Origin of the sequence: Stenotrophomonas sp. GD03777 (assembly GCF_029842485.1) — a bacterium.
GTDB lineage: Bacteria > Pseudomonadota > Gammaproteobacteria > Xanthomonadales > Xanthomonadaceae > Stenotrophomonas > Stenotrophomonas sepilia.
The window spans coordinates 1-51,384 of the sequence record NZ_JAOCGL010000016.1 but is presented as its reverse complement, the minus strand read 5'-3'; the positions used below and the strand labels follow the sequence as shown (position 1 = coordinate 51,384).

The following is a 51,384-nucleotide window of genomic DNA, read 5'->3' as shown; positions in this document are numbered from 1 at the left end:
GGGCGTTGGGACGCCAGGTGATCAGCTTGTTCTCGACCACGTCCAGCAGCGCGTCGATGACCAGCACGAAGGCGGCCAGGATGATGATGCCGGCGAACACACCGACGGCGTTGAAGTTGCCTTCTGCCTGCGCGATCAGGTAGCCCAGGCCCGCCGAGGCGCCGAGGTACTCACCGATGATCGCGCCGACCACGGCGAAGCCCACCGAGGTGCGCAGCGAGGACAGGATCCAGCTGGCCGCTGCCGGGAAGTAGACATGGCGTAGCAGGTCGCTGCGGCTTGCGCCCAGGATGCGGGCATTGGCCAGCACCACCGGATTCACCTCGCGTACGCCCTGCATGGCATTGAAGAACGTGGTGAAGAACACCAGGGTGACCGCCAGCGCCACCTTCGACCACAGGCCCAGCCCCAGCCACAACACGAAAATCGGGGCCAGCACCACGCGCGGAATTGCGTTGAAGCCTTTGATGAAGGGATCGAGGATGCGCGCCGAGCGGCGGCTCAGGCCCAGCCAGACACCGCCGGCCACGCCGAGGCCGGTGCCGATGATGTAGCCCAGCGCGGTTTCGGTCAGCGTGATGTAGACGTGCTGGTAGAACGAGGTATCGGACAGCCAGGTCCAGGCCTGCTGCACGATCGCCGTTGGCGATGGGAAGAAGAACGGATCGATCACGCCCAGCGCGATGCCGCCCTCCCAGCCGCCGAACACGGCCACAACCAGGGCCAGTTGGATGAACTTGTCAGTCTTGGCGTGCATAGCTCTTCTCCACTTCGCCGCGCAGGCAGGCCCAGATGTCGCGGTACAGGTCGGTGAAACGGTCATCCAGCTTGATTTCGGCCACGTTCCGCGGCCGTTCCAGATCCACGTCGAAACTGCGCACGACACGGCTGGCCGGGCCGGAGGACAGCACCACCACGCGGTCGCCCAGGGCGATCGCTTCTTCCAGATCGTGGGTGATCAGGATCACCGAGCGCCGGTCCTCCTGCCACAGGCGCAGCAGCTCGTTCTGCATCAGGTGCCGGGTGTGGATGTCCAGCGCCGAGAACGGCTCATCCATCAGGATCACCTTCGGCTCGACGATCAACGCCTGCGCCATCTGCACGCGCTTGCGCTGGCCACCGGACAGCTGGTGGGGGTAGCGATGCTCGAAACCGGCCAGGCCGACCTTGGCCAGCCACGCGTTGGCCTTGGCCTTGCGTTCGGCTTCGGGCACGCCACGGAAACGCAGGCCGAGCTCAACGTTCTGGTACGCGGTCTTCCACGGCAGCAGCGCGTCCTGCTGGAACAGGTAGCCCACCGACTCCTGAACGCCGCTGACCGCACGGCCGTCGATGCTGACCTGGCCGGACGACGGCTTCAGCAGGCCCGCCACGGAATTGAGGATGGTGCTCTTGCCGCAGCCGGTTGGCCCAACGATGGCAAGGAACTCGCCATCACCTACCTGGATGTCGACATCACGAACGGCGGTGAATTCGCCGAAGGACATGGTCACCTTGTTGAGCGCGACCATGGTCTGTGCAGGCTCCAGCTGCGGTGCACCATTGAGCTGGCGCACGGTGGCATTGAGGGCCATGGGGTTACCTCCGCTTACGGTTGGGCAGCCGGCGCCGCGGCGTTGGCACGCTCGACGAAGGCATTGGTGTAGGTGCGGGACAGATCGATGTCGGCCTTGGCCACGTCCGTATTGAACTCGCGCAGCACCTTCAACGGCGTTTCCAGATCAGCCGGCGTGAAATGACCGTCGCGGGTGAAGATTGCGCGGGCGTTCTCCACTGCGCGGGCATAGGTGGCGCGGTCGCCGGAGACGTAGCTGTCCGGCAGCGCCGCAACGATGTCTTCAGCACTGTTGTCGGCGATGAACTTCAATGCCATCTGCTCGGCGCGGGCGATCTTCTCGGCCGCTTCGGGGCGCTTGTCCAGGAAGCTCTGGTTGGCGTACATCACCGAGGTTGGATAGAGGCCGCCATAGACCTGGCGGGCGCCGTCGTCGCTGCGCGCGTCGAGGAGGATCCTGCCGACCTTGCGTTCGGTGATCAGGGTGGCGGCAGGATCGTAGTTGACCAGCAGGTCGATCTTGCCCTGCTCCAGCGCGGCTACCGCTGCGGCGCCCGAGCCGACGCCGATCAACGAGATGCTGTCAGCCGGAATATCGTGCTGGGCGAGGAAGTGACGGACGAAGAAATCCGACGATGAGCCCGGTGCGGTAATGCCGACCTTCTGGCCCTTGATGGTCTCCGGGCGGGCCGGATCGAAGGTGGCATCCTCGCGGCCGGCCATCACCAGGCCGGAGTTGCGCGAGAGCAGCACGAAGGCCACCACGTCCTTGCCCTTGGCCTGCATCTGGATGGTGTGGTCGTAGAAGCCGACGGCCACGTCGGTGGAATTGGCCACCAGCGCCTGCAATACCTTGGAGCCGCCCTGGGCGAAGTTCTCGGTCTTCACCTGCAGGCCGACGTCCTTGAAGTACCCCTTGGCGTCGGCGATGAAGAACGGCAGGTTGTTGAGGTTGTAGGAGCCGACGCTGATGCGTACCGGTGCATTGTCACCACCGCCGGCGGATGCGCCTTCGGTGCGCCCGCTGTTGCTGCATCCGGCCGCGGCCAGACCAGCCGCGCACAGCGCGGCCATCAAGAACTGCTTGTACATCATCCCTCCCAGGAGTGAAGCATCTACGTTGTAATGGCGGGCATGCGCACCTGCGCCGGCCCGTCCGGGTTCAGATCATGCCGCTGACGTCCATTGGCGGGCTTGGGTGGAACCGGCCACGGCAAGTGCTGGCGTGGTGGCAAACACGCGGCCCTCAAACAGGCGGCGTGCGGTGCGCACGACGCTGGCAACGACCGGCGCATCCTGCGAGCTGCGACTGAGGCCCACCTCCAGGGCCCCGCTCGGATGTTCGAGGGTAATGCTGCCGGGAACGGACAGGCATCCGACCAAAGTGTGGGCCAGCGTGCCCGGCGTAACGGCGGCGGTGGCCAGGCCAACAGCGCCGGTAATGGCCAGCGCGGTGTGGCATTGATGCGGCATGAAATAGCGCACCTGCAGATCGCCCCCATGTTGCGGCGCCGACAGCAGCACCGGCTTCGGAATGACCTTGTTGCCGGCGTCGGCGATGCCCATGCGGGCGCCTGCCTCGATGCGCAGCGCTTCCAGCCGGCGCATGAATACCGCGTCCGCGTTCAGTTCGGCGGGCGGGGCATCGCCGCGCACGCCCAGGTCTTCGGCACGTACCAGCATCATCGGCATCGCGCAGTCCACCAGGCTGACCGGCACGCCATCGATGGTCTCCTGCGCGTGCCCGCTGGGCAGCAGCTTGCCGGTGCGGGCACCTGCCGCATCAAGGAAGGAGAGCCTGACCGGCGAGGCCGAGCCCGGCGCGCCGGCAATGCGCGTATCACCGCGGTAGACCACATTGCCGCCCGGCGTTTCCACCGTGGCGATGATCAGCTTGCCGGTGTTGACGTTGTGGATGCGCACCTCGGTCTGCGGATCCTGCGCCTGCACCAGCCCACGCTCGATGGCATACGGGCCTACGGCCGCCAGCATGTTGCCGCAGTTCGGCGAGGTATCCACCACCTGCTGCTCTACCCGTACCTGGGCGAACAGGTAGTCGACATCGGCGTCCGGACGGCTGGAGCTGTCGATGATCGCCACCTTGCTGGTCAGCGCGTTGCCACCGCCGATGCCGTCGATCTGCAACGGATGGCCCGAGCCCATCACTTCCAGCAGCAGGCGATCGCGTTCAGCGATGTCCATCGGAAGGTCGCTGGCCAGGAAGAACGGGCCCTTGGAGGTACCGCCGCGCATGAGCACGCAGGGAATGCTGAGCAGATCGTTGGACATACGTGTGCTAGATTGATGCGTATAGGGAATGAATGACCCCTCTGTGATTCGATACTGGCATGACCTCAATTGATCTGTGAATTGCTGATTTTCGGATGATTGATACCCAATGAGCATCAATTGCGAAATCCTGGATCTGCGTGCGTTCCTGCTGGTCTCGGAGACCCGCAGCTTCCATCGCGCCGCGGAAATCCTGCACGTCTCCCAGCCAGCACTCAGCCGACGGATCCAGAAGCTGGAGCAGGCCGTGGGTTCGCCACTGCTGGAGCGCACCACGCGCAGCGTCAGTACCACCGCTGTCGGCGAGAACCTGCTGCCGCTGGTACGCCGCATGCTGGAGGAATTCGATGGCTCGCTGTTCTCACTGCGCGGCCGGGAGGACACCCGCGGCGCCACCGTGACCATCGCGTGCCTGCCGACGGCGGCGTTCTACTTCCTGCCCAGCGTGATGGCGCGTTTCCACGAAGCGCACCCGAACGTGCGCTTCCGCATCCTGGATATCCCGGCGACGGAGGGTCTGCAGGCAGTGGAACGTGGCGAAGTCGAGTTCGGCATCAACTTCATGGGCGCCAACGATCCCAATCTCGACTTCGACGTACTGGCTGAGGACCCCTTCGTCCTCGCCTGCCGACGTGATCATCCGCTGGCCCGCAAGCGCAAGGTGGAATGGGCTGATCTGGCCGAGCACCAGCTGATCACCGTGCATCGCACCAGCGGCAACCGCACGCTGCTGGACGGCGCGCTGGCGCGCGAGAACCTCAAGTTGAGCTGGCACTACGAGGTGACGCACCTGTCGACGTCACTGGGCATGGTCGAGGCCGGTATCGGCGTGTCGGTGCTACCGAAGATGGCCACGCCGGACGGGGATCACCCCACCCTGGTGACACGCGCGATCGGCAATCCTGTGGTATCGCGCACGATCGGGATCGTCCGTCGCCGGGGCGCCCTGCTCTCGCCCACGGCGGAGCGCTTTCTGCAGATGCTGATGAGCCAGTGGCGCGGGACCGTCTAAGGCGCTGGACATCTGGCTGGGCTGCTGCGCAGGCTGGGCTTCCGCCATGCACCCTGCCTGATCACCGATGCGTCGGACAGCGACCTGTCCGACGTGCCGTTGCCCGCGGCGGTCAAACAGGATCGGCTGTTCTATCTGGGTGCTTGGCGGCCACCGCTGTTCAAGGACTACCTGGATCCCCGCCTGACCTGCACCGTGCCGGTCACCCGCAAGCACTATGCGCTCAGGGCCAAGCTTGATCTGCAGAGGATCACGATACCCGCTCTCTAGCGACAGCCGCTTTCGCGTGAAGTGGCCATGTTGGTGGAACTGGTTGGCCGGGTAGGCGCCTGCGCGCGAGTACATCATGCGCACCAGGCTGGACAGCGTGGTCACGCTACCCCACCGATGATCGCGCATTGCTGGCACCGCGCGGTTGCTGCAGAGCCACCGCCGGTGGCGGCCCATCGGTGGCATCGACGTCGGGCACGCCCACCTGGTCGATCAGGCGGCGTGCATAGGGTGCGGCGGATTCGAAGTCAGGAGATCAATGCGTTTGGCGCACTTCAATCGCCCCTGGATTCAATGGCACTGCTGCGCGACATCGATGCCGTCTCGATGCTTCATGATGAGCGCCTCCAGCCCCGAGGGCTCTCCAGAAATCGGGCCGGGCTTGCCGGGCTGACCCTCCGGGATCAGTCTCGATATCGTCTGATCCTGAAACTTGGCAATGCCTGGCGCACGTCGGTCTGCGTATCCAAAGATATCGAGGGTGAGCAGGTCATGCCCGTTCTCGACCAGGAGTAATGGAACCTCTCTGCACCGAAGTTCGAACACGCTCGATTGCGGGGGGCCTGCTTCGATGGCAATGCCTTTCGATGCGTTCGCCCGAGCGAAGGCGATCGCATCGTCGCGAAGCATCTTGAATGTTTCTGGTGGAAGTGGGCGGAATGTTCTGAGCTCAGATTCGAGAGAGGTTGGATACGTTATCCAAACGATTCCTGCCGCAACCACCAGGCCCAGGAACGTGAGGGAAGAGATCAGAATCTTCATTTTGGAGCCTTCATTTAACCTGTCTGACCCTTGGACTTTGCGGATTCGCAACCTTCCGCCCCAGCCGGTGAACAGCAGCTTCCGTGCGTTGCCGCGCCTACAGAACGCCCTCGTCACGAAGCCACGAAGATCGACGCAATACCCGCGAGCGATCCCACGGCCACCCACGAGAGCGTGGCGAATGCAACCAGCAACACCTTCCGGTGGACGACCTGCGCTTCGTTCCGGGACTCCGGCCGCCGCGCATAGGGCCTGGAGAAACCCAGCAGTTCGCCAGTGACTGTCAGCGCCCCCATCAGGATCAGCGCGGTTACGCAGAAGCCGAACATGGCGCCGATGAAGGCCAAATACCGGGTATCACCGATAGCCGGCTGCGTCCCGGCCAGCGCCTCCACAAGTTGCCCCGTCCACCGTGCGGGCAGCCAGGCCAGGGCGGCGACAATGCTGAAGTGACTGACCACGTTGATCCAGAACCAGGATGTGGTCTTCATGACGTCAGCGTTTCCGGTGGTGGCCAGTGGCGGGCATCGTGACGCCTGCGCCAGCGCCGCACAACCCTGCCTGGGGCCGCGGGCCAGCGGCCGGCACGCCTCGGACAATCAGCCTGCGGTTTCCAGCCCCTTGCCCGCCGCATCCATCCGCAACGAGGCCAGGTACCGGCAGTATTTGCCCACGAAGATGCCAGTGAACCCGCCCGTCAGCAGCGGGTAGGCGGCACTGAAGCCGGCATGGGCGGACAGCGACGGCGACACCGCAAATGCGACTTCGAAGCCGTACTTCACCAGGAAGGTGGCCAGCAGCAGCGGCAGCAGGCTGAAGTCCGCGCTGCGCCAGAGCTTGCCGGTGCTGCGGTCCAGCGTCAGCTTCAATCGATTCAACAGCAGCCAGGCAAGCGTCGCGCCCGTGGCGATGCCGGCCAGCCATTCGCTCCAGGCGCTCAGCGAAGCGCCGAAGCGATGACTGACCGACCACGCACCCCAGACGGCGAACAAGGCGGGTACGATCGCAAGCTTCTGCAGCGAGGTCTCGGCCGGCTTCATGGCGGCGATGCCACGGGTGATCAGGAAGGCCAGGAGCAGCCACACCCAGATTGGCGTCTGCGAGGCGAGGTGCTGGAGCATGTTCATGAGCGGTCCCCTTGGTGAGTGGTGGCGAGGCGCCCTCGCCTTGGCGCTCACTATTCGCTTCCGCCCGGGTTGCAACCAGTGACAGCTGTCAGCCATCGGGGATGACCCGCTGGCGTGCTGCCCGGCCTCCGGCAGCTGTTGGGTAGATACGCCCGGTACGTCCTGCGCCGGCCCGCTTTCGGCCCGCGCTACCATTACCACGACGCCGCTGCGAGCCACGCGCATGTACCACGACCCTGTCCGACGCCGTCTGTGTGCGGCGCTGCTGGCCACCGGCTGCGGCCTGTCCGCATCATCGGCGCTGGCGAGCCGGGCGACGTTAGCGGGATGCCGTTCGCTGACCGCATTGCTGCAGGCCGAACGGCAGCCTGGCATGGCGGCGGTTCTGGTCGATCACGGGCGCATTGCCGCGCTGTCCACGACCGGGCGGCTCAGTGACAGCCGGACTGCACCGATTGATCGCCATACCGTGTTCGAACTGGGGTCGATCACCAAGCTGTTCACGGCCCTGCTGATATTCCGGCTCCAGCAGCGGCAGCTGCTCGACGTCACCGCGCCCATCGGCCTGTACGTGGAGGGGTTGCCTTCCGCTTGGGCATCCACTTCGCTGCTGCAGCTGCTGAGCCATACCTCAGGCATTCCCAACTATCTGAATGAAGACAACTTCCTGCGGTTGATGCCGACGAATCCAGGCCCCCGTGAACTGCTTGCAGAGGTGGCCGAGCGGCCGCTGGAGTTTGCGCCCGGTGCGCGGCACGCCTACTCCAATACGAACTACATCCTGCTCGGCCTGGCCATCGAGCATGCGACCGGCATGGATTACTGGCGCATCCTCCAGGAGGAGATCCTGTCGCCGCTGGGCATGCGTGATGCGGGGCCGCGTCGTGCAGGGGAGCGGCGCCGGATTGCCCAAGGGCATCTGTTCCAGGATGGCCACTGGCGCGCGCCGCCTCCCACTGCTCCGGGCTCGGCATGGGCCGCCGGCGGCCTGCTCGCGAGCATCGAGGACATGGCGCGCTTTGCTGTGGCGCTGGACCAGCATCGACTGCTGCCCGAGGCGTCCCTGAAACGGATGTGGTGCGACACACTGCTCTCCAATGGCAGCAACGCGGGCTGGGGGGCCGGCTGGGAAGTTTCCGATGGCGGAAAGGTCGTCGGCCATGGCGGCGGAACCGCAGGCTTCACCGGGTATCTCCGGCACCGTCCCGCCGATCGAAGAACACTCGTCGTGCTGATCAATCGCGCCGGAGACATCAACCCGCAGGGTATTGCAGAGCGCCTCGACCTGGGCATGCGTCACTGCAATGGGAGGCTTTCCAGGCCTGCGCCCGCGCTGGAACATGCCGGCGCCCGGACAACGCGATTCCTGCAGTGATGCGGATCATCCGCTCTGGCTGATTGAAATGCGCCGCCGGTACCGCGCCATCCACTCCAGCGACGGCGCAACACCGCCGAACGGGAAGAAATGCGGGCTGACCGGGCCATGGGCGCTGGTCAGCCCCTTCACCAGTCGATCGACGAACACCTCCGGCCCCGCCGTGCCGAGCAGCCGGCCGATCGAGATGCCATACCGGGCCAGCATCGATGCACTGGCGCCTACGCCGCACATCGCGGCGTATCGCAGCAGCCGGGTGATGCTGGCTGGACCCGGCACACCGACCAGCACCGGAACCGCGATGCCACGCGTGCGCAGTGCATCCAGCCAGGTCAGCACGGTATCGGCATCGAAGGCGAACTGGGTGACGACCAAGGGGGCCATGCCACGTGCTTCGATGGCCTGGCATTTACCCTCCAGCGCCTGCCAGCGTTCTTCACTGCGCATTGCCGGATGCCCTTCCGGGTGCCCGCCGATAGCAACGACCTTGATGCCGCATTGCTCCAGAACACCGGTCTGGATGATCGAAGCACTGTCGGCAAACGGTCCGGCAGGTGTGGCCAGGTCACCCGCGACCAGCAGGCAACGCGCGACCCCGGCTTCGCCGGCAGCACGCTCCAGGAAGCGCTCAAGCGCTGCGTTCGAGCCGATGCGGCGGGCAGAGAGATGCGGCATCGGTTCGAATCCGAGCGCGCGCACCGTGTGCGCGGCGGCCAGGCGGGTGTCGTCATCCTCGCTGGCCAGGTAGGGAATGGAGATGACCGTACCGCGCGGGATCCGATCCGCCTCGGCGCACAGCGCGGGCATGGCCTTCGCGCTGACTTCCAGTGAAAAGGCGTTGAGGAAGGCGTCCGCCCGCAGTGACATGCCTGCCGACATCAACGCGCTCCGCCCACATTGCCGGCAAGCGGCGAGCTGTTACGGGCCAGCTCGATGAAGGCCTGCAGGTAGTCGATACCGGTATCGGCCTCGCGCGCGCCCAGGTAGATCTGCTTGGGGATGCCCTTGGCGCCCAGCCGTACGGGCACCACGTCCATGCGCGTGGCGTACTCCTCCACCAGCCAGCGCGGCATGGCAGCCACGCCGCGGCCGCTGGCCACCATCTGCATCATGATGTCGGTGGTTTCAATGGCCTTGTGGCGCCGCGGGGTGATGCCGGCCGGCAGCAGGAACTGGTTGTAGATGTCCAGGCGCTCGAACGGCACCGGGTAGCTGATCAGCACTTCCTGGCTGAGCTGGCGCGGCTTTACGTGGTCCACCTTGGCCAGGGCGTGGTTGCTGGCCACCACCAGCACCTGCTCGTAGTCGAACACAGGGATGAACTTCAGGCCCGGCTTCAGCAGTGGATCGGGCGTGACCAGCAGGTCGATCTCGTAGCCGAACAGCGCGCCGATGCCGCCGAACTGGAACTTCTGCTTGACGTCCACATCCACGTCCGGCCACGCGGCCAGGTACGGCGAGACGATCTTCAGCAGCCACTGGTAACAGGGGTGGCATTCCATGCCGATGCGCAGCGCGCCGCGCTCGCCCTGGGCAAACTGGCGCAGGCGCTCCTCGGCCAGGTCCAGCTGCGGCAGCACCCGGTTGGCGACTGCCAGCAGATATTGCCCGGCCTGGGTCAGCCGCAGGCTGCGGCCTTCGCGCAGCCAGACATCGGTACCCAGCTGCTGCTCCAGCTTCTTCATGCTGTGGCTGAGCGCCGACTGGGTCAGGTTGAGCACGCCGGCAGCAGCGGTGAGCGAGCCCTGCTGCTCGACCTGCTGCACGATGCTGAGGTGGATCCGCTCCAACATTAAGATGAATCTCACTCATGGATAGGTGAAGTAATACCATTTTACGTCATGGAAAGGCATGGCTAGGATCGGGTCATGCCTTCATCCCAACGCCCCCTCCGTATCGTCGCCGTTTCCGGTGGACTGCAGCGCCCCTCCCGGGCCGCCACCCTCGCCGAGCACCTGCTGGGCCTGATCGGCGAGAACATGCGCAGCGAACAGCAGCTGATCGAACTCGGCGAACTGGCGCCGCAGCTGGCCGGTGCGCTGTGGCGTTCGCAGCTCCCGGAGGTTGTCGAGCGCCAGCTGGTGGCCGTCGAACGGGCCGATGTCCTCGTGGTGAGCACGCCGGTCTATCGCGGCTCCTACACAGGGCTGTTCAAGCACTTCTTCGACTTCATCGACCAGGACGCGCTGGTCGATACCCCCATCCTGCTGGCCGCGACCGGCGGCAGTGACCGCCATGCACTGGTGATCGATCACCAGCTGCGGCCGCTGTTCAGCTTCTTCCAGGCCCGCACCCTGCCCCTGGGCGTGTATGCCACCGACCGCGATTTCACCGAGGGGCACGTGCACAACGAAGCGCTGATCCAGCGCGCACGACTGGCGGTGCAGCGCGCAATGCCGCTGCTTGCGCTGTCCCATCGCCGCGCGCCAGTCGCCGCCGCCGAGGCCATCGAAGCCCTTTGAAGCCAGATGCCGCCGACCTGCATCTGGATGTCACCCCGCAAACGGAACGCCGCCCATGACGAACGACGCCTTCACCTTCAGCATCACGCGCATCCCCTTCAACGAGGATTACCAGCCGGCCGAAGGCACGCGCATCACCACCAACTTCGCCAACCTGGCGCGCGGCGCATCCCGGCAGGAGAACCTGCGCAACACGATCAGCATGATCAACAACCGCTTCAATGATCTGGCGCATTGGGACAACCCAAGCGCCGATCGTTATGCCGTCGAGCTGGACATCATCTCGGTGGAGATGCACATCGACGGCGCCGACGGCAACGATCCGTTTCCGTTGATCGAGGTGCTGCAACCGACCATCGTCGACACGCGGACCGGCGCGCGTACCGAAGGCATCGTCGGCAACAATTTCTCGTCCTACGTGCGTGATTACGATTTCAGCGTGGTGCTGCCGGCCAGCAACGAGGGCAAGGCCACCTTCGGTCTTCCGGAAGGCTTTGGCGACCTGCACGGCAAGCTGTTCAAGCACTTCCTGGGATCGGACGCCTACCGCGCCAGCTTCCGCAAGGGGCCGGTGATCTGCATCAGCGTCTCCAGCAGCAGGACCTACCACCGCACCGAGAATCATCACCCCATCCTGGGCGTGGAGTACCGGCAGGGCGAGTTCTCCGCCACCGACCACTACTTCGACAAGATGGGCCTGCAGGTACGTTACTTCATGCCGCCGGGCAGCGTCGCGCCGCTGGCGTTCTACTTCCAGGGCGACCTGCTGGGCGACTACTCGAACCTGGAGCTGATCGGCACCATCAGCACGATGGAAGCGTTCCAGAAGATCTACCGCCCGGAGATCTACAACGCCAATTCCGTAGCCGGCAAGGTCTACCAGCCCAGCCTGAAGCACCAGGATTACTCGTCCACCCGCATCGTCTACGACCGCGAAGAGCGCAGCCAGCTGGCGGTCAAGCAGGGCCGGTTCACCGAAGAACACTTCATCAAGCCGTACCGCGCCGTGCTTGAGCAGTGGGCTGCGCGCTGATCCATCGATTTCCCCTTCGCATACCAGGACAACCCGACACCGATGAAGAAACTGCTCCCCACCTCCACCGCCGGCAGCCTGCCCAAGCCGTCCTGGCTGGCAGAACCCGAAAAGCTCTGGTCGCCCTGGAAGCTGCAGGACGAAGGCCTGGCTGAAGGCAAGCAGGATGCGCTGCGCCTGTCGCTGCAGGAACAGCAACACGCGGGCATCGACATCGTCAGCGACGGTGAGCAGACCCGGCAGCACTTCGTCACTACCTTCATCGAGCATCTCAGCGGCGTTGACTTCGAAAAGCGCGAAACCGTGCGCATCCGTAACCGCTACGATGCCAGCGTGCCCACCGTGGTCGGCGCCGTGAGCCGTCCGAAGCCGGTGTTCGTGGAGGATGCGAAGTTCCTGCGCCGCCAGACTGCGCAGCCGATCAAGTGGGCGCTGCCCGGCCCGATGACGATGATCGACACGCTGTACGACGCCCACTACAGGAGCCGGGAGAAGCTGGCCTGGGAGTTCGCGAAGATCCTCAACGAGGAAGCGAAGGAGCTGGAAGCGGCCGGCGTGGACATCATCCAGTTCGATGAGCCGGCCTTCAATGTGTTCTTCGACGAAGTGAACGACTGGGGCGTGGCCGCCCTGGAGCGCGCGATCGAAGGGCTGACGTGCGAGACAGCCGTGCACATCTGCTACGGTTACGGGATCAAGGCCAACACCGACTGGAAGCAGACGCTGGGATCGGAATGGCGCCAGTACGAGGAATCGTTCCCGAAACTGCAGGCCTCCAGCCTCGACATCATCTCGCTGGAATGCCACAACTCCCACGTGCCGATCGACCTGATCGAGCTGGTGCGCGGCAAGAAAGTGATGGTGGGTGCCATCGACGTGGCCTCCAGCACGGTGGAGACCGCCGATGAAGTAGCCAGCACCCTGCGCAAGGCGCTGCAGTTCGTGGACGCCGACAAGCTCTACCCGAGCACCAACTGCGGCATGGCGCCGCTGGCGCGCGATGTGGCCAGGGGCAAGCTGCGCGCGCTCAGCGCGGGGGCGAGGATTGTGCGCGAGGAACTCTCGGCATAAGCCTGGCCGGGGAGGCATTGCCGTTGGAATTCCGGCTTGACCGAGCCTGCCCGGGTATCGACCAGGCTCCACCTCGCCCCTGCAGCTCCGGCCGGGTCTTCATCGCGGGCTGTCGCGGCGCCAGTGCCTGTTTGATCCGTACCACCTCACCCGCCCCGGCCTCGGCCAGGCGGCGGGCCTGCTGCCGTTGTTCCCGCGAAAGTGCGGGCGACGGCGCAGCGCTTGTTTCCGGCACCACGTCCACCAGTCGTGCCACCGCCTCGCGCAGCCGCAGCTGTGGGCAGAGCCGCGCGGCACACCAGCGCTCGGCGTAGCGCCTGGCCTGTCGCACATTCGTGGCGGCCACCACCTTGGTCTGGGACATCTTGCGTGCGTCCAGGTACACCCGGAACCCGAGCACGGCATGCGGCACGATGTTGGCCACGGAACGCCCGTTCCACCACAGGTCCCAACGCTCGCCGCTCTGCACCCAGCCGGAGGGCCGGGTGACCGTCATGAACTCTGGAAGATCGAAGGGAGAACTCATGCCGGGAAGGATACGAGCGCCCGTCGCACCGGCTGAGATCCGCGCCGTGTGCTTGTTCTTGACCATGAATCGTTAAGGCGCGCTTCCTTCCGCTACGCCTGCTCCGCGCCGTCGCGCCAGGGGAACAAGAACTGAAGTTTCGCGTCACGCATCGATGATGCTTTCGATCCAATCGATGTAGCGGGACACGCGCACGTTGTAGACCACCTGCCCGTAGAAACCCGCCTCCAGCGCATGCTCGGGAACGGCGGTGATCCAGGAACCGAGGCCCACCAGCTGCCAGGCCCCATCTTTCCTGATCACCAGCGGGCCACCGCTATCGCCGTTGCCGAGTACGCCTTCAAGGGGAAGGCCCTGCGGAGGCGGATCGAAACGGTACCAGAGATAACGCGCGTTGCCGCCGGTGATCGCGTTGCAGGCCCGACGCAGGGTCGTACGATGTGACCCGCCGGGTACCAGTCCAGTCGCACCGTTGCCGGTGGCGCCCTTCCCTATCAGGGCGGCGACCTGCGTGACCTCGTCGGCGCCACGGTAGAGTGCGACCGGCGGAACATCGCTCACCGGTGCGGCAAGTTTGATCAATGCAATGTCATCGGACGCCGCCAGAAACGCGTGGATTTTCGACGCACTCCCCGTTGCCATGGCTTCCTCGCCCAGCGCCTCGGGCATCCTGCGGTAGCCGGGATGCAGGAAGACACGCTCGACGCCGTAGCTCTTCCCATCGAGGGTGATGGTGGCGCCCATCCCCTCCATCGGTGCGGCATGCGCTGCGGTCAGCACCCAGCGCGGTGCGATCAGGACGCCGTGCCCCTCGCCTGGCATGTCCGCCAGTGCCGGGAACACCGATGCGTCGATCTGGTACCTGGCATCGTCAACATCATCGCGGATGACCACGGCACCGGCAGCGAACGGGAGCGTGGCCAATGCCAGGAGAATCCAGCGGTTCATGATGACCTTCATCCTCGTCTTCGATCAGACCAGCCTAGCCGAACAGATCCAGCATGGGGATGTCGTACGACCAGACCCTGGCACGGGTCGATGAAGCGGCAGAATCGGGCCATGAAACCCACGATGCTGCACGAGCCGCCCTGCGCATCAACACAGGAGCGGCCCGGGAGCGGTCAGGATCGGATCGGACCGACGTCGCTGATGCCGCTGCGATCGCAGAGCTCAAGGACCTTGCCTGGCTCCTTCACTTCGCCGCATGACACCCAGTTCGGACGCAGCCCCAGCACATGCTCGACGCGATCATGGAACAGCTTCAGATCGGCCGTGCCCTGGCGTCCGTCCAGCGGAAGATCGTGACGGAAGCTGCTGTGAATGGCCGGGACAGCAGGGTTGGCCCAGTACGAAGCCTGATCGTCGGCACGCGTCTGCAGCGCAAACCGGGCCCGCGTACCACCGGCCTCTTCAGAAAGCGCAACGGTGTACCAGCTGACCGCCGTCATGTTGACGTTGTAGAACGTCGTCATGGTGCCCTGGTAGCCCATGCGGCGTTCGACATACCCATAGGTGCGCTTCGCCGCGATACCGGGCGCGCCAGCATCGAATTCCATCTTTCCGGGCGCCAGCAGGTTCAAGACCTCGATTGAAGCAGCCCTGACCTGGTCGATCGATTTCCCGGGATAGAAGCGGGATGCCGCCACCGCCTGCTCGGGCGTTTCCTTCTTCGGAAGCATCCCGCACCCACTGATGGACAACGCCAGCGCCAGAACAACAATAACTCTCACAGAACTACATCCTTATATGTGGGCGAGAAGTGCCCAATCGAGCGGGCGCCATGCCCACCCCTGCGCATTAGCGACCATCGGCAGTACTTCTTGAGCCCTGCGACCGCCCTGCGAGGCGGTTCGTGGGGCGGTGGCGTGCATGGTTCTGCGCAACTGACCTGCGCCTGCATCCGGCCCCTTGGGATCGGTGAACGGCAGGTCCGACTGGCTGCCGCTCCATGCATGCCCCCTCCCCTGCACCACATAGTGCTGCACCAGCGTCCTGCCGCCGTAGGCATAGGTATCGACCGTGTAGGCGCGCCCATCCGGCACCTGTCCGTGGCAGGAAGAAGCTGCGTGGACTGCATGACCCGGAGGCAGGCGCCGGGAGTCGTTGACGCCCGGGCGGCCACGGGCTTGGCCCCAATGCGGGGAAATCAACGCCCCCTGCCCTCCTGCTCCGTCGGTTCCACCGCATACATCATCGCTACCGCCGATTCTCCCTCGCCTCCCGCTCCTACAGTGGATCCACCGCGCCCGCCCCGCGCTTGATGGAGGACTGAATCATGCCCCAGGTCTATGCTGCGCTCTGGAACGGAACCCATTACCTGATCACCCGCAAGCGGGTCATCAACAACTGGTGGGCGTCCAATTCGGTGATGGTGCTGACTGCAGAAGCACTGGACGCTGCCCTGACAGTCGCCGCATCTCCCGCATTGCCGCGGGACGAGGACTGGCAGCCTGCGCTTGCGTTGCTCCAGAGTGCCCAGGTCGCTGCCACATCCGCCGGCTATGCAGAGACGACCCAAGGCCAGAGCATCCTGATGAATCTCAGCAATGCCGTCCAGGCGATGCAGGCGTCACCGCCGAATCCGGACCAGGTTGGATCTGCTGTCACCCACCTCACCCGCAGATTGTTCCGTCAATCCACGCTGCCAGAGCGCATCAGGAACCTGGCAAACACGTTGCCGGTGTTCTCGCCGGATTCATGGGGGCCCGCGCTGCTGACGGCACAGAACCTGGCCCGGGACACCCGCGCATGGGCGGCGCAGGTTCCCATGGTTGTCGTCAACCAGGCTGGGCAATGGACGCTCCCTGGCGGCCGCAGGCATGACAACGAGACCGAGGAAGATGCTGCCCGCCGGGAGTTCATGGAGGAAACCGGCATCTCCCTCGACACCGTCAACTTCCCGCGGGATCTGCTCAAGCCTAATCGACGCTATGCATTGGTCCGCTTCAGGACGGTCGCCCGGGATCTGCAGAACATCGCCGATGCAGTCTGCGCCAACGTGCGGGCAAGGCCCAGTGTGATGCGCCCGACCGCCAGTGAGGTGACCGATTGGGAAATCGATCATGCACAGCTGGTGGCGGCCGCCGATCTTGGCAACTACCTGGGCGCACGCGCGGCGGTCACGCCACCCAGCACGCAGGATTTCGCCACCATGCTGCAGCAGATGTCCAGGCCCTACAGCCAGTCGATTGACTGGTACGCCGCGATGGCCGCATCGCTGTCTTCCAGCTGAGAGGGCCCTTCGCCCCCCCTGCCCGCCCCTGCACCCCAGCGAGGCCCACCATGAAAGAGAGCACGCCCGAACGCGAGGCCCGGCGCCACATCAGCAAGCAGCTCACCGCGCAGATCAACAACGCGCAGGTGTATCCCGACGTCCGCTCGGTCGTGGTGAAGGCCCTGGCCGACATCAAGGACCAGCTGCGCAGCCTGTCCAGCAAGGTACGGCGGGATTACAGCCTGAAACCCGGTGAGCCGTTGATGTTCTTCTACGTCAAGGGCGGCAATGCGCTGGACGCACTGCTTGAACGCCCGGCAGACCCGCCGCCGACGCTGTTCGATTTCGGCAGGTCCGACTGGGACACGCAGGTGGTGATCAACCCCTGGATCCCGATCCCGGCACAGGACGCCCTGCACGGCGGTGTTGAAGACATCGTGATCGACGTGATGCAGGGTGCCGGCCTCAACATCGCGCTGGAGATCAGCGTCTTCCCACCCAACCAGAATCCGCTGGCCGGCCAGGTGGTGGATCTTGCATCGGTGGACATCCATGTGCCGCCCGGCCAGCAGTGCCTGGTGACATGTGACAACCCGCAGACGTTCCGGAAGGTGTACGAACGTGACCGCGCGGGCCTGCATCTGTTCACCAGCGAGCCATTGAAGGGCATCGGCACGTCCGCGCCGGTAACAAGCCCGTCCGTGCTGCCCCCTCCGCAGCCACCGTTGCCGCAGCCCGTGCAGCCGCCGCCTGTCCCTCCGCCGCCACCCGGCATCATCCTCAACGACGGCATCAAACCGTTCGTGCTGTATCGCATGGGCTATACCTGGCACGCGCGATGGGTGAAGGATCCGAAGGCGCCTGCCGGCGATGACCCGGTGACGCCGCGGCCGATCCTGATGGAACTGATCGATGTCACCACGCCGCGCCGCGATACCGTGGAGGCCGTGACAGTGTGGTCGGACATCCTCCGCAACCACCTGGTGATTGCCGAGGATGCCGGTTCTGAAGAGCGCTGGCGGCTGCCCCTGCCCAGCATGGAGTACCACCTGTGGGAAGGCCTGACCATGCTGTGCGAGATCGCTGCCTATCCCGGCTGGCCAGGCGCGGACAAGCTGCAGAAACGTCGCCGCAACGTGCAGCGCATCCACGACTGGTACCGCGACCAGCAGGGCGACCTGGCGACGTTCGGCCGGGTGATCGATGGCATCGCGGCGGCGCCGGTGTTCGCCGATGACACGGACTGCATGCAGCAGGTCGATGCCTGCATGCGTATGGTCAAGGCGCGCATGCAGGCGTCAGCCTCGGGATTCGATCACGGCGCGCTGTCGGCCACCCACGCGCAGCGTCTGGCGCACGGGCGGCAATGGGGCGTGCAACGGGTCGCAGCGCTGCTGCAACGCCTGGGTGCACCTGCCGCTTCGTGCGGCTACAGCGACGATCTCGCCTTGATCGGGACACTGGCACAGAACCCGTACCTGGATGTCACCCAGGTGCCGATCTCCGGCGTCGACTGCGCGATGATCATCCGCACCGACCCTGCAACGCTGCGCAAGGCGACGGCGGCCAACTGCTTCCTTGCGCTTGCCCAGGATCTCGGCGCGCACATGACCATCGAGGATTCCCTGCACTCGACCGTACGCGCCACAGGTGTCAGCTACGAGCGGACGCTGGTGATCTTCGATGCGCCGCATTCGCCGTCGGCGCGCGTGGCCAAGGCAATCCTGACGTTGACCACTGCAGGCCCGATCGATTGCCCATTCCACGACAGCCCCCATGGTTCCGGACAGGCCATCGCACCGTTGCTGGACATGGACAACCAGCGCAAGGTGGCGGCCTCGATCATCCAGGGTTTCGTGCAACGGGCGAACCTGTCCAGGCAGCACGAGATGATCCGAGTGTTGCTGCCGTAGGGGGAGTGAGCCGCGCCCCCCCTGCCCTGCACCTGGATCGCATCAATCGCGCAAACTCCGCCGCAGCACAGGTGCGGAGCAACTGATCCACCGGGAAACGCCTTCGCCCGGCATGGCGTCGAGCGAAGGCCGTGTGGCTTTGAATCAATGCAGCGGCACCTTCAGCACCGAAGGCGCGTTGGCCGGCGAGCTGAAGGTCACCGCCCCCCCCAGCTGGCTGATGCCCGCATAGCGCAGGTCCACGGTATCGACCACCAGGGTCAGCCGGCTGCCGGTCGGGAGGTTCCAGCTGCTGGCTTCCAGGCGAAGATCGATGGTTCTCGGCTGGCCGGGCGTGGCACCGCGCAGGGTGTACGGCTTGTGGCTGATCAGCTGGCCGTTGCCCAGCATATCCTCGGCATACAGGTAGGCATACAGCGTGGTGTTGGCGCGAGTGGGCGTCACCGTCAACCGCACTTCCGGTGCGCCATCCAGGCGGCGTGCACTCCAGTAGATCGGGCCCTGCCAGACGCCTGCTGCGTTGCGGCCAACGAATGGTACATAGGCACCGGGCGGCAGGTTGAACATCTGCAGCGCGCCGGACGCCATCACCACGCCGGAGTTGGCGGCAGTCAGCAGGCCGCTGCCGATCCGGTAGTTCCAACCGGTGCCGCCACCGCTCTCGGCCAGCCCTCCGGTGGGCAGCAGAAGCCCGGTCGGCGCGGTCAGCCCGTAGCTTACGGCGCCGGTAGAGGTGGCCTGCCAGTCCGGATAACGGCTCCAGCTGCCCTTCTGCGACTTCAACTGCACCGCCGGCTGGCGATCGATGCCATTGGCGACGCCCTTGAGGTAGTGGTCGAACCAGTCGCCCACCGTGGCATAGACCTCATTGGGAATGCCGAGCGCACCGAAGGCTTCGTTGAGGGCGTGGTCGCCATGGCGCAGCTGCAACTGCTTGGGTCCCTTCAGGCGGGTGAAGAAGTCGACCAGCTGGCCCGGCGGAAACAGGCTGTCGTTGAAGGCGTTGGCGAGGAATACCGCGGGTTGGTTGGCATTGATCTCATCAAGGCTGCTGGCCGGGCTGCGCTGTGCCGCCACCGGCAGCAGCGAGTCCACCGCCCCCTGGTAGTTGCCGACCAGCACATTGCCGTTGATGGTGGCCAGCTCCGCCCCGGGGCGGCCAGTGGCCAGGCCGGCTGCCACCAGCAGGGCAATACCTTGCGCGCTGGGCGTGTCATGGCTGTAGAGCGACGCCTGCAGGTCGGCCCAGCCGCTCAACGCGGCAACGGCCTTGATGCGCGGGTCGCGTGCTGCCGCCAGCAGGCTGGTGCCGGCCCCATAGGAGATGCCCGATACACCGATTCGTGAGGGGTCGGCACGGGTGTTGTCCAGCGCCCAGTCAATCAGTGCACTGACGTCCTCGACCGTGGCGGGCCCGGCGATGTCGATGCTGCCGCCGGACTCCCAGAAGCCGCGCGAGCTGTAGCTGATGACCACATAGCCGCGCTGCGCCAGCGACTGTGCCACGCCCACGTACTCCACGCTGGGCACTGCCCAGCTGCTGGGCATCACCAGCAGCGGATAGCGGCCACTGCCGGTATCCTGGGGTTCGATGACGAAGGCCCCGAGGGGCGTGCCATCCCAGCTGGGGATGGTGCGATGGGTGGTCTTGACCGTGGCCGCCAGGGCCGTGGGCGCCAGCCCGGTCAGCAGGATCAACAGCAGCAAAAGCTTGCGCATCGTCGTCTCTCCCCGTCGGTGGTGGTGCAACGGGTCGGACCGTACCAGTGCGAATGGTGGCTGGCACCTTGCGACGCAACATGCCGCAAAGCGCGCCTTGCTATGCTTCGAGGCACTGCGGGCCCTCCGCAGTCTCCCATCAAAGCAAGGACGCCCCCGATGCACAGGATGCTCGTCGCAGGCACGCTCTCCAGCGTTGCCTGCCTGTTCGCCCCTTCAGTGTTGGCAGAAGATGCCCCCGAACCCGCCAACGACTGCGCGGACATTGCGCGGCTGATGGCCAACGACGACTTTGCGGCACTCGACGCGATGGCCGCGCGTTTCCGCAAGGGCGAGCTCAACGCCGCCGGCCAATCCCGGCTCGGCCGTTTCTACATCTGCATGTCGCGTGCAATCGGCACGTCGCGGCAGGAGGTTCAAGCCTGGAACGACTGGTCTGCGTGGGCGGCGCGCTGGGTTCAGCACGCGCCGAAGTCTGCGGCGGCCCACCTGATCACCGCACGGATTCCACTCAACCTGGCCTGGAGCTACCGCGGCAACGGATACGCCAACACCGTCAACGACGAAGACTGGGCACAGTTCCATGAGTACAACGCGGTTTCGCGGGCCTACCTGCAATCGCATGAGGATGTTGCCGGCGGCGACCCGTTCTGGCACGAGATGAACGTGCTGATCGCGCTGCGCGAAAGCGCGGATGACGACGAAATGCTGGCGCTCGTTGATCGAGCAGCGAAGGCCTTCCCCGACTACGAACCACTGCACCTCATTGCCATGGAGTACTTCACGCCGGCCTGGGGCGGCAGCGCGCAGAAGATGGAAGCCTTCGCGCGGCACTCGATGGCCAGCGCACCAAAGAAGAAGCGGGCCATGCGCTACGCACGGCTGTACTGGTCGGCCACCGAGTATTCGCCCGATCACTTCCGCGCGGCGAAGCCCGATTGGCCGCTGATGCGCCAGGGACTGGACGAAATCGCTCAGCAGTACCCGACCATCGACAACCTGGAATCGATCGTCCGCTATGCCTGCCTGGCACGCGACAGCGACGCACTGGTCCGCTGGAATCGTTTGTGGTTGAGCCGCAGCGGTTTCGACGAGGCGGCCATTGCGAGCTCGACCGAGCAAAGCAAGGCCGCATGCCTGGCGCCGGACGAAGAACAGGAAGCATTCCTGTAGCGCCCGCCGCCGCAGGCCCTGGCGCGCAGCTGGCAGGCCTGCCAGGCGCCTAGCACGCGCGCGTGTCATCCACGCGCCGCGTGATCTGACATATCACCAGTGCTTGCGCATGATCACAGCTTCGCCCTTTCGTCATTGACCACAAGGCGCCAGCTTGTGACGCTTATGACACCGCAGGGCTGATGGCCCAACAACGCGGCCAGGCTCCACCGCAATCCGCAGCATCCGTCTCCGCAACATCTCCGCATGTCCTCGCCCCGGCCAGGTCGTGACGGGCGGCTGCGCCCTGAATCTTCTGCTGGAGAATCGAAATGCGCCTTGCAGGCTTTGTCTTTGCCATCGTACTCAGTGCTTTTGCCGGTGCTGCACAGGCCCAGGTGGTCACCCTCAACAAGGGCGGCTTCGTGCTGACCTACGACTGCAGCATCCACAGCGCCACCCGCTACGAGTACACGCTTACCGCCGATACCGGTTCGGCCGCACGGCCGTCCAGCTTCTACAAGGACCCGGACCTGCCGGCCGGCTGCCTGGCCCAGACCAGCACCGCGTCCTACGCCAGCATCAGATCCGGCTATGACCGTGGCCATCTGGTCACGTCCAACCACATGGACTACGACGCGACCTACATCCGTCGCGCCAACTACATGACCAACATCGTGCCGCAGGTGTCCAGCTTCAACCAGGGCATCTGGGTGAAGGCCGAAAACGTGGCCGAGTGCTACCGCGACATCGCACCGGTGGACGTCTACGGTGGTGTGGTCTACGGCGACGCCGCCAACGATTACTTCCTCGCCAGCCATGGCATCCCGACCCCGGAGTTCTTCTGGAAGACGATCATCACCCGTGACCCGAACACCGGAACCGCCAAGGCGATCAGCTGGATCATTCCCAACGAGGCCAACCTCGGCAGCCTGGACAACTACCTGGTGACGATTGCCGATCTGGAGGAGCTGCTGGGCGCCAGCTATGTGGCGATCAACGCACCGGCCTCGCTGAAAAGCATGCTGCCGGCCACCACCTGGCCACAGCCTGCAGGGTGTGACCTGGGCTGATCGGCAGGCGGAGGAATCACGATGCCTGCACGCGCAGCCATCGTGACGCCAGCACTCTGGCAAACAGGAACTGCACTGCGGCGCCGACGACGGTGGCAACGACAAGCCCGCGCCCTGTCGTTGGCGCCCCGCCGGACAGCATTCGCATCAGGTAGGCCATGCTGGCCAGGATGATCAGCAGCGTCGTGGCAAGCAGGATCAGCGACGCCACCATCCTGCGCGCCGTCGATGCGGGTTCTGGCGACGGCGCGCTGGCCCACAGGCCGGCAAACGTGGCCAGTGCGCAAGACCCCAGCAGGACCAGGCTGGCAATCTGCAACTGCGCGGCGCCGTCGGCGACGGGCATGATGAACTCGCCTGGCGAGAATCCCGCAGGCAGCAGCAACACCAGGACGGGGAGCAGGCAGCTGCCGGCCAGCGTCACCGCGCCGGCGATGCCGGCACTGATGAGGCGATGGTGCCGGGCCTGGGATCGCACTCGGTTCAAGGGGTATTCCCGTGCAGGCGCTGGGTGGGGTGGCCCGGCAGTCTAGCGTTCCTGTGGCCAACGTGCCCTGCCCGTCCCGCTATGGGAAAATGGCGGGCGCTTCGCCCTTTTGGCTGTTCCCGGAGTAGTAGATGTCCCGTTTCCCCTTCGATGCCGTGCTGTTCGACTGCGACGGCGTACTGGTCGATTCCGAGCCGCTGGTGGCCCGCGTGCTCTCGGAAATGCTGACCGCACGCGGCTGGCCGCTGACCCCGGCGCAGGCCGGCGAGGTCTTCCTGGGCCAATCCGTGGCCCATCTGGCCGGGCTGATCGCAGAGCGCACCGGCAAGCCGTTCACCGAGGAATGGCTGGAGGAGTTCCGCCAGCAGCGCAACCGGGCGCTGGAACGGGATCTGGAGCCGATCCGGGGGGCGCCCGAGGCCGTGCGTGCGATCGCCGCAGCGACCGGTGGCCGCATTGCCTGCGCGTCCGGTGCCGACCTGATCAAGGTGAAACTGCAGCTGGGCAAGGTCGGCATCCTCGATGCCTTCGGTGACCACGTCTACAGCGGCCAGGACATGCCGAACACCAAGCCGCACCCGGACGTCTACCTGGCGGCCGCTGCCGCGCTGGGTGTGGATCCGAAGCGCTGCGCGGTCATTGAAGACACCGTGACCGGAGCGACCGCCGGCGTCGCGGCGGGTGCCACCGTGTTTGGCTTCAGCGAGGGCGGCCCGCACCACAGCACGCCGGAGGCCCTGCGCGCTGCGGGTGCGAAGGTGATCTTCCAGCGCATGGACCAGCTGCCGGCATTGCTGGCGGCCTACGCCGCCGACGCTGCCGCCTGAGGCGGCCTCAGCCTGCAGCGCCCAGTGCGGCGCTGCGGCGTTTCCCGGTGTAATGCAGCACGAACAGGTACAGGCCAGTGAACAGCTGCAGGAACAATGGCGGCAGCGGCGAATAGGTGATCCACGCTGCCGGCTCGCCCTGCCCCAGCCCGCGAGCGGCGAAATTGGCGATCACCGCCAGGGTGAAGAGGATCGAGGTCCAGCGATGCACGGGCCGTGCCCAGCCACCCCGGCTCATTGACGGCGCCTCGCTTCGGAGCGGGCTTCGATCATCTTCCAGCCATTGCCGGACGGGTCACGGAATCCGGCATCGACGGCGCCGTAGCGTTCGACCGGCTCCTGGGTGAACTCGACGCCCCGTGCCAGCCATTGCGTATAGCGCGCCCGACAGTCATCGACGGCCAGCACCAGCGGCGGCATTGCGCCTTTCGCCACCAGCTGCTGCAGTGCCTGCGCGGTGGCCGCATCGTGGGTGGGCGGGCCCGGAACGAACAGCCCCAGCTGGAATCCGTCCTGGCCGGGGCTGCGTACCGTCAGCCAACGGTAGCTGCCATTGCGCACATCGGTGTGCACTTCGAAACCGAGCATGCCGACGTAGAACGCGAGCGCCTCATCCTGGTCGCGCACATACAGGCCGACCGTGTTCACAGTGTTTGTCATGGGACCTCCCTCAGGTGGGGTCCACGTTAGCAACCGCCTGGCGACGGCGCTTCTCCAAAACTGCCATGTTCAGGTCCGGTCGCTGCGCGGCACGTGCGTGGCACTCCGGCACGCAGGCCGGCGTCGCCTGGCTGGCCCGCTCACGCTCGCGCACGTTGCCCGGGCTGTCGCCGGTGATGTCACGGAAGACGCGGCCGAAGGTGCCCAGGCTGCTCCAGCCGGTCTGCGCGGCGATCTCGGTGACCGGCAGGTCGGTGTCACGCAACATCGCCACGGCCCGTTCAATGCGGCGGCTGAGCAGGTAGCGGTGCGGCGGCAGCCCGAATGCCTGCTTGAACGAACGCGCGAAATGCGCCGCGGATACGGCACTCACTTCGGCCAGGCGGGCCACCGGCCAGTCCTCGTGGCTGGCATGGTCCATCCGGTCCTTGGCACGCAGCAGGCGTCGCAGCAGTTCAGGGCTCTGGTTCATGCCGCCACCGTGCGCGCCAGATGATGTCGCGCCGCATGCCTGGCCTGCGCGGCCTGCTCGCCCAACCAGTCACCGAATGCAATGACCTTCGCGCTCCGGCTGCGCGCCGTCGGTGCCACGAACCAGAAACCACGCCCGTCGCTGGCCACACCGGGATGTGCCTGCACCAGGCGCCCGCTGTCCAGTTCGGCCTGGAACAGGATTGGCGAAGCAATGGCGATGCCCTGCCCGGCAATGGCCGCGCCGACGTCCAGATGCTCTACCGCAAAGGGGCTGACCAGGCTCTCCTCGGCCGGCGGCGGAACCGCGCCATGTGCGGAAAACCACAGTGCCCACCAGTCGGGCCTGCCGAGCAGCGGAACCTCCAAGGCCCGGCGCCCGAGCCCGTCTGCCGCCGGCAGCAGCGCTGGCGCGCACAACGGGGTGAAAATGCTGGGGAACAGGGGCGTGGCCTGCAGCCCGGGCCACCCGCCATGCCCATTGCGGATGGCGGCATCGAAACGCCCGGCGGCCAGGTCCTGGGGCTCTGCCGACAGGTCCAGTTCCAGCACGATGTTCCTATGGCGGGCACGGAAGCTGCCCAGCCGCGGCGTCAACCAGCTGGTACCCAGCGTGGGCAATACGGACAGGCGCAATCGCGCCGCATCCATGTCAGCGGCACGCATGAAACTGGCACGAAGCGCGTCGAAGGCCCGGGTGGCCTCCTGCGCGACGCTGGCACCCGCTGCCGTCAGTTCCACATGCTGTGCATGGCGCAGGAACAGGCAGGTACCGGTCTGGGCCTCCAGCCGGCGCACGTGGTAACTCACCGATGCCGCACTGGTGTCGAGCTCCTCGGCGGCACGGGCGAAACTGCCCAGCCGCGCCGCCGCTTCGAAGGCGCGGATGGCGACAAGCGATGGAAGCTGGCGTTGGGTCACCATAAGTGTGGCTTAGCCTGAGGCCCGATATCTGCGTGGTCAATCCCCCTCGCACCCGCAACGATGGAGGCACGTCCGGCAAGGGGTCACGCACATGGATCGACGGCAGTTCCTGGCCACCTTGGCCGCGGCGGCAGCCTCAAGCGCCCTGCGCTCGGGGCGGCCCCTGGTCAGCCACAGCGAAGACTGGAAATGGTTACAGGGCAACTGGCGGGTCCGGCACCAACGGCTGAAGGAGCGCCTGCTGGGCGATACCCGCTGGGAAGCCTTCAGCGGCGCCAGCGCGGTCTGGCTCACCCTGGGCGGACTCGGCACCATCGATGACAACGTCATGGCGCTGCCTTCGGGTCCCTACAGGGGCCTGGGCGTGCGTGCGTTTGATCCGGTGTCTTCCACGTGGTCGATCTGGTGGATCGATGGGCGCAACCCTGCCCATATCGAAGCGCCCGTGCGCGGCGTCTTCGAAGGCGATGGCGGCAGCTTCCGTGGTCGTGATCACTTCAAGGGACGCCCCATCGACGTCTGGTTCCGCTGGCATGACATCCATGGCGATGAGCCGTGGTGGGAACAGGCGTTCTCCGACGATGCCGGCGCGCACTGGGAAGTGAACTGGCGCAACTGGTTCCGCCGCACTGCGGCGGTCCCCTCTCCGCTTCCGAAGCTGCCGGATGCACCGCGCGACTTTGATTTCCTGGTGGGCCATTGGAACGTGCGCCATCGTCGCCTGCGCGCTCGGCTGGCAGGCAGTGATGCGTGGGACGCGTTCAACGGCACCCTGCACAACTGGCCGGTACTGGGAGGATTCGGCAACGTAGGCGACAACCTGATGGACGTGCCGGGAACACCGCTGCGCGGCATGGGTATCCGCGCCTGGAGTGCGGCTGAGCAGCACTGGCTGAGCTGGTGGCTGGATGGTCGGGAGCCGACCCGGATCGGTGCGCCGCTGCGCGGTGGTTTCGAGGCCGGTGTCGGCCGCTTCTTCGGCGAAGACCAGCACGACGGTCGATCAATCCAGACGCGGGTGATCTGGTCACGCATCACCCCGCGCTCGGCGCGCTGGGAACAGGCGGCTTCGACCGATGGGGGACGCAGTTGGGAAACCAACTGGGCCAGCGACTTCGAGCGGCAGGCATGAAAGCGCGGCTGGCCGTGATGCTGCTGGTTGCTGCGTCGCCCCCCGCGACTCCCTCAAGCGTGCTGCAGATCGTCGGCTCCGCTGAACGCTTTGCGCCGGGCGTTGCATCCACGCAGTACGACGAGATTCGACTGACCCTGAGCCCGGACGGAAACACCGCGCTGTGGTTCAGCCGCAACCGTCCCGGCGGTCCGGGCGGGTATGACATCTGGGTCTCCCGCCACGATGGGCAGCGCTGGCGGCCGGCGACGCCGGTCTCGTTCAACACGCCGGGACGAGACTTCGATCCCGCGTTCTCCGCAGATGGGCGCGTCGTGTATTTCTGCTCGGACCGCGCAGGCGGCCAGGGCGGCGACGATCTGTACCGGGTCAGCATTGGACGCGACGGTCGATTCGGCGAACCGGAGAATCTGGGCCCCGCGGTGAACAGTGCGGCCGACGAGTTCGCACCGATGCTCTCCCCGGACGGTCGTACGCTGTTGTTCTCCAGCGATCGCGCGGGCGGTGCCGGCGGCCATGACCTCTACAGCGCCACGATGATCGGCGGCGTGGCGCAGCTGGCGCGGCCGCTGGTCGGTGGCATCAATACCGCCGCGCAGGAGTTCGATGCCACTTTCCTCGGCGACGGCCGAACGGTGGTGTTTGCCCGCGCCCTGGACTTCGGCAGTGCACCGGTCCGCCAGTTCATTGCCTACGAGCGTGGAGGCCGTTATGACGCGGGCCATGCATTGCCCTCCCCGGTGAACGAAGCCTTCGGCGACAGCTACGGTGCGATGCTGGATGGCTCGCAACCTGACACTTTGACCTATTCGGCGCGGCGCGCAGACGGTGCGGGGTTGGACCTGTACCGCATCCGCTACCGTTCGGGCGAACCATGATCCGCGCTCAGCGCTGCGCCGGCAGTTCCAGCCGATGCTTGCGGCACAGCCGGTACACGGTCACCCGCGAGATCTGCATCTGCCGTGCGCACTCGGAGACGTTGTAGCCGGTCTGGCGCAGGGTCTGCAGCAGCACATCGCGCTCGGCCTGGCCGCGAGCATCCTGCAGCATCGCGCCCGGCGGCGCATGCTCGGCCCCACCCAGTTCAAGGTCGCGCTCGCTGATCAGCTCGCCTTCGGCCATGATCGCCGCCCGCTGCACCCGGTTGAGCAGTTCACGCACGTTGCCGGGCCAACCGAAGCGCCGCATCGCCTGCAGCGCAGCGGGCGCAAAGCCACGTGCACGCACGCTGTGGCGCAGGCGGAAGCAGCGCAGGAAGTGCTCGGCCAGCAGCTGCACATCGGCGCCACGCTCGCGCAAGGGCGGCATCAGCAGGCGCAGCACATTGAGCCGATAGTAGAGATCGCTGCGGAACCGCCCCTGCGCCACCGCGTGCTCCAGTTCGACGTGGGTGGCCGCGAGTACACGCACGTCGGCCCGCAGCGGCTGGCTGCTGCCGACGCGCTCGAAGGTGCCTTCCTGCAGCACGCGCAGCAGGCTGGTCTGCGCCTCCGCCGGCAGGTCGCCCACCTCGTCGAGGAACACGGTGCCGCCGTGTGCGGCTTCGAATACGCCTATCTGGCGCTTGTCGGCGCCGGTGAACGAGCCACGCTCGTGGCCGAACAGCTCCGACTGCACCAGGCTGGCCGGAATGGCACCGCAGTTGATCGCGATGAACGGCTTGCCCGCACGGCCAGACAACGCATGCAGCGCGTGAGCCGCCAGCTCCTTGCCGGTACCGGTTTCGCCGGTGACCAGCACCGGCAGTTCGACCGGCGCGAACTTGTGCAGCACGGTGCGCACCGCATGCAACGCAGGACTCTCGCCGATCAGTGCGCGTGGTCCCTGGCCGCCGCATACCTCGCTGGCAGAAGTATCATCCGCGTCGAACTGCTGGCGCATCGCAGCCACCAGGTCCTGCAGGCCGAAAGGCAGCGTGAACCGCGAGATGCAACGCTGCAGCAAGGGCAGCCACGCTGCAGGCGTGGGCCCTGCGCCGGGTGGCAGCACCGCAAGCCAGGGCAGATGCACGTGCTGTTCGATCCATGGCGCCAGCAACTGCAGCGCGGGCGTATCCAGATGGCGAAGATCCAGCACAGCGACCAGCCGATCACGCCCGCGCAGCCCGATCGCCATCGCCGGGTCGGGATGGATGCGGCGCACATACCAACCTGCGGCCGCCAGCGCGCTGCGCTCGTTCGCCAGCGGCTCGCCGAACCAGAGCACGCAACGTGATGTAGAAGCCTCCGGGACCGCCGCCATGCTTCCCCCAGCATCCGGACACCGTCGGCGGACTGTCAGGCAATCACCGGCGTGCCGCCCTCCGCCGGGACCCTTTACGGCCACCGCAGCGGCCTTTGATGGGCGGATCCTAGCGCTGCGCTAAACGGCGGCGCAATGAGCGCCGCGTCAAGAAAGCACCGGCTGAAGCGGCATCGTTGCAGTCCGCGACGGCACCTGTAACGCCAGTGTGACAGTCGGGCGCCCGCCTTGCCCTGCGGCGCTTGGTACAGCGCAATCCCAACATTTTTCCGACGCCGCTGTAACAGCGCGGCAGCAGCACCCCACGCCTGCCAGCGCCTGGCGCCATGGCAGCCAAGCCTTGCAGGGTTGGCACGGTTGATGCGTGGTTCCGCCGCACCCACCACGGGAGATCGGCATGGACGGCATCACCCCCATTCGCGGCCTGCTGGCAACGCTGGCCATGGCCCTGCTGTCGGTTGGCGCGAGCGCCTCTGCCTCCGGTGCACGCCAGGGCGTGAAGGCTCAACCGGGCGAAATCGTCCTGTTGCGTGATGTGTCCGCACGCCCGGCCTATCGCATGGCGCCCCCTGGCATGGCGCTGATCGCCGACCCGAAACCCCAGCGCGAGATTGCCAGTGCATTGGGCACCGGTGGCGCCCCGACCGGCATGGACGAACTGAGCGATGAGGACTATGCCGGCATGGGGGCCGGCCAGGCAGCGGCCGCCGCTTCGCCGCGTGGCACAACGGTTGAACGGGTTGCCCAGCAGGCCCTGGGCGGCACGCTGGGCCGCAGCAGTGACGGCATGGTCGGCAGCAGTCTGGGGAGCGCCATGAGCGGGCCGCTCGGTGCGGTCGGCAACAGTACCCGCGGCATCGGCGATACCGTGCGCGGCGCAATCGGCCAGTTCCCGCTGCAGGGCATGGCCCCGGCAGGTGGCAAGTGAGGCGGGCGCACTGGCTGCTGCTGATCCTGCCTGCCACGCCGTTGATCGCGCAGGCCGATGACTACAGCGGCATGCTCGCCTACCTCGACGTTGCCCGCATCGACGGCCATGCACTGGCCGGCGCGAACGGCGCCATCGCGGTCAACCAGGCGGCCGGCGACCTCAGTCTGCAGACCAACCTGCGCGGCATCGCCACGGGCGAACATGCCGACGTCTCGATCGGCAACCGACAACTGCGCGGTGGCAACCGCGTGCTGGGTGCGCCGATGCACGCCACTGCCGTCATCGATGGCAAGGCGCTGGCCGGTGCCAGCGGCATCGCATCCATCAACCAGGCCAGCGGCATCGCCAACACGACGCTCAACGTCGTCAGCGCGACGCTGGCCCGACAGGGCATACGCGAAACCGACGATACGGCCTTGGCCGCCGAGGGTTCCGCGTTGGCAGGGGGGCGGGACGACGCCGGTCGCGGCGTCGCGACGGGCACCCGCAGCGCCGGTGTCACCAGCACCGCGCTGCGGGGATTCGACGGGGTCCTGCAACTCAATCAGATCGCGGGCAGCGGCAATGACACGGCCAATGTGCTGGGCCTGGTCGTGCAGGACCGCCCGTGACAACCACCCAACCGATGCACCACCTGATGAGAGAGAGGGCACCATGAAAGCGACCGTCAAACGGACCATGCTCGCCATGGCGATTGCCACTGCCTCGACCGCCGCTGCGGCCAATGGCTGGGACAACCAGAACGCCAACGCGAACATCAACCACACCCACACCGTCAGCGAAACCCGCAACGAGACGCACAACCATACCGACAACGACGTGCGCAACCGCACCGTCAACGTCAATGTGCAGAAGCACAGCACCATCCAGGCCGACGAACGCAAGGAAAAGAACAACCACGGCGTCGACGTGAACCTGGAGAAGGACCTGCGACTGAGCACCGACATCAATTTCTCCGGCGACCCGAACATCACCGGCGACATCGACCTCGACTCGGCGGCCATCGCCGTGATCGACAACCGCCAGTCGATCAGCAACAACGCCACCAGCAACAGCCTGGTCACCAACAGTGCCTCCATCGGTGACAGCGTGGGTGCAGGTGCCTCCGGCAACCTGGGCTTCAACGTGGTATCGGGCGACAACAACGCCCAGGACAATGCCGCCTCGTTGTCCGCCGCCGACGCGTCCTTCAGCTTCGGCATGGCCGACGCCGAGGTGTTCGTCAACCAGGTCGGCTTCGGCAACGCGACCATGAACTCCGGCGTGACCAATGCCGCAGGTCTCGGTGGCAATGCCTTCGGCGGTGCGTCAGGCAACATCGGCGTCAACATTGCTTCGGGCAACAACAACGAGCAGAAGAACGCGCTGGCGGCGTCGGTCGCGACCACCGCGGTGGCGCAGTCGAGCATCAGCTCCAACCAGGTCTCCACCGGCAACACGGTCAGCAACGCCGGCTTCGTACAGTCCTACACCGATACCGTGCAGGTCGGCATGCGTGGCGGCGTCAGCGGCCTGACCCTGGCCTATGGCGCCGGCACCTACCGCGGTACCGGCAACGCCTATCAGATGGCCAACTACTATCTGGATACCTGGAGTGGCGAGCTGCCACACCCGGGTGGCAGCAGCACCGGCCATATCGATCTGGACGACGAAATCCAGAACGCCACGATGAACCCCAACCGGCCGGGGGTGGGTGGCCTGGGCTTCGATACGCGTGAGAGTGGCACCAGCCAGTTCGTCGAACTGGGCGTGGCCGACCTGTATGCCAGCCTCAGCGGCACGGTCAGCACCACGCGCTGGGTGAACGTCAACGCGACCAACACCTCAGCCTTGTCGGGCAGCGCCTTCTCCGGCGCCTCGGGCAACATCGGCGTGAACGTGGCCGCGGGCACCGGCAACCTGCAGGCCAACAGCCTGGCCCTGGCAGTCGCCCAGCCCAGCACCGGCGGCGGTGGTGGCAGCGGCGAGTAAGCGCAACACCCCGGCCGTCCGCCAACGGCCGGGTTCCCGGGAGCTCCTGTTCCTCCTCCCCCTTGGGACAGGAGCTCCCCCTTGCTGCCGGAGAATGCGATGTTCGGCCACCGTCTCTCGATACGCCTGCTGGCCTGCCTGCTGTTGCTGGGCAGCGCGTCCGCGCGGGCGGGCGACGTCGGCTTCGCCGGCGTACTGCCCAATGGCGCGCTGCTGCAGCAGAAGGTGGAGAGCATGCAGGAACGGCGCTACCGCAACGTGGTACGCCAGCACACCGATTACAGCTGCGGAGCGGCCGCACTGGCGACCGTCCTGCGCCATGCCTACCACCTGGACACCGACGAGGCGACGGTGATCGAAGGGATGATGGGGGTGTCAGATCCGGCGCTGGTCGCCGAGCGCGGTTTTTCGCTGCTCGACATCAAGCGCTATGTGGAATCACTGGGCATGCGTGGGCGTGGCTACCGCATCGATGAAGCACGCCTGCGCACGCTTCGCGTTCCTGGTCTTGTGCTGATGGACGTGCGCGGCTTCCGCCACTTCGTGGTGCTCAAACAGGTGCGCGACGGTGTGGTCGAGGTGGCTGACCCCATCCTTGGCAACCGCAGCCTGGCGCTGCCTGAATTCCTCGCTGCGTGGCCATCGCGTGCCGTATTCGTGGTGATCGGCAGTGATTTCGATCGCAACACAGTCCTGCTGCAACCCAGCGAACGGCCCAGTGCCCGCGCGCTCTACGCGCGACAGGGGCCGATCACCGATGCCGAACTGGTCGATTTCGGCTTCAGCCACGCCGACCTGTTCTGAAGGAGGTTCCGCCATGTTCCGCCATCGTCTGTTGATGCTCCTGCTGCTGGCGAGCCCCGCCCTGCCCCTGCAGGCGGCGGATGCTGCGCCGGGACGCGGCCTGAAGGAAATTCCGGATCCCGAACTGAACCTGATGCGCGGCCGCTACACCGTGGGCGGCAATACCGTCGCGTGGTTCGGGGTGACGATGGTCTCGCAGTGGCAGGCCGGCAACGGAAACGTATTGCAGGGTGCGTTGACTCTGGGCATGGACTTCCGCGGCGGCGGCAGCCCGAAACTGAGCTTCCAGCCCAGCGTGCACGTGACTGCTGCAGATGCGCCGCTGCCGGACACGCAGGGCCGCCATATCGACAGCACCGGCCTGGCCAACGCCAATGGCCTGGTGCAGAGCGTGCAGGTGGCCGGCGATGGCAACGTTGCCCGCAATTCGACCACGCTGGTGGTGCGCAACGGCACGGTGCCGGGCCTTTCGGATGACGGTGCTCATTCGCTCAGTGCGCAGGGTGCAGGCGTCTCGGCCTCCGCAGTGCTGGACGGCAACCAGGCGCGCCTGCAGCTGCAGGTGGAGGGCCAGGGCATGGTCCAGCAATGGATACGTAACGGCAGCGTCGGCCAGGGCATCGCCCTGGCCGGTGACGGCCAGATCGCCAGCAACCAGCTGCGGCTGGAGCTGGTGCGGGATACCGCGGGCGGCAACCTGCCGTTGAGCCAGAACGTGGCCCAGGCGATTGCGATGAACCGCGGCATGGGGCCGGGCCGGTAGCACCACGGCACGGCGTTGGGGGAAGCGTTCCACAACGCAGGACACGAACATGCACACCCTGATGAGGATCACACCGTTGGCGCTGGCGGCGCTGGCGGGCACCGCCTTCGCCGCGCCACCCGCGGCGGACGATGGCGCCGACGTGCAGGCACTGGCCAACCAGCTGGAGCAGCTCAAATCCAACTATGCGCAGGAAGTGCGGCGGCTGCGCGAACTGGACATGCAGGTGCAGGCCATGCAGGCGCGGCTGAGTGGGAAGGTTGGCCCGATGGCCCTGTCTACGGCTACGGCAGTCGAGCGTGGCGCGACTCTACAGACTTCGTCGGGTGGCGAAGGCTACGCCAGTACCGCCGCTGAGGCACAGCAGGCGAAGCAGGAATCGCGGCGCAGCGTGGATGATGTGAAACAACAGCAGTCGGCCCTGTTCTCGCGCCGCTTCACCGTCGAGAACAGCCTCACCTACGCCCGCTACGACCGCAAGCAGCTCACCCTCAATGGTTTCCTGGCGCTGGACGCGATCTTCCTCGGCAACATCGCCATCGAGAACGTTGAATCCGATTCGCTCACCTACAACCTGGCCGCACGTTGGGGTGTCAGCCCGAACCTGACGCTCAACCTGGACGTGCCTTACCTGGCGCGGCGCACCGTCTACCAGAAGGGCGGCGCCGGCGGTGCGGCGGCCGCGATCGCGCAGGAAGAAACCAATGGCAACGGGCTGGGCGATATCGGCCTGAGTGCGAATTACCGCTTGTTCGGCGAACGCGGCTGGCGCCCGGAGACCGTTCTCACTGCCGGCGTGACCGCCCCTACCGGGCGCGCACCTTACGGTCTGGACTGGAAGGTGATCGAGCGAGACGACGATGACTACATCCGCTTCGCCGTACCCAGGGAACAGCCCACCGGCAATGGCGTGTGGCAGGCCAATGTGGGCCTGTCGATGGTCAAGACCGCCGATCCGGCGATCCTGTTCGCCAACGTAGGCTATGTGCATTCGTTCCCGCGTGGTTTCAGCGACATCGACAGCAACCCCGACACGGTCAACCCGGGTGACGTGAAGCTCGGCGGCGCGGTCTACTTCGGCGCTGGCGTGGCCTTTGCGTTCAACGAGCGCACCAGTCTCAGCCTGTCCTTCAGCGACCGCATCAGCGCCCGCGCTTCCACCCGTTTCCAAGGCGGGAAGTGGATGAAAGTGATCGGCAGCGACGCCAACGCGGCATCACTGAATCTGGGCGTGACCTACGCGCTCAACCAGCACACCACACTGGTGACCCTGCTGGGCATCGGGCTGACCCCGGATGCACCGGACTTCACGCTGGCGTTCAAGATCCCTTACATGCTCTGAGCGGCCGGATCCGGCGACGACGTGGCCACGGCCCGTCGCCGCCGGATCGCGCTACCCACGCGCAGCCTCTGTGTGTGCCCCAGGGCAACCCGCAAGCGCTGGCGACGACGGCGATGATCATCAGTTCCGCCGCATTCACGCCGCACCTTCACGGTGATCCCCCCGCATTCTCCGTCGATTCCGCCAATCCGGCGGCGACGCCATTTCCTACTCTGGCCCCACGGTGAAGCCCAGGCCGCTGCAGGCGACGCACCGTGACACTGGATACCACGCACTTCCACCCTTTCGCAGGAGCAGGACATGGCATTTCCAACCGCGGTAAACGACCAGATCACTGATTCGGTCACCCAGGCCAACACCAAGGTGCTGGGCGATGCGCCCGCCGTGGCAGTGGGCAATCTGTACCAGGCCACCGCACAGGCGCTGGCCAATGCCGCCCACAACGCCACCAACGCGCAGCAGCAGTCCTACGTCACCGCGCAGTCGGCCACCACCATGGGCGTGGCCACCCTGTACTCGATCGATACCGCCACCACGGCGGTGGCGAGCAAGGAAATCCTCAGCACCCGCGTTCGCGGCCTGGGTTCCTGACCTGTCGTTCCGTAGCTGATCCGCCAACCTCAAGGAGATCGACATGGCATTCCCGACCGCTGTAAACGACCAGATCACCGATTCGGTCACCCAGGCCAACACCAAAGTGCTGGGTGACGCGCCCGCCGTCGCCATGGGCAATCTGTACCAGGCCACCGCACAGGCCCTGGCCAACGCCGCCCACAACGCCACCAATGCGCAGCAGCAGTCCTATGTGACGGCGCAGGCGGCCACCACCATGGGTGTGGCCACGCTGTATTCGATCGACACCGCCACCACAGGCGTGGCCACCAAGCAGATCCTCGGCGCGTGATGCGCCGGCAGGCAAGGAGCTGAGCCATGGCATTTCCCACGGCCGTCAACGACCAGATCACCGACTCGGTCAGCCAGGCCAACCTGCAGACGCTGGGCGTGGCGCCTGCCACGGCAATGGGCACGCTGTACCAGGCCACCGCGCAGGCACTGGCCAATGCCGCCCACAACGCGACGCTCGCCCAGCAGCAGATGTATGTCACGGCGCAGGCCGCGACCACGATGGGCGTCGCGCTGCTCTACGCCGTCGATACCGGCGCCACCGGCGCCGCCACCCGGAAGATTCTCGGCTGATTCCATTGAGTGCCGGAAATCTCCGTTCCTGTAGTGCTGTCCACCCTAGGAGCTTCCACCATGGCATTTCCCACCGCCGTCAACAGCCAGATCACCGATTCGGTCTCGCAGGTCAACACCAAGGTGCTTGGTGATGCGCCGGCTATCGCAATGGGCAACCTGTTCGTGGCCACCAGCCAGGCGCTGTCCAACGCCGCGCACAACGCCACCAACAACCAGCAGCAGTCCTACGTGACCATGCAGGCGTCGACCACCCAGGGGGTGTCCACGCTGTATGCGATCGATACCGCCTCCAACGGCGTGGCCACCCGCGAAATCCTGGGTCTGCGCTGACGTGTTGGCCCGGCGTGACGCCAACCACCGCGCCCCCGCTCAGGGCGGCGTCACGCCGGGCCCCTGATCGATGGCCGCATCGCCCGCCACCGGCTACCTGCTGGCCGCCACCAGCGCCGGATCCGGTGTGGCGATCGCCCTCGCCCCCTCGTTCGCGATGTCCGCCACCTACCTGGCGATGGCCGACAGCCTCGGCCTGGCAATGCAGAACGCGGTGGCCAACCAGCAACGCGGCCAGGTGACCGCCGGCGCAAGCCTGGCCCAGGTCCTGGCCCTGATCATCCAGAAGGGAGCCGTTCCGTCATGAGCAGTGAGAACACCGTCAACAGCCAGATCGTCGACAGCGTCAGTGCCGCCTCGACCCTGCTGGTGGCCCAGGGGCCGGCGCAGTCCTTCAGCATGCTGGACATGGTGATGCTGGAGACGCTGGGCACCGCCATGCACAACGCTGTCGCACGCCAGCAGGGTGCCGGCATGGTCAGCAACGCAGCGGTCACCGCGACCTGCGCGAAGATGATCAATGCCCCCTGGCCGGTGCCACCGCCTGCTCCGGAACCCCCTCCGCCGCCACCGCCGCAGGTCATCCCCCTGCCCGGCCCGGTGCCGGCGCCCCCTTCGCCTGCGGCCGTGATCGCCGCGGCCACCGCAGAAGGAAAGACCGCCATCAGCGTCCTGCAGGCACAGACCCACGGTGCCACTGCCGACGCTGCGGCCGCCACCAGCAGCCTGCATGCACTCCAAACGCTTGCAGGCAATGCGGCAGCGCCTGCGCCCGGTCCTGCGCCCGACGCCGCGTCCGGTCCGGATCCGGACGCAGGTCCCGCCCAGGATCCCGCGCCAGATTCTCCTTCTTCTTCCCCGGCAGCCGACGCTGACGCCGGGGCCTGACACCCTGCAGGCCGCCTGCGGCCCCACCCGCCCATCAAGGAGCCCGTATGGACCCGAGCAACGTCAACGCCCAGGTCATCGATGTGATCAACCAGGTGCAGACGGCCACCATGTCCGCATCCGTGGTGAAGACCAGTGGCGCCGGCAAGGCCTACCAGTCGGTGGCCCAGTCTGCCGCGATCGCCGTGCAGGATGCCGCCGACGCCCTGCGCAATGTCTCAACCATCGCGACCACCGCGGCCGGCGTGGCCATGGCCCAGTACCTGGCGACGGGGGACGAAAAGTATGCAAGGGTGCTCACGCAGGCGCAGAACATGATGCAGGGGGCCACCGACGACTTCAATCGCGTCGGCAATGCCGCTGCGACCGTCCTAAAGGAATTTCCGGCCCAGTGAGGCCGCCAGGAGAGCCACGCATGAGCGTTTTCATTGCCGGTCGTTCCATCCCCCAGGCCAACCAGATCAGCCAACCCTGCAGGCATGTCCTTCAGTTCATCGACGGTGGCGAGCAATGGCTGAAATGGGCCATGGAATCGCATGAGCACCGTTACGCTTTCTCCGACGAGGGCACGATGCTCGATGGGGTGCAGCAGGGTCTGCATGGTTCGCGCATGACATGGTTGCCACGCCTCGGGTTGCAGGTCGGCCCGATCAAGCTGCTCAGCCTTGGCGCCAGCGACCTCGGTGCCCTGCGCAACATGGAGTTTGACGAAGAAACACGCCTGTCGCACAACGAGGCGCAGCGGGTACTGGACAAACACCAGCTGCTGACCAACACCGACCTCGGGGCCTCGCGCGCGTTCCTGGCGGCGATCGGTGCGGCCGCTGCTCCCCTGCTGCAGCAACTGGATTTTCGTGAGTCGCTGGCGCTCCACCAACTGGCCGGTGAGGTCGGCATGCCTGCCACAGGGCGCGATGACCTGGCCGACGCTGCCCACTTCGCGCTGCTGCACGCGCGCAGGCCCATCGAGTTTGCCGACTACTTCCGTTTCTACCAGCGGGTGAGCGCAGGTGGCGGCAGTCGCGAGCATCGGCTGGCGCATGCCACCCGCGCGTTGCAGCAGGTGCTGCCGATCCTGTTCGGCTTCCTGGACGGGCCGCAACTGCCACAGTTGCCGTCGCCAGAGCAGGTGCGTGAGGCGATCGACGCAAGCCTGGCCGCGAACCGGCAGATCGGCTACGCCCGCATCTCGCTGGCCGCCCAGCAGATGGCAGCCTGCTTCGACAACGATCCCGACCTGCTGCAGGATGACAGCCGGCTGCGCGAGGCCGTGCGCTGGCAGCTGCGCGATGCACAGGAATTCCTCAACGAACATCCGGTCTCCCGTGGCCGACTCGGCCAGGATGGTGCCAGCGTGCAGTTCCCGATCGATGGCTCCAGAGCCAAGGCGGTGGTGCAGGTGGAGGACAATGTCATCACCCTGCAGGACTACCGCCGAACCGGCGGCTACCTGGGCGATGAAGGGACGCTGGATTACCGGGCGGACGCGGTGTGAACCCGGTCCCGGCACCAGGTGGTGATGGCGTGCAGGCAGCTACGGAGGCGCTCGCGTCGGCAGCCGGCGCGGCCGTTGCTGCCGGACGCCTGGCGGCCCGGAAACAGGCGCAGAAGATCCTGGCCGATGCCCAGGCGGCATTGCGCCACATCCTGGGGGAACGCAGCGACGGTGTTCCCCCCTCATCCCCAGCAGGAGCACCGACGATGACCTTCCCGACCCCGCTTCCCGGCAAGCCCACTCCCGCCCATCCGGCGGGCAAATCCCCGATGCAGATCGCCCAGGAGCTGGCGGACGCCGCGATGGCCGCCAGTGAAGACGGCATCCGCGCCGCGATGGAGGTCTCGCAACGCGCGGTCGACGCTGCCGCCGAGGCGGCACGGCGCGCCGACGAAGCCGCCGAGCAGGCCGTGCAGCGCGCTGCAGAAGCAAACGCACGGTAACGCTGGATCTGCCACCCCAGCGCCCCGGGCAGGCCCGCGCCTGCGCCGGGGCGTTGCTTTTACTGGTGCGGGGTTCGCCGGTAGCTGCGCGGGCTGACCCCTACCGCGCGCCGGAAGCTCTTCTCGAAGTGGCTCAGGTCACCGAAGCCGACCTGCAGCGCGACATCGGTAATGCGCAGGCGCTGCCCATCCCGCAGCAGCTGCTTGGCGTGCTCGATGCGAAGTTGCTGCAGCAGCAGCTTGAACGTCGTGCCCAACTCGCTGCGGAACAGGAATCCCAGGTGCGACTGGCTCACATGGGCCTGGCGAGCGAGGTCGCCCAGGGTGAGCGGCTCCGCAGCATGGTCCTTCAGATAGGCCAGCGCACGTTTCAGGCCGTCGTGCAGGCCCTCATGCGCTGCCCGCACCGTATCCGGCTGCACGGGCTCAGGAGCGACGATCTCCTCAAGCGTGGGCAGCCGTTGCGGCGCGCACCCGGCACCGCTGGCGACGTGGCCTGCTGCCAGATCCGGCGCGTGGCGTGCAAGATCCTCGCGGCGGATGCATCGGCCACCGGTCATCACCGCCAGCCGTACCACCACTCGCTCCATTTCCAATAGATTGCCGGGCCAGTCATGCGCGCACAGGGCTTCCAGCACATCGTCACCCAGTACGCGGGGATTGAATCCATGCAGCTCAAGCGAACGCGCCGCCAGCGCACCGATGTCCTCCACCCGTTCGCGCAGCGGTGGAATATCCACTGTCAGGAACTCCAGCCCGGCCAGCAGGGCGCGCGAGAACTGCTTTTCTCTCACCCGTTGTTCCAGGTCCGCGCTGGTCGAAGCGATCACCCGTATCGGGCCGGCCGCCAGCGCTTCAGCATGGGCAGCAGGCAGCCCACGCATGCGATGTGACAGCTGGCCCTGCAGCGGCACCGGCAGTTCGTCGACTTCGTGGAAGTACAGCGTCCCGCCCTGTGCGCGCGCGAACCAGTCGCTGGCTTCGCCCTGCGGGTGGACACAGTTCACTTCGACGAACGGGCCCTGCCTGCAAGGGCCGCCACTGTGGAGGGCAGCGGCCAGCTCCATCTTCTCGGTACCGAACTCGCCGCGCAGCAGGACCGGCAGCGGGCTGGCCGCCGCGCGCTCGACGAATTCATCCATCTGTTTCAACGCCTCGCCAGCGCCGACCAGCAGCAGCGGCCGGCTAAGCGCCTGTTCGGCCCAGTCCTTTGCCTCGTAGCGCTTGATCAGGTGCGCGCAGCGCTGGGCAAACTGCTCCCCCAGCGCCAACGCACTGCCATCCAGCCGCCCCCCCTCACTTTCCAGGTGCAGTTCACCCAACAGCTCGCCGCCATAGCGGATGGGAACCCGCTGCAAGCAAACCTCTTCCGCATTCCCGGACGCCGCCGGCAACCCCGCTGCCGCCCCTGCCACCGCACCACGCAACCGCACTTGACCACCACGCATCACCTTGTGCCGGGACAGCTCCTTCACGAACGCGCCCAGCAGGTCGGGCAATGACGGATAGGGCCGATAAGCGCGCTGCAGCATCTCACTGACTTGCCTGTGCATCGAAACTCCCCTTTGGAATGGCGACCCGATGCATCTGCAACGGGCGATCTCGCGATGCAGGCCCTCCGGCATCATCGCGGGATGCTGCGACGTCCACGCCGCATGCCGTGCCCGCTGGTCGAACCGCTGTTGCCGTGCACGCTTTCCGCTCCCGCGGTGCCGGGAACTGCCATCGCTGCTGGAGGTCGGCAACGCGGACGTCGTCCAGGCCTGGGTCGTGCGCCACAGGGCGGCACTGCCTGTGACGCGGCGCTCCCTGTGTTCCGGCCATCGCGTCCCTGGATTATGGAGAGCGAGTTTCCAGAAAATAAGCATGATAATGACGTGAATATCCGCGCCGGATATTTGTCGCCCACGTTTCCGTGCGCCGCTCGCCGCTCGCCGCTCGCCGCAAAGCAGGTGAAGGCAAGCCGCCGAAATCCCATCCACGCTGATGATCAGCGCGTCTGCCCGAACCGGAGGCGGGCACGTGTTGCGCCGCCATGACGGTTACACCGCCTGCTCGCCCAGCCCCGCAGGCCACCGCGCATGCCTGCCGCGTCGCCGCCCCCGATCAATGACCATTCGACCAGCAGAAGATTGCGCACCACGCACGGGTGGCATGCCTTCCGCTGCGATTGGCCTGTCGGCATACTCGCGCTCCCGGCCGCAGCATGATCAAGGAGATCGACCGCATGGACCGCACCCCGCCACCCGTGCCCCCCAGGAACTACCTGATGTGGGCCATCCTGAGCATCATCGCCGGCTTCTGGCCGTTCGGCATCGTCGCCACCGTCTACGCCAACCGCAGCACGTCACTGGTCGCCAGCGGCCAGATCGGCGCGGCCACCGAGGCTGCGCGCAAGGCCCTGCGCTGGATGATCGCCTCCTTCGTCACCTTGCCACTGTGCCTGGCACTGATGATCGGCTATGCCCTGATCGCGCGCGGCATGGCCTGATCGCCTGCTGCCGCCGTCGCGCCATGATGAATGGGAGGCGCGCGCGGCGGTGGCGGCGGCCCATGCCGCTCCTCTATAGTCAGTCCAGCTCGGCAGGCATGGTGCCTGCCCTCGAATCACAGGGAGTTGGACATGGGTCTGGTACAGGCGGTGAAGGGTGCAGTCGGTGGTGTGCTGGCCGACCAGTGGAAGGACTTCTACACCGTGCCCACAGGCCTGCCCTCGACGGCGGCCCTGTTCGCCGCGGTGCCGCGCGGCACCAACGCCGGCCGCGGCTCCAACACCAGTGGCTCGTCCAACATCATCACCAACGGCTCGAAGATCATCGTGCCGGAGGGCTACGGCCTGCTGCTGTTCCAGGACGGCGCGATCACCGCGTTCGTCGCCGAACCGGGCGGCTACGAGTGGCGTTCGGACGATCCCAACTCGCAGTCGATCTTCGCCGGCGACGGTCTGGTCAGCACCTTCATCAAGCAGAGCTGGGAACGCTTCAAGTTCGGCGGCCAGCCCGGTTCGCAGCAGGCGGCTTATTTCGTCTCGCTGAAGGAGCTGCCGGACAACCGCTTCGGTACCCAGTCGGAAATCTACTGGGACGATGGCTTCCTCAATACCCAGGTGGGCGCGGTCACGCGCGGCTCGTACACGCTGAAGATCGTCGACCCGATCCTGTTCGTGAAGAACTTCGTGCCGGCCAGCTACCTGCAGCCGGGCCAGGTGTTCGACTTCACCGACCTGGACAACGCCGCCGCCAGCCAGCTGTTCAATGAAGTGGTCGGTTCGCTGGCACCGGCCTTCAGCCTGTACACGAACGATCCGGGCAAGGGCAACCGCATCACCAAGCTGCAGCAGGACTCGCTGGGCTTTGCACAGAGCCTGTCGGCCGCCGTCGAGCAGGGCTACCAGTGGAAGTCCGATCGCGGCCTGGCCATCGTCAAGACCGCCATTGTCTCGATCGAGTACGACGCCAACACCCGCGAACTGCTGAAGACCGTCCAGCGCGCAGATGCGCTGTCCGGCTCGCGCGGTAATTCCAACCTGCAGGCGAGCGTCGCCCAGGGCATCCAGGCGGCCGGCGAGAACGGCGGTGCGGCTGGCCTGGTCGGTGTCGGCATGGCCTCGGGCATGTTCGGTGTCGGCGGCATGCAGCAGCCGGTCACGCCGGCTGCCGACGATCCGGTGGCCAAGCTGAAGAAGGCCAAGGAAATGCTGGACCTGGGCCTGATCACCCAGGGCGACTACGACGCCCTGAAAGCAAAGGCACTGGGCCTGTAACAGCAGGACGCACAACGAACATGTCCGATCCCCGAAACGGCCCACCGCCGCTGCCCGGATCCGCGCCCGCGACGCCGCCGCCCTTGCCGGCGGCGTCGTTGGATGGGCCCGGTTCGCCGCAGGACGTCCCTCCCCTGCCCGGCAGCTTCCCGCTGGACACCTCGAAGCTGCCCCAGGCCATCCGCGATGAAGTGGAAGCGCCCGATCCTGTAGCCATCGATACCTCAGCCAGCGAGCTGAAGGACGGCCTTAACCGCTGCCCGAAGTGCGGCGCCACCGACATCCGGCCCAAGGCCGGCACCGATATCCTCGTCTGCCTGTACTGCCGTCACGAATGGCATGGCGCGCGCGTCGAGGAGGAATTCGGGCTGGGCGAGGCCATCGACCAGCTGCGCGGTACGGTCATCGCCTCCGGCGCGCGTGACATCGACGCCGACACCTCGGCGCTGATGACGTTCAAGTGCACGGGCTGCGGTGCCGAAGTCACGGTCAATACCGAAAGCACGATGACGGCGCGCTGCCACTGGTGCCGCCACGTCTTCGGCGTCAACGAACAGATCAGCAATGGTGCGGTGCCCGATGCGGTGCTGCCCTTCCACATCAAGAAGGACGATGCGGTCGCGCGCATCCGCCAGTTCGTCGACAAGCGCCGCATGTTCGCGCTGAAGGCGTTCAAGGAGCAGTTTACCCCGGAAAACGTGGTGGGCGTGTTCCTGCCCTACATGATCGTGGACAGCAATGTCAGCGCGGCCGTGGCCGGCAAGGGCGAGATCCAGACCCGGCAATACACGGTCGGCAGCGAGAAGAACAAACGCACCCTGTACGACGCAGATGTCTACCAGGTCGAACGCCAGGTAGATTTCACGGTTGATGACCTGCCCCTGGAATCCTCGGCCGAGCGCGGCAATCTGGATACCCGCGCCAACACCAACAACATCATCAACACCATCTTGCCGTTCGACACCAAGAACGCGGTGAAATGGAACGCCTCATACCTGGCCGGCTTCACCTCTGAGAAGCGCAACCTGGACGTGGAGAAGCTGCGGCCGCGGCTGGAAGACCAGCTGCTGTCGATCGCCCGCGCGCAGGTGGAAGGTTCGGTGAGGCGCTACAACCGTGGCGTGCGTTGGGAACAGGAGCAGCTGGAGGTGCATGGAACGCGCTGGGTGTCGATGTACCTGCCGGTGTGGCTGTACTCGTATCACCAGCCCGGAAAGAACGGCGGCATGCTGCACTACATCGCAGTGAACGGCCGTACCGGCGAAACCATGGGCAGCGTGCCCGTGCAGCAATGGAAGATGCTGCTGGCGGCCCTGGCCACCGGCACCGTCATTGAAGCCCTCGCAATTGCCTTCCTGGTGGCATCGACATGAGCGACGACAGTGGCCTCTGGCTGTTGGCGGCAGGTCCAGCCGGCGCAACCGCGCTGTACTGGGCGCTGTACCGCTATTACCGCAATACCGACAAATCGCACTCCTTCGAACATGAGACCGAGATCGAGGCCAAACCGGTCACCGGCTCGGACCAGCAGGTCGGCCGGATCACCGGCACCGAGGACAAGCGTATCCGCGGTGACAACGTGTATGAGTACCGGAAACGGGTGGCAAGGGTGAAGCCGGATCAGTAGCGCCAGGCGATGCCTGGCTGCGGGAAGTGCCGGCCGCTGGCCGGCATTCCTTCGGTTTCTGGGCGCCAAGTGGGAGCCGGCCAGCGGCCGGCACTACCCTTCGCTGGGCTGCGCCAGCGCACACCCTCACACCGTCTCCCGCCCCACCGGTTCGATACTCGCGCGGTTCACCCTCCCGAGGATGCTGCAATGGCTGCCGTGCTCGCCCGTACCTGCCTGTCCGCGTTGTGCTGCCTGGCCCTGCCCGCCCTGGCTCAGGACGCCTCGTTCGGCTTCGGCGAACAGACCACCCACACCGGCCAGACCACGCAATCCAGCAGCACCCAAACCCAGAGCAGTGGCGCGGTGACCACCCAGGCCACCACCAGCGGCAGCTCGCAGTCCGGGTCACGCAGCGAAAGCAAAGAGATCGACGTGGGCTTCGGTTTCCACGACGACAACGACGACTGGGGCCACGACCGCCACCGTGGCGACCGCGATGTGCGCGACAGCGATCTGTTCGGCAGCTGGACGCTGGGCCAGGAGAACGGCAACACCTGCTCCATCGAGCTGAAGAGTATCGAGTGGTTCGGCGGCTACAGTGCTTACGTGCCCGCCGGCTGCCCGGATGGCTTCTTCTCGGCCAACCGTTGGGTACTGTCGGGCAATCAGCTGCTGCTTACCGACACCAGCAACACCGTGTTCGGGCGCTTCCGCGCGTCAGGCGGTGGGCGCTGGACGGGCTACCGTGAATCGGATGGGGCGCGTTTGTACCTCAATCCCAAGGGGCACTGATCGCGCCGTGCACGCAATGGGCACGCGCTGATCGGGAAGATCAGGCGTCCGCCCCGCCCCGCCGCCGAAATGTCCGCTCCCACCGGTTCCCGTCTGGTCATCTATGCCGCCCTCGCGGGTAACCTCGCCATTGCCATCGCCAAGTTCGTCGCTGCCGGCATCTCCGGCAGCTCGGCCATGCTCAGCGAAGGCGTGCATTCTCTGGTCGACACATTGAATGAACTCCTGCTGCTGTACGGCCTGCGCCGTGCCGGCAAGGCGCCGGACCCGGTACATCCCTTCGGCTATGGCCGCGAGCTGTACTTCTGGAGCTTCATCGTCGCCCTGCTGGTGTTCGCCGCTGGTGCCGGCGTCTCGGCCTACGAGGGCATCCAGCACATCCGCCGGCCGGAGCCGGCCACCAACCATGCGTTGAGCTACAGCGTGCTGGGCATTTCCATCCTGTTCGAGGGTGCTTCCTGGTGGGTGGCGCTGCGCGAGTTCCGGCGTACCAAAGGCAAGCTTGGCTACTTCGAAGCCTTCCGCCGCAGCAAGGATCCTTCCACCTTCACCGTACTGCTGGAAGACAGCGCTGCATTGCTCGGGCTGGGCTTCGCGTTGATCGGGCTGGTGGCCGCGCAGGTGCTGGACATGCCGGTGCTTGATGGGGTCGCGTCACTGTGCATCGCCGGCGTGCTGGCCGCGACCGCCTTCCTTCTGGCCCGTGAAACCAAAGGCCTGCTGGTTGGAGAGCCTGCCCACCCCGCGGTGGCCGAGCGGATCATGGCGGTGGCCGAAACCGATCCGGACCTGCGTCGCGCGAACGGGGTGACCACCATGCAGATGGGCCCGGAACAGGTGGTGGCCATGCTCAGCGCCGAGTTCGAGGATGACCGGCAGACCCCGCAGATCGAAGCCTGCATCACCCGCATCGAAACGGCGGTGAAGCGCGAGTATCCGGAGCTGGTGGCACTGTTCATCAAGCCGCAGACGCCGGAGGTGTATGCCGCCCGGCGCGCTGCATTGGCCGCACCGCCTGCGCCGCAATGACCCGGCGTCTGCGCCCGTTTCACCTGATCGATGCCACAGTGCCACAGTCTTTCTCCCGAGCCTGCCACCACCGTGCCGGATTGGTTGCCCGCCTCCCTGCAGATCCTGCCGCGCCGCTTCTACCGGCGTCCATCGACCGACGTTGCGCCGGAGCTGCTCAACAAGCTGCTGGTGCGCAACGATGGTCGCGTCGGCCGCATCGTCGAGGTTGAAGCCTATGCCGGCAGCGACGATCCGGCCGCGCACTCTTATCGCGGGGCAACGCCGCGCACGGTCAGCATGTTCGGTGAGGCGGGCCACCTCTATGTCTACTTCACGTACGGTATGCACTGGGGCAGCAACGTTGTCTGCGGAGAGATCGGCGAAGGCGTCGCCGTACTGCTTCGCGCCATCGAACCTCTCGAGGGACTGGACCAGATGCGGGCGCGGCGTCCCGCCGCACGCCGCGACCACGATCTGGCCAGCGGCCCCGGCAAGCTCTCGCAGGCCTTCGGGCTGGACCGCAGTTTCGACGGCGCCGATCTGGTGACAGGCAGCCACGGCCTTGTCATCGCCAGCGATGGCGTGCCGCCTCCGGCAGATCCGGTGATCGGGCCCCGCATCGGCATCACCCGCGCGGTGGACTTCCCCTGGCGCTGGCATGTTCGCCACCACCGTCACGTTTCAGTGCGGCCCTCGCGCGGGCCCCGCAAACTCTGACCGCGATGCGTCACGCCAGCATCACCCTGCCATGGCGATACATAACGCCGCATGCATTACCGTGGTCTCAGACAGCCGCCGCAACCGCCCTCGCCACCCAGCCCTGAAAAGCGCCATGGACGAAGCCGAACGACTGCTCGAAATCGAACGACTGCACCTGTTGGATACGCCCCCGGAGCCGGTGTTCGATGCCATTGTCGCCGCCGCCCGCGCCGCGACCGGCATGACCATGGGACTGATCAGCGTGGTGGCCGAAGACCGCCAGTGGTTCAAGGCCAACATCGGCCTTGAAGGCGTCAGCGAAACGGCCCGCGAAATTTCCTTCTGCACCCATGCCATACGCCAGGACGAGCTGTTCGAGATACCCGATGCGCGCCAGGACCCGCGTTTCTCCACCAATCCGCTGGTGACGGGTGGGCCGCGCATCCGGCACTACGCTGGCATCCCTCTGGGCTCGGCGCACGGGGCACGTATCGGCACGCTGTGCCTGCTCGATCCGATGCCCGGCGTGCTGTCTCCGTCCCAGCGCGAGCTGATGGTGCACCTTGCCCGGGTCACCACCCAGGTACTGGAGCAGCGCAGCATGCTGATGGCGCAGGTGGGCCAGGCCAAGGCGCTGCATCGTGAGCTCAAACGCAGTGAGGACTTCCTGGAGCGCACCAACCGCGCCGCCCGGGTGGGCGGCTGGGAGATGGACCTGGTCACCAACGAAGTGCGCTGGACCCGCGAGACCAAGCAGTTGCACGGCGTGCGCGGCAACTTTGAACCGACGCTCGACACCGCGCTGTCGTTCTATCGCGAAGACAGCCGCAACATCATCCGGGCAGCAGTGCAGCGTTGCATCGACGAAGGCACGTCCTGGGAAGTGCAGCTGCCGATGACCACGGCCGACGGGCGCGCGATCTGGACCCGCGTGGTCGGCAGCCGGCAACAGGTCGACGGCCACCCGCGCCTGGTCGGGGCGATCCAGGACATCACGGACGAACGAGCCGCGCTGGACGCGCTGGAAGCGAGCGAAACCCGTTACCGCCGATTGTTCCACTACAGCCTGGGCCTGATCTGCACCCACACGCTGGACGGAACATTGACCTCGGTGAATCCGGCGGCCGTGCAATCGCTGGGTTTCGAAGAAAGCCAGATGATCGGGCGCAGCCTGTGTGACCTGATGCCGCCGGAAAAACGCGCGGGCTTCAATGCCTACCTCGCTCGGATCCAGGCAAACCACACCGACGCTGGTGTGATCGAGCTGATCGCCGCGGACGGAACGCGCCACTACTGGGCGTATCACAACGTGCTCGACAACGAAGCCAGCCCGCCCTACGTGCTGGGACATGCTCAGGACGTCACCGCGCTGCGGATGCAGGAGCAGCAGCTGCGCGAAATGTCCTTCAAGGATCCCCTCACCCAGTGCTACAACCGGCGCTACCTGCACCGGCTGGATGAACTCATTGACGAGCGCTGGGCATGCGTGATGTTCGACCTGGACCACTTCAAGCACATCAACGACACCCAGGGCCACCGGCGTGGCGACGCCGTCCTGGTCGAGTTCGCGACGTTCCTGCGCTCACCGCTGGGCAAAGATGAGACGGTGGTACGACTGGGCGGCGACGAATTCATGGTGGTACTGGTCGCGCCTGCCGACGGCCGGTTGAGCGAACTGGAGCATTGGTACCAGGACCACGCCGCGCTCGCGCCCAGCGCGTTCTCGATGGGTGCGGCCATCAACACGCCCGGCGAGCCGGTGGCCGACACCATCCAGAAAGCGGACAGCCGCCTGTACCGCACCCGCGCACGGGTACGCCGCGAGCGACGCGAGGACCCAGCCGCGCGTTGATCACGCGCTTACCGTCACCCAGGCCGGCGCGTGGTCGCTGGCCTTTTCCTGCAGGCGTACCCAGCGGTCGACGCCAGCGTCCTTCAGTCGCTCCGCCAGTACGGGGTTCAACAGCAGATGATCGATGCGTAACCCACGGTCGCGCTCGGCATGCTGGCGGAAATAGTCCCAGAAGGTGTAGATCGTGGCGTCGCCGTGCACCTTCCGCACCGCATCGGTCCAGCCCTGCGCCAGCAGTCGTTCAAAGGCCTCGCGCACCTCTGGCTGGAACAGCGCATCGCGGCGCCAGGCCTTGGGGTCGTAGACGTCGGCGTCGGTGGGAATCACGTTGAAATCACCCAGCAGCAGCGCAGGGTGCGGCTGCTCGACCAGGCTGCGCGCATGCCGGATCAGGCGCTCCATCCAGCGTAGCTTGTAGTCGAACCTGGGCCCGGGCTGCGGGTTGCCGTTGGGCAGGTAGAGTGCACCCACCACAATGCCATGCGCCGCCGCCTCCAGGTAGCGGCTCTGGGTGTCCTTGGGCTCGCCCGGCAATCGGCGGCGGCTCTCGACCGGCGTGGTCCCTCGTGCCAGCAGCGCCACGCCGTTCCACCGCGCCTCGCCCTGCCAGAGCGCGCCGTAGCCAGCCTCTTCCAACGCCGAAGCCGGAAACGCGGCGTCGGTCGCCTTCAGTTCCTGCAGGGCAACCACATCCGGCGATTCGCTGTGCAGCCAGTCCAACAGCTGCGGCAGGCGTGTGCCGATGCCGTTGACGTTGAACGTGGCAATGCGAAGCATCTTGCGACGGGCCATGCGGGAAGTCTCCTCGGCGCATCGGGTGAGCGTTCAGTGTGCGCGCCCAGGCATCCAAGGAACGTGGATGCCGCGTAATGATGCGGTGCCATCCGGTTCACCGACCGCTGCCATGCCGCGCAACAGGCTGGTCACCGTGAACCCGGCATCAGCCACCTGTGGCTGCTGCCGTTCTACCGCAACGCCGGCCGTGATGGCGGCTACGATGTCACCGGGTGCGCCCCTACTCCGCCGCCAATGCCTGGATCGGGTCCAGCTGCGCGGCAGTGCGTGCCGGAAAGTAGCCAAAGCCCAGCCCGATGGCCGAAGAGCACGCCAGTGCGGCGAGCACCGGCCCTGGCGAGAACAGGAACGGCACGCCCAGCGACAACAGGCTCGACAGCGCACCCACAGCGAACGCGAGCAACACCCCCAGCACACCGCCGAACAGGCAGATCAGCACCGCCTCGATCAGGAACTGGCGCAGGATGTCGTTCTGCCGCGCCCCCACCGCCAGTCGCACGCCAATCTCGCGCACGCGCTCCTTCACCGACACCAGCATGATGTTCATCACGCCTACGCCGCCCACCACCAGCGCCACCGCCGCGATCGCCGAAACCAACGCGGCCAGGGTCTGGCTGGACTTCATCACCGCCTTGCGGATCTGGTCGGCGTTGTAGATGAAGAAGTCACGACGGCCATGCAGGCGCTCCAGCTCGGCGCCCAGCGAGGCTTCGGCGGCATTGGTGGGTACGTTGTCGCGTACGCGCACGGTGATGCTCTCCAGGCGTTGGCTGCCCAGCAGCCGGGAAGCCGCCGAGGTGTACGGCACGTAGATCGTGGGGGTTGCACCACCGGCGAACGCATTGGGACCGACCGCGCCGATCACCTCGACCGGCATGCCACCCAGCAGCACCGTGCTGCCGATGGGATTGCCAGTGAACAGCGCCTTCGCCGCCTTCTGGTCGACCACGCCCACTGCGCGGTGCGCATCGACTTCGGCGTCGGTGAAGAAGCGGCCGGCCTTCAGCCGCAGCCCCCGCACGCGCGGCATGTCGGCCCCTACGCCCAGCACCTGGGTGTTGGCACGACGGCTGCCCTGCAGTGCCGCCACCGATCCCGTCAGGTTCGGACTGGCGCTGTCCACATAACTCAACGCCGCAAGATGGTCCGCGTCGGCCACCACCAGCGTTTCGACTTCCGCCGAGCGCGGGTCACCGAAATCTGCGCCCGGGAAGATCTCCAGGGTGCTGGCGCCCAGCGCGTTGATCTGGGATTCAACCTGCGCTTGTGCGCCCTTGCCCAGCGCAACCACGGTCACCACCGCGGCCACGCCGATGATGATGCCGAGCATGGTCAACAGCGTGCGCAGGCGATGGGCCAGCATCGAACGCGCCGCCATGCGTGCCGCTTCGCGGACCGCAT

57 protein-coding genes and 2 pseudogenes are annotated in these 51,384 nt (G+C 66.2%); 35 read left to right on the top strand and 24 right to left on the bottom strand.

Features of this window, described 5'->3' with window-relative positions; genetic code table 11:
- The 4 genes from N5E02_RS06210 to N5E02_RS06195 form a co-directional block, all read right to left on the bottom strand.
- Positions 1 to 757: ABC transporter permease (locus N5E02_RS06210; protein ID WP_279732021.1), on the bottom strand; the 757-nt coding region annotated here is incomplete at its 3' end.
- Positions 741 to 1,574 (bottom strand): ABC transporter ATP-binding protein, encoded by an 834-nt coding sequence (locus N5E02_RS06205; RefSeq protein ID WP_005416613.1) that lies wholly within the window; start codon positions 1,572 to 1,574, stop codon positions 741 to 743. The genes N5E02_RS06205 and N5E02_RS06210, both read right to left, overlap by 17 nt.
- A gap of 14 nt (positions 1,575 to 1,588) precedes the next feature.
- Positions 1,589 to 2,647: an ABC transporter substrate-binding protein gene (locus tag N5E02_RS06200; RefSeq protein ID WP_065186460.1), complete on the bottom strand. Its 1,059-nt coding sequence runs from the start codon at positions 2,645 to 2,647 to the stop codon at positions 1,589 to 1,591.
- Positions 2,648 to 2,722: 75 nt separating this feature from the next.
- Positions 2,723 to 3,844 carry a 4-oxalomesaconate tautomerase gene (locus N5E02_RS06195; protein WP_065177790.1) on the bottom strand — a complete coding sequence of 374 codons (1,122 nt, stop codon included), beginning with the start codon at positions 3,842 to 3,844 and terminating at the stop codon, positions 2,723 to 2,725.
- A gap of 109 nt (positions 3,845 to 3,953) precedes the next feature.
- Here N5E02_RS06195 and N5E02_RS06190 point away from each other — a divergent pair, with 109 nt between their 5' ends.
- The gene (locus tag N5E02_RS06190) at positions 3,954 to 4,856 is read left to right on the top strand and encodes a LysR family transcriptional regulator (protein WP_053496567.1); all 903 of its coding nucleotides are present in this window, start codon (positions 3,954 to 3,956) and stop codon (positions 4,854 to 4,856) included.
- 309 nt (positions 4,857 to 5,165) lie between these two features.
- Here N5E02_RS06190 and N5E02_RS06185 read toward each other — a convergent pair.
- The 4 genes and pseudogenes from N5E02_RS06185 to N5E02_RS06170 all read right to left on the bottom strand — a co-directional run.
- A pseudogene (locus N5E02_RS06185) lies at positions 5,166 to 5,373 on the bottom strand (hypothetical protein); the annotation flags it as partial.
- A gap of 44 nt (positions 5,374 to 5,417) precedes the next feature.
- The gene (locus tag N5E02_RS06180; protein ID WP_262220010.1) at positions 5,418 to 5,888 is read right to left on the bottom strand and encodes a hypothetical protein; all 471 of its coding nucleotides are present in this window, start codon (positions 5,886 to 5,888) and stop codon (positions 5,418 to 5,420) included.
- 113 nt (positions 5,889 to 6,001) lie between these two features.
- Positions 6,002 to 6,379 carry a hypothetical protein gene (locus N5E02_RS06175; RefSeq protein WP_065177798.1) on the bottom strand — a complete coding sequence of 126 codons (378 nt, stop codon included), beginning with the start codon at positions 6,377 to 6,379 and terminating at the stop codon, positions 6,002 to 6,004.
- Positions 6,380 to 6,487: 108 nt separating this feature from the next.
- Positions 6,488 to 7,015 carry a DUF6622 family protein gene (locus N5E02_RS06170; RefSeq protein WP_279946071.1) on the bottom strand — a complete coding sequence of 176 codons (528 nt, stop codon included), beginning with the start codon at positions 7,013 to 7,015 and terminating at the stop codon, positions 6,488 to 6,490.
- Positions 7,016 to 7,238: 223 nt separating this feature from the next.
- On the opposite strand from N5E02_RS06170, the gene N5E02_RS06165 reads away from it, so the two are divergent.
- A complete protein-coding gene (locus tag N5E02_RS06165) occupies positions 7,239 to 8,390 on the top strand; it encodes a serine hydrolase (RefSeq protein ID WP_279946070.1) in 1,152 nt (383 codons plus the stop codon).
- A gap of 6 nt (positions 8,391 to 8,396) precedes the next feature.
- Here the strand turns inward: N5E02_RS06165 and N5E02_RS06160 are convergent, their stop codons facing one another.
- Both N5E02_RS06160 and N5E02_RS06155 read right to left on the bottom strand, forming a co-directional pair.
- Positions 8,397 to 9,269: a methylenetetrahydrofolate reductase gene (locus N5E02_RS06160; protein WP_279946069.1), complete on the bottom strand. Its 873-nt coding sequence runs from the start codon at positions 9,267 to 9,269 to the stop codon at positions 8,397 to 8,399.
- Entirely contained in the window at positions 9,269 to 10,183 is a 915-nt protein-coding gene (locus tag N5E02_RS06155) for a LysR family transcriptional regulator (RefSeq protein WP_005416621.1), read from the bottom strand. The genes N5E02_RS06160 and N5E02_RS06155 overlap by 1 nt, the downstream gene beginning before the upstream one ends.
- A 75-nt stretch (positions 10,184 to 10,258) precedes the next feature.
- On the opposite strand from N5E02_RS06155, the gene msuE reads away from it, so the two are divergent.
- From msuE to N5E02_RS06140, 3 genes are read left to right on the top strand one after another with little or no spacing between them, the layout of a single operon-like run.
- Positions 10,259 to 10,852, top strand: a complete 594-nt coding sequence (gene msuE, locus N5E02_RS06150; RefSeq protein WP_139727133.1) for an FMN reductase — start codon at positions 10,259 to 10,261, stop codon at positions 10,850 to 10,852.
- A 55-nt stretch (positions 10,853 to 10,907) separates the two neighbouring features.
- Positions 10,908 to 11,885 carry a DUF1852 domain-containing protein gene (locus N5E02_RS06145; RefSeq protein ID WP_279946068.1) on the top strand — a complete coding sequence of 326 codons (978 nt, stop codon included), beginning with the start codon at positions 10,908 to 10,910 and terminating at the stop codon, positions 11,883 to 11,885.
- Positions 11,886 to 11,927: 42 nt separating this feature from the next.
- Positions 11,928 to 12,956: a methionine synthase gene (locus N5E02_RS06140; RefSeq protein WP_279946067.1), complete on the top strand. Its 1,029-nt coding sequence runs from the start codon at positions 11,928 to 11,930 to the stop codon at positions 12,954 to 12,956.
- Here the strand turns inward: N5E02_RS06140 and N5E02_RS06135 are convergent.
- From N5E02_RS06135 to N5E02_RS20920, 4 genes and pseudogenes are all read right to left on the bottom strand, one after another.
- Positions 12,913 to 13,548, bottom strand: coding sequence for a hypothetical protein (locus N5E02_RS06135; protein ID WP_279946066.1), 636 nt, complete (start codon positions 13,546 to 13,548; stop codon positions 12,913 to 12,915). The genes N5E02_RS06140 and N5E02_RS06135 overlap by 44 nt on opposite strands.
- 78 nt (positions 13,549 to 13,626) lie before the next feature.
- Positions 13,627 to 14,430, bottom strand: coding sequence for a trypsin-like serine protease (locus tag N5E02_RS06130; RefSeq protein ID WP_164229174.1), 804 nt, complete (start codon positions 14,428 to 14,430; stop codon positions 13,627 to 13,629).
- Between the two features lie 173 nt (positions 14,431 to 14,603).
- Positions 14,604 to 15,212 (bottom strand): hypothetical protein, encoded by a 609-nt coding sequence (locus N5E02_RS06125; protein ID WP_138951294.1) that lies wholly within the window; start codon positions 15,210 to 15,212, stop codon positions 14,604 to 14,606.
- Between the two features lie 165 nt (positions 15,213 to 15,377).
- Positions 15,378 to 15,542, bottom strand: a pseudogene (locus N5E02_RS20920) (PHB depolymerase esterase); the annotation flags it as partial.
- A gap of 308 nt (positions 15,543 to 15,850) precedes the next feature.
- Here N5E02_RS20920 and N5E02_RS06120 point away from each other — a divergent pair.
- Both N5E02_RS06120 and N5E02_RS06115 read left to right on the top strand, forming a co-directional pair.
- On the top strand, positions 15,851 to 16,714 hold the full coding sequence (locus N5E02_RS06120; protein WP_279946065.1) for an NUDIX domain-containing protein: 864 nt from the start codon (positions 15,851 to 15,853) through the stop codon (positions 16,712 to 16,714).
- A gap of 50 nt (positions 16,715 to 16,764) precedes the next feature.
- Positions 16,765 to 18,609 carry a hypothetical protein gene (locus tag N5E02_RS06115; RefSeq protein WP_164229172.1) on the top strand — a complete coding sequence of 615 codons (1,845 nt, stop codon included), beginning with the start codon at positions 16,765 to 16,767 and terminating at the stop codon, positions 18,607 to 18,609.
- Between the two features lie 144 nt (positions 18,610 to 18,753).
- Here the strand turns inward: N5E02_RS06115 and N5E02_RS06110 are convergent, their stop codons facing one another.
- Positions 18,754 to 20,328, bottom strand: a complete 1,575-nt coding sequence (locus N5E02_RS06110) for an alpha/beta fold hydrolase (protein ID WP_279946064.1) — start codon at positions 20,326 to 20,328, stop codon at positions 18,754 to 18,756.
- A 159-nt stretch (positions 20,329 to 20,487) separates the two neighbouring features.
- On the opposite strand from N5E02_RS06110, the gene N5E02_RS06105 reads away from it, so the two are divergent.
- Positions 20,488 to 21,501, top strand: a complete 1,014-nt coding sequence (locus N5E02_RS06105) for a DUF4034 domain-containing protein (RefSeq protein WP_065177777.1) — start codon at positions 20,488 to 20,490, stop codon at positions 21,499 to 21,501.
- 311 nt (positions 21,502 to 21,812) lie between these two features.
- Positions 21,813 to 22,553, top strand: a complete 741-nt coding sequence (locus N5E02_RS06100) for a DNA/RNA non-specific endonuclease (protein ID WP_235649621.1) — start codon at positions 21,813 to 21,815, stop codon at positions 22,551 to 22,553.
- 16 nt (positions 22,554 to 22,569) lie between these two features.
- Here the strand turns inward: N5E02_RS06100 and N5E02_RS06095 are convergent, their stop codons facing one another.
- Complete coding sequence (locus tag N5E02_RS06095) at positions 22,570 to 23,031, bottom strand: hypothetical protein (protein WP_279946063.1); 462 nt, start codon at positions 23,029 to 23,031, stop codon at positions 22,570 to 22,572.
- A 140-nt stretch (positions 23,032 to 23,171) separates the two neighbouring features.
- Between N5E02_RS06095 and N5E02_RS06090 the strand changes: the two genes are divergently transcribed.
- Positions 23,172 to 23,867, top strand: a complete 696-nt coding sequence (locus N5E02_RS06090) for an HAD family phosphatase (protein ID WP_005416634.1) — start codon at positions 23,172 to 23,174, stop codon at positions 23,865 to 23,867.
- Between the two features lie 7 nt (positions 23,868 to 23,874).
- Here N5E02_RS06090 and N5E02_RS06085 read toward each other — a convergent pair whose 3' ends face one another.
- The 4 genes from N5E02_RS06085 to N5E02_RS06070 are packed head-to-tail and all read right to left on the bottom strand — an operon-like array spanning position 23,875 to position 25,922.
- Positions 23,875 to 24,105, bottom strand: a complete 231-nt coding sequence (locus N5E02_RS06085) for a hypothetical protein (RefSeq protein ID WP_235649623.1) — start codon at positions 24,103 to 24,105, stop codon at positions 23,875 to 23,877.
- Positions 24,102 to 24,527 (bottom strand): VOC family protein, encoded by a 426-nt coding sequence (locus N5E02_RS06080; protein ID WP_235649624.1) that lies wholly within the window; start codon positions 24,525 to 24,527, stop codon positions 24,102 to 24,104. Before N5E02_RS06080 ends, N5E02_RS06085 begins: the two co-directional genes overlap by 4 nt.
- Before the next feature lie 10 nt (positions 24,528 to 24,537).
- Positions 24,538 to 24,999, bottom strand: a complete 462-nt coding sequence (locus tag N5E02_RS06075) for an AraC family transcriptional regulator (protein WP_279946062.1) — start codon at positions 24,997 to 24,999, stop codon at positions 24,538 to 24,540.
- Entirely contained in the window at positions 24,996 to 25,922 is a 927-nt protein-coding gene (locus N5E02_RS06070; RefSeq protein ID WP_171956098.1) for a LysR substrate-binding domain-containing protein, read from the bottom strand. The genes N5E02_RS06075 and N5E02_RS06070 overlap by 4 nt, the downstream gene beginning before the upstream one ends.
- Positions 25,923 to 26,013: 91 nt before the next feature.
- Between N5E02_RS06070 and N5E02_RS06065 the strand changes: the two genes are divergently transcribed.
- Both N5E02_RS06065 and N5E02_RS06060 read left to right on the top strand, forming a co-directional pair.
- Positions 26,014 to 27,054 carry a hypothetical protein gene (locus N5E02_RS06065; protein ID WP_235649626.1) on the top strand — a complete coding sequence of 347 codons (1,041 nt, stop codon included), beginning with the start codon at positions 26,014 to 26,016 and terminating at the stop codon, positions 27,052 to 27,054.
- Entirely contained in the window at positions 27,051 to 27,932 is an 882-nt protein-coding gene (locus N5E02_RS06060; protein ID WP_235649627.1) for a hypothetical protein, read from the top strand. Before N5E02_RS06065 ends, N5E02_RS06060 begins: the two co-directional genes overlap by 4 nt.
- Positions 27,933 to 27,939: 7 nt before the next feature.
- Here N5E02_RS06060 and N5E02_RS06055 read toward each other — a convergent pair whose 3' ends face one another.
- Positions 27,940 to 29,295, bottom strand: coding sequence for a sigma-54 dependent transcriptional regulator (locus N5E02_RS06055; protein WP_065186433.1), 1,356 nt, complete (start codon positions 29,293 to 29,295; stop codon positions 27,940 to 27,942).
- Between the two features lie 397 nt (positions 29,296 to 29,692).
- Here N5E02_RS06055 and N5E02_RS06050 point away from each other — a divergent pair, with 397 nt between their 5' ends.
- The 15 genes from N5E02_RS06050 to N5E02_RS05980 all read left to right on the top strand — a co-directional run bounded on the left by N5E02_RS06050 (position 29,693) and on the right by N5E02_RS05980 (position 39,462).
- On the top strand, positions 29,693 to 30,223 hold the full coding sequence (locus tag N5E02_RS06050) for a hypothetical protein (protein WP_065186434.1): 531 nt from the start codon (positions 29,693 to 29,695) through the stop codon (positions 30,221 to 30,223).
- Positions 30,220 to 30,837, top strand: a complete 618-nt coding sequence (locus N5E02_RS06045) for a hypothetical protein (RefSeq protein ID WP_279946061.1) — start codon at positions 30,220 to 30,222, stop codon at positions 30,835 to 30,837. Before N5E02_RS06050 ends, N5E02_RS06045 begins: the two co-directional genes overlap by 4 nt.
- 43 nt (positions 30,838 to 30,880) lie before the next feature.
- On the top strand, positions 30,881 to 32,197 hold the full coding sequence (locus N5E02_RS06040) for an adhesin (RefSeq protein ID WP_279946060.1): 1,317 nt from the start codon (positions 30,881 to 30,883) through the stop codon (positions 32,195 to 32,197).
- 99 nt (positions 32,198 to 32,296) lie between these two features.
- Positions 32,297 to 33,001, top strand: coding sequence for a C39 family peptidase (locus N5E02_RS06035; protein ID WP_279946073.1), 705 nt, complete (start codon positions 32,297 to 32,299; stop codon positions 32,999 to 33,001).
- Positions 33,002 to 33,014: 13 nt separating this feature from the next.
- A complete protein-coding gene (locus tag N5E02_RS06030) occupies positions 33,015 to 33,764 on the top strand; it encodes a hypothetical protein (RefSeq protein ID WP_279946059.1) in 750 nt (249 codons plus the stop codon).
- A 49-nt stretch (positions 33,765 to 33,813) separates the two neighbouring features.
- A complete protein-coding gene (locus N5E02_RS06025) occupies positions 33,814 to 35,106 on the top strand; it encodes a transporter (protein WP_065196332.1) in 1,293 nt (430 codons plus the stop codon).
- A 300-nt stretch (positions 35,107 to 35,406) separates the two neighbouring features.
- Positions 35,407 to 35,697 carry a RebB family R body protein gene (locus N5E02_RS06020; protein ID WP_005416648.1) on the top strand — a complete coding sequence of 97 codons (291 nt, stop codon included), beginning with the start codon at positions 35,407 to 35,409 and terminating at the stop codon, positions 35,695 to 35,697.
- A gap of 43 nt (positions 35,698 to 35,740) precedes the next feature.
- Positions 35,741 to 36,010: a RebB family R body protein gene (locus N5E02_RS06015; protein ID WP_005416649.1), complete on the top strand. Its 270-nt coding sequence runs from the start codon at positions 35,741 to 35,743 to the stop codon at positions 36,008 to 36,010.
- A 26-nt stretch (positions 36,011 to 36,036) separates the two neighbouring features.
- A complete protein-coding gene (locus N5E02_RS06010; RefSeq protein ID WP_005416650.1) occupies positions 36,037 to 36,303 on the top strand; it encodes a RebB family R body protein in 267 nt (88 codons plus the stop codon).
- Between the two features lie 60 nt (positions 36,304 to 36,363).
- Positions 36,364 to 36,636 carry a RebB family R body protein gene (locus N5E02_RS06005; RefSeq protein WP_005416651.1) on the top strand — a complete coding sequence of 91 codons (273 nt, stop codon included), beginning with the start codon at positions 36,364 to 36,366 and terminating at the stop codon, positions 36,634 to 36,636.
- 70 nt (positions 36,637 to 36,706) lie between these two features.
- A complete protein-coding gene (locus tag N5E02_RS06000; RefSeq protein WP_005416652.1) occupies positions 36,707 to 36,943 on the top strand; it encodes a RebB family R body protein in 237 nt (78 codons plus the stop codon).
- Positions 36,940 to 37,524 (top strand): RebB family R body protein, encoded by a 585-nt coding sequence (locus tag N5E02_RS05995; RefSeq protein ID WP_065177764.1) that lies wholly within the window; start codon positions 36,940 to 36,942, stop codon positions 37,522 to 37,524. Before N5E02_RS06000 ends, N5E02_RS05995 begins: the two co-directional genes overlap by 4 nt.
- A 47-nt stretch (positions 37,525 to 37,571) precedes the next feature.
- A complete protein-coding gene (locus tag N5E02_RS05990) occupies positions 37,572 to 37,919 on the top strand; it encodes a hypothetical protein (protein WP_005416654.1) in 348 nt (115 codons plus the stop codon).
- A 20-nt stretch (positions 37,920 to 37,939) separates the two neighbouring features.
- The gene (locus N5E02_RS05985; protein ID WP_164229155.1) at positions 37,940 to 39,019 is read left to right on the top strand and encodes a hypothetical protein; all 1,080 of its coding nucleotides are present in this window, start codon (positions 37,940 to 37,942) and stop codon (positions 39,017 to 39,019) included.
- A gap of 206 nt (positions 39,020 to 39,225) precedes the next feature.
- The gene (locus N5E02_RS05980; protein ID WP_065177762.1) at positions 39,226 to 39,462 is read left to right on the top strand and encodes a hypothetical protein; all 237 of its coding nucleotides are present in this window, start codon (positions 39,226 to 39,228) and stop codon (positions 39,460 to 39,462) included.
- Between the two features lie 59 nt (positions 39,463 to 39,521).
- On the opposite strand, the gene N5E02_RS05975 is transcribed toward N5E02_RS05980, so the two are convergent.
- Positions 39,522 to 41,015, bottom strand: coding sequence for an AraC family transcriptional regulator (locus N5E02_RS05975; RefSeq protein ID WP_065177761.1), 1,494 nt, complete (start codon positions 41,013 to 41,015; stop codon positions 39,522 to 39,524).
- Positions 41,016 to 41,689: 674 nt separating this feature from the next.
- Here N5E02_RS05975 and N5E02_RS05970 point away from each other — a divergent pair.
- The 8 genes from N5E02_RS05970 (at position 41,690) to N5E02_RS05935 (ending at position 49,188) form a co-directional block, all read left to right on the top strand.
- Positions 41,690 to 41,953, top strand: a complete 264-nt coding sequence (locus N5E02_RS05970) for a CD225/dispanin family protein (RefSeq protein ID WP_279946058.1) — start codon at positions 41,690 to 41,692, stop codon at positions 41,951 to 41,953.
- 132 nt (positions 41,954 to 42,085) lie between these two features.
- Positions 42,086 to 43,225: an SPFH domain-containing protein gene (locus N5E02_RS05965; protein WP_065196336.1), complete on the top strand. Its 1,140-nt coding sequence runs from the start codon at positions 42,086 to 42,088 to the stop codon at positions 43,223 to 43,225.
- A 20-nt stretch (positions 43,226 to 43,245) separates the two neighbouring features.
- Positions 43,246 to 44,598, top strand: a complete 1,353-nt coding sequence (locus N5E02_RS05960) for a membrane protein (protein WP_032954186.1) — start codon at positions 43,246 to 43,248, stop codon at positions 44,596 to 44,598.
- Positions 44,595 to 44,852 carry a hypothetical protein gene (locus tag N5E02_RS05955; protein ID WP_005416661.1) on the top strand — a complete coding sequence of 86 codons (258 nt, stop codon included), beginning with the start codon at positions 44,595 to 44,597 and terminating at the stop codon, positions 44,850 to 44,852. The genes N5E02_RS05960 and N5E02_RS05955 overlap by 4 nt, the downstream gene beginning before the upstream one ends.
- A 189-nt stretch (positions 44,853 to 45,041) precedes the next feature.
- Complete coding sequence (locus N5E02_RS05950; RefSeq protein WP_279946057.1) at positions 45,042 to 45,626, top strand: AprI/Inh family metalloprotease inhibitor; 585 nt, start codon at positions 45,042 to 45,044, stop codon at positions 45,624 to 45,626.
- Between the two features lie 69 nt (positions 45,627 to 45,695).
- Entirely contained in the window at positions 45,696 to 46,655 is a 960-nt protein-coding gene (locus tag N5E02_RS05945) for a cation diffusion facilitator family transporter (RefSeq protein ID WP_235649638.1), read from the top strand.
- Positions 46,656 to 46,727: 72 nt separating this feature from the next.
- The gene (locus N5E02_RS05940) at positions 46,728 to 47,354 is read left to right on the top strand and encodes a DNA-3-methyladenine glycosylase (RefSeq protein WP_235649639.1); all 627 of its coding nucleotides are present in this window, start codon (positions 46,728 to 46,730) and stop codon (positions 47,352 to 47,354) included.
- Positions 47,355 to 47,469: 115 nt separating this feature from the next.
- Entirely contained in the window at positions 47,470 to 49,188 is a 1,719-nt protein-coding gene (locus N5E02_RS05935; protein WP_345782199.1) for a diguanylate cyclase, read from the top strand.
- Here the strand turns inward: N5E02_RS05935 and xth are convergent, their stop codons facing one another.
- Both xth and N5E02_RS05925 read right to left on the bottom strand, forming a co-directional pair.
- Positions 49,189 to 49,980 carry an exodeoxyribonuclease III gene (gene xth, locus N5E02_RS05930; RefSeq protein WP_279946053.1) on the bottom strand — a complete coding sequence of 264 codons (792 nt, stop codon included), beginning with the start codon at positions 49,978 to 49,980 and terminating at the stop codon, positions 49,189 to 49,191.
- Between the two features lie 223 nt (positions 49,981 to 50,203).
- Positions 50,204 to 51,384 (bottom strand): ABC transporter permease (locus tag N5E02_RS05925; protein ID WP_279946051.1); only part of this gene is annotated, 1,181 nt, incomplete at its 5' end.

Coding starts and splice junctions, on each gene's coding strand:
- N5E02_RS06175 (WP_065177798.1), bottom strand. CDS start 6,379: ATGAAGACCACATCCTGGTTCTGGATCAACGTGGTCAGTCACTTCAGC.
- N5E02_RS05960 (WP_032954186.1), top strand. CDS start 43,246: ATGTCCGATCCCCGAAACGGCCCACCGCCGCTGCCCGGATCCGCGCCC.
- N5E02_RS06065 (WP_235649626.1), top strand. CDS start 26,014: ATGGATCGACGGCAGTTCCTGGCCACCTTGGCCGCGGCGGCAGCCTCA.
- N5E02_RS06040 (WP_279946060.1), top strand. CDS start 30,881: ATGAAAGCGACCGTCAAACGGACCATGCTCGCCATGGCGATTGCCACT.
- N5E02_RS05945 (WP_235649638.1), top strand. CDS start 45,696: ATGTCCGCTCCCACCGGTTCCCGTCTGGTCATCTATGCCGCCCTCGCG.
- N5E02_RS05980 (WP_065177762.1), top strand. CDS start 39,226: ATGACCTTCCCGACCCCGCTTCCCGGCAAGCCCACTCCCGCCCATCCG.
- N5E02_RS06195 (WP_065177790.1), bottom strand. CDS start 3,844: ATGTCCAACGATCTGCTCAGCATTCCCTGCGTGCTCATGCGCGGCGGT.
- N5E02_RS06035 (WP_279946073.1), top strand. CDS start 32,297: ATGTTCGGCCACCGTCTCTCGATACGCCTGCTGGCCTGCCTGCTGTTG.
- N5E02_RS05975 (WP_065177761.1), bottom strand. CDS start 41,015: ATGCACAGGCAAGTCAGTGAGATGCTGCAGCGCGCTTATCGGCCCTAT.
- N5E02_RS06070 (WP_171956098.1), bottom strand. CDS start 25,922: ATGGTGACCCAACGCCAGCTTCCATCGCTTGTCGCCATCCGCGCCTTC.
- N5E02_RS06205 (WP_005416613.1), bottom strand. CDS start 1,574: ATGGCCCTCAATGCCACCGTGCGCCAGCTCAATGGTGCACCGCAGCTG.
- N5E02_RS06015 (WP_005416649.1), top strand. CDS start 35,741: ATGGCATTCCCGACCGCTGTAAACGACCAGATCACCGATTCGGTCACC.
- N5E02_RS06135 (WP_279946066.1), bottom strand. CDS start 13,548: ATGGTCAAGAACAAGCACACGGCGCGGATCTCAGCCGGTGCGACGGGC.
- N5E02_RS06130 (WP_164229174.1), bottom strand. CDS start 14,430: ATGAACCGCTGGATTCTCCTGGCATTGGCCACGCTCCCGTTCGCTGCC.
- xth (WP_279946053.1), bottom strand. CDS start 49,980: ATGGCCCGTCGCAAGATGCTTCGCATTGCCACGTTCAACGTCAACGGC.
- N5E02_RS06105 (WP_065177777.1), top strand. CDS start 20,488: ATGCACAGGATGCTCGTCGCAGGCACGCTCTCCAGCGTTGCCTGCCTG.
- N5E02_RS06075 (WP_279946062.1), bottom strand. CDS start 24,999: ATGAACCAGAGCCCTGAACTGCTGCGACGCCTGCTGCGTGCCAAGGAC.
- N5E02_RS05935 (WP_345782199.1), top strand. CDS start 47,470: ATGGACGAAGCCGAACGACTGCTCGAAATCGAACGACTGCACCTGTTG.
- msuE (WP_139727133.1), top strand. CDS start 10,259: ATGCCTTCATCCCAACGCCCCCTCCGTATCGTCGCCGTTTCCGGTGGA.
- N5E02_RS06000 (WP_005416652.1), top strand. CDS start 36,707: ATGGCCGCATCGCCCGCCACCGGCTACCTGCTGGCCGCCACCAGCGCC.
- N5E02_RS05985 (WP_164229155.1), top strand. CDS start 37,940: ATGAGCGTTTTCATTGCCGGTCGTTCCATCCCCCAGGCCAACCAGATC.
- N5E02_RS06190 (WP_053496567.1), top strand. CDS start 3,954: ATGAGCATCAATTGCGAAATCCTGGATCTGCGTGCGTTCCTGCTGGTC.
- N5E02_RS05955 (WP_005416661.1), top strand. CDS start 44,595: ATGAGCGACGACAGTGGCCTCTGGCTGTTGGCGGCAGGTCCAGCCGGC.
- N5E02_RS05950 (WP_279946057.1), top strand. CDS start 45,042: ATGGCTGCCGTGCTCGCCCGTACCTGCCTGTCCGCGTTGTGCTGCCTG.
- N5E02_RS06055 (WP_065186433.1), bottom strand. CDS start 29,295: ATGGCGGCGGTCCCGGAGGCTTCTACATCACGTTGCGTGCTCTGGTTC.
- N5E02_RS06200 (WP_065186460.1), bottom strand. CDS start 2,647: ATGTACAAGCAGTTCTTGATGGCCGCGCTGTGCGCGGCTGGTCTGGCC.
- N5E02_RS06050 (WP_065186434.1), top strand. CDS start 29,693: ATGGACGGCATCACCCCCATTCGCGGCCTGCTGGCAACGCTGGCCATG.
- N5E02_RS05965 (WP_065196336.1), top strand. CDS start 42,086: ATGGGTCTGGTACAGGCGGTGAAGGGTGCAGTCGGTGGTGTGCTGGCC.
- N5E02_RS05995 (WP_065177764.1), top strand. CDS start 36,940: ATGAGCAGTGAGAACACCGTCAACAGCCAGATCGTCGACAGCGTCAGT.
- N5E02_RS06060 (WP_235649627.1), top strand. CDS start 27,051: ATGAAAGCGCGGCTGGCCGTGATGCTGCTGGTTGCTGCGTCGCCCCCC.
- N5E02_RS06160 (WP_279946069.1), bottom strand. CDS start 9,269: ATGTCGGCAGGCATGTCACTGCGGGCGGACGCCTTCCTCAACGCCTTT.
- N5E02_RS05990 (WP_005416654.1), top strand. CDS start 37,572: ATGGACCCGAGCAACGTCAACGCCCAGGTCATCGATGTGATCAACCAG.
- N5E02_RS06165 (WP_279946070.1), top strand. CDS start 7,239: ATGTACCACGACCCTGTCCGACGCCGTCTGTGTGCGGCGCTGCTGGCC.
- N5E02_RS06030 (WP_279946059.1), top strand. CDS start 33,015: ATGTTCCGCCATCGTCTGTTGATGCTCCTGCTGCTGGCGAGCCCCGCC.
- N5E02_RS06020 (WP_005416648.1), top strand. CDS start 35,407: ATGGCATTTCCAACCGCGGTAAACGACCAGATCACTGATTCGGTCACC.
- N5E02_RS06180 (WP_262220010.1), bottom strand. CDS start 5,888: ATGAAGATTCTGATCTCTTCCCTCACGTTCCTGGGCCTGGTGGTTGCG.
- N5E02_RS06010 (WP_005416650.1), top strand. CDS start 36,037: ATGGCATTTCCCACGGCCGTCAACGACCAGATCACCGACTCGGTCAGC.
- N5E02_RS06155 (WP_005416621.1), bottom strand. CDS start 10,183: ATGTTGGAGCGGATCCACCTCAGCATCGTGCAGCAGGTCGAGCAGCAG.
- N5E02_RS06100 (WP_235649621.1), top strand. CDS start 21,813: ATGCGCCTTGCAGGCTTTGTCTTTGCCATCGTACTCAGTGCTTTTGCC.
- N5E02_RS06115 (WP_164229172.1), top strand. CDS start 16,765: ATGAAAGAGAGCACGCCCGAACGCGAGGCCCGGCGCCACATCAGCAAG.
- N5E02_RS06005 (WP_005416651.1), top strand. CDS start 36,364: ATGGCATTTCCCACCGCCGTCAACAGCCAGATCACCGATTCGGTCTCG.
- N5E02_RS05970 (WP_279946058.1), top strand. CDS start 41,690: ATGGACCGCACCCCGCCACCCGTGCCCCCCAGGAACTACCTGATGTGG.
- N5E02_RS06080 (WP_235649624.1), bottom strand. CDS start 24,527: ATGACAAACACTGTGAACACGGTCGGCCTGTATGTGCGCGACCAGGAT.
- N5E02_RS06085 (WP_235649623.1), bottom strand. CDS start 24,105: ATGAGCCGGGGTGGCTGGGCACGGCCCGTGCATCGCTGGACCTCGATC.
- N5E02_RS06140 (WP_279946067.1), top strand. CDS start 11,928: ATGAAGAAACTGCTCCCCACCTCCACCGCCGGCAGCCTGCCCAAGCCG.
- N5E02_RS06025 (WP_065196332.1), top strand. CDS start 33,814: ATGCACACCCTGATGAGGATCACACCGTTGGCGCTGGCGGCGCTGGCG.
- N5E02_RS06145 (WP_279946068.1), top strand. CDS start 10,908: ATGACGAACGACGCCTTCACCTTCAGCATCACGCGCATCCCCTTCAAC.
- N5E02_RS06170 (WP_279946071.1), bottom strand. CDS start 7,015: ATGAACATGCTCCAGCACCTCGCCTCGCAGACGCCAATCTGGGTGTGG.
- N5E02_RS06090 (WP_005416634.1), top strand. CDS start 23,172: ATGTCCCGTTTCCCCTTCGATGCCGTGCTGTTCGACTGCGACGGCGTA.
- N5E02_RS06110 (WP_279946064.1), bottom strand. CDS start 20,328: ATGCGCAAGCTTTTGCTGCTGTTGATCCTGCTGACCGGGCTGGCGCCC.
- N5E02_RS06120 (WP_279946065.1), top strand. CDS start 15,851: ATGGTGCTGACTGCAGAAGCACTGGACGCTGCCCTGACAGTCGCCGCA.